This window comes from Flavobacteriales bacterium (assembly GCA_020435415.1).
In the GTDB taxonomy this organism is placed as follows: domain Bacteria; phylum Bacteroidota; class Bacteroidia; order JACJYZ01; family JACJYZ01; genus JACJYZ01.
This window is the reverse complement of record JAGQZQ010000012.1, coordinates 1-54,312: the sequence shown is the minus strand read 5'-3', so window position 1 is coordinate 54,312 and position 54,312 is coordinate 1. Positions and strand designations below refer to the sequence as shown.

The window sequence follows — 54,312 nt, the reverse complement described above, 5'->3', positions numbered from 1 at the left end:
AGATACGTGCCCAAGTGTCATCATCAGGGCGCCGGCGGTGACTGCATTGCGAAAGCCCATGACACGATCCGCGAGCCATCCGCCGATCATGGGAGTGAAGTAAACCAGACTGGTATAAGTTCCGTAAAGCATGATGGCATCCGGTTCCGCCCATGCAAAGCCACCCTTCGAAACTTCTGCTACCAGGTAGTAAACGAGAATTGCCCGCATTCCATAGTAGCTGAAGCGCTCCCACATTTCTGTAAAGAAGAGAATGAAAAGGCCTACGGGATGGCCCAATATTGTCTTCTGGTTATCCTCTGATCCGCCGAACTGTTGTAAAGTCAAAACCTAGATAGATTAGTGATAAAATGAAGTGAACGATGCAGTTCTCCTTATGTGTTTTCTTTATCTGCGATCTCAAAGCCTTCCTGCTCCTCGTGATGCGAATCCGTGATGTCTTCCGCACCATGGGTGAGCCTTTTGAGTTTTTTGAGGAAGAGAAGGAGTAGCCCTCCAAAACCAATGGTAAGCAAGGCTATGAAGGTAAAGATGTTGAACTCCGCTTTTGTCTGCACCTCTTCCACAATAATTTGTCCGCTGTAATCCTTGCCGTCTCCTTTATTTTCCTCAACCTTTTTCTTGTCAGGATCTTTGGATAACCTTACGGTTGCATGATAGGGCTTTTCCTGCGTAGCACCTTCGGTATTCAGGATTTCTGCCAGGTGTTCCCTGTTCTTGTCATCCATCTTTAAAAGCCCCCTCACATCCTGTTGGCTTTCCATGCCAATCATATGAATCTCATTGTTCTCGGTCAGGTAAACAGTTGAACGTATGCTGAAATCATCGTCTTTGTTAATGACGCTGTCTGCAACAAAAGGCTGCAAGGCAGGTTTTTCAGCAATCAATTCTACCTTCACCGGTTCGGATTGAGCGGCTTCTCCCAGGCTTCCGGCTAACTTGTTACCGAGACCTGTAGCAGCAAAATAAACCCCCATCATGATAGAGGCATATTTTACCGGGGCCAGTTTTGTGATAAAGGATAGTGCTACCGGTGAGGCGCATAGTTCTCCGATCGTATGCAGGAAATAGGCGCCGATCAGCCAGTATAAGCCGGCTTTGCTATAGGGTTCTGCCGCATCCATGGAGGCAGCGGTCATCAGGAAAAAGCCCGATCCCATGATCATGGTTCCGAGTGCCATTTTAAAAATGGCCGACTCTTCTTTATTCTTCAAGCGCCTGCCAGCCCAAAATGCTGCTACGGCTGTTCCGCAGGTAATGATGAAAAATGCATTGACTGACTGGAACACGCTTGCAGGAATCTCCCATCCCAAAATGACCCGGTTGATCTTTTCCTTTGCATAAAGGTTCATCAGTCCACCAGCCTGTTCAAAGGCTCCCCAGAATACAATGATGATCAGGAAGGACAGGAGCATGACAATCATCCGGTCCTTTTCTATTTTGGTCAATGGGACGGATTTATTGGTGCCTTCAACCTTGGCTGTTGGTATATAATTTCCTACGGTTGTCAGGTACTTTTGACCCCACATGTAAACGACCTGACCAAGCAACATACCAATACCGGCGAGACCGAATCCATAGTGCCAACCAATTTTTTCACCTACATAACCTACGATGAGTGAGGACAGGAAGGCACCTATATTGATACCGATGTAAAATATGGTAAACCCTTTGTCTCTTCTGATGTCTCCGGCAGGATAAAGACCGCCAACCATCGTTGAAATGTTTGGCTTCAGTGCACCTACACCCAGAATGATCAATGCCAATCCGGTATAAAATGCCCAAAGCGAAGTAATGGCAAGAATACCATGTCCTGCGCATAACAGCAGGCCACCAACCATTACCGCTTTCTTTTGGCCAAGTAAACGGTCTGCTAAAATTCCACCCGGGATCGACATGACGTATACCAACATGGTATACCAACCGTATAACGAAAGTGATTCGGCGTTGGTCCAGCCTAAGCCCGGGTTTGCACCGGTGGGTGAAGAAACAATATACAATACCAATATCGCCCGCATACCGTAGTAGCTGAAGCGTTCCCACATCTCGGTAAAGAAGAGAATGAACAATCCCTTGGGGTGGCCCAGAATCGTTTCCTGTTTTTGCATTTGTGTCATAACTTGGAAGCTAACCGATGCGATGGGTATTTATTTGGTTTTGAGCGGTGAAAATAGAGAAAAAATCCTAACCGCCCGGCCAACCCATATTATCAGAGGTTTGACAGCAGGTAGGACGTCATTTTAGAATACAGGTGCAGCCTTGTGTTCCCGCCGAAAATGCTATGGTTTTTGTCAGGGTAAACATGCATGTCGAACGGTATGTTTTCACGCACCAGGGCATGCACCATCTCCATGGAATTCTGGAAATGCACATTGTCATCCGCCGTGCCATGGATCAGAAGGTAATGTCCTTTGATCAGTTTTACATGATTGATAGGGGAGTTGTCGTCATAGCCGCTCGCATTTTCCTGCGGGGTTTGCATGTAGCGCTCCGTGTAAATGCTGTCGTAAAAACGCCAGTTGGTTACCGGGGCTACAGCAATGGCGGTCTTGAAGTACTGAGCACCTTTGGTGATACACAGGGAAGACATATAGCCGCCGTAGCTCCAGCCGTGAATACCTATTCGGGAGGCATCCACAAAAGACTGACTGCCGAGGTATCGGGCCGCATCAATCTGATCATCCAGTTCGAGTTTGCCCAGTTGTCTGTAGGTGCATTTTTTGAAGGTGGCTCCACGCGCGCCGGTGCCCCTGTTATCTACCGCGACCACCACATAACCTTGTTGCGCCATGTATTGGTGCCACAGAAAGAGAGCCCCCGTCCAGCTATTGGTGACCTTTTGTGATCCGGGGCCGCCGTATACAAACATCAGCACCGGGTATTTTTTGTTCGGGTCGAAGTCCGGCGGCTTGATCATCCATCCGTTAAGCAGGGTCTCTCCGGAATTGGTGAAAACAAAAAATTCCTTCTTTGAAAGTTGGTATTCTTTCAGCGTATTGTTGAGGGAAGCATTATCTTTCAGAACCCTGATGGATTTGCCATTCTGGTCTCTCAGGGTGACTGTGCCGGGTGTGTTGGCGTCAGACCAGAAATGAATGAAGTACTTCATGCCCTTGCTGAAGTTGGCGGTATTCCACCCTTTACCCTCCGTCAATAATTTTTTTCCCGTTCCATCCAGTTTGATGGAATAGACATGGCGGTCTTTTGGGGAAACCTCGGCGGATCCGTAGTATAGTGTTTGGTTCTCTTCATCTACCCCATAAAAGTCCGTGACATCCCAGGTGCCTTTGGTGATCTGGCGCACCTTTTCTCCTTTCATATTGTATAGGTAAAGGTGTTTGTATCCATCGGCTTCGCTGGACCAGATAAAGTGTTGTTTGTCATTGAGGAAATATTGGTCGTCGTCGATGTCAATATAGGCGGGATCGGTCTCATGAAGCAATGTATAACGTTCCTGGGTGGCCGTATTGAAGGCGATCAGTTCCAGGTCGTTCTGGTGCCGGTTCATAAAATAGATGCACATCAGGTTGGGGTCCCGGGTCCATTTTAACCGGGGTATGTACTGATCTGCCGTTGCCCTCACACCGGTCCGTGTGGTTTTCTTGGTTTCAAGATCGTATACATGAATGGAAACCTTGGCGTTTTGTTCGCCTGCTTTCGGATACTTGAATTTATAAGCGGATGGGTAAAGGTTGCCTTCGTAACGGGCGAATACAATTTCCTTCACCTCACTTTCATCAAATCGGTAAAAGGCGATCTTCTTTCCATCGGGAGACCAGAAGAAGGCTTTGTCAAAACCGTACTCTTCTTCATACACCCAGTCTGTTCGTCCGTTGATGATCTGGTTATGAATGCCGTCTGTCGTGATCTGCTCTTCCAGGTGGAGCTTCAGGTCTACAACCACCAGGTTGTTGTCGCGTACCATAGCCACGTATTCACCGGAAGGGGAGAAGGTGGCAAACATCTGCTTGTTGCCTTCGATCAATTTGATAAGGCTCCTGGCATCACGGTCGTAAAGAAAATAATGGTATTTGGAAGAATGTCTGTAGATCCGTTCTTCACCTGTGCCAAGTAATATTTTGCGTTCGTTGGGTCCTACCTGATAATTGTCGAATTGCAGGTCTACATTCAGCCAGGCGGTATTCAGCAGGGTGTCCGTGGCCTTACCGGTTTTGTATGCGTATTTAACAATGGCTTGTTTGCCGTTGTCCAGGGTCACACTGGACGTATAGTGCAGACCGTCCTTCATATTGTTGACGCCACTGACCGTTTCACTGTGGAAAGTGCCGTCTCCCCAGATATTCTCAAGTTTCAATTTCTTTTGAGCGATTCCTGATGTGACGGTGCACAAGAGGATGCAGGCAATAAACAGATGTCTCATAAGGAAGGGGGTTACGGTTAAGTGTGGTCGTGTCTTTCTAAATGTATCTTCTGCGGATAAGCCAATTTCAATACACTTTGCTGATGACGATAATCTTTTTACTTTCAGCTTTTTAATGCAACAGAGGGAGATGCGAAAATACACCATATTTTATGGATGATCAAATGAAGTCGGATGCAAAGGGATTTTTGAAGGTGGATTCAGCCATGGTAGCACAATTGCGTGAGATTGTGGGCAAGGACTATGTGCTGGTTGACGATGATTCGCTGCGCAGGTTTGCCTCAGATGAAACGGAGGATCTCTGTTATTACCCGGAGGTTGCCGTGCGTCCCCGGACACCGGATGAGGTTTCCCAAATTCTTTCCTGGTGTACGCGCCACCGGATACCTGTAACGCCAAGGGGAGCCGGTACCGGCTTGTCAGGCGGCGCCCTTCCGGTTTTTGGTGGGGTGGTGCTGGTTATGGATCGTTTCAATGAAATTCTGGAGATCGATGAAAGAAATTTCCAGGCCACGGTAGAGCCAGGGGTGATTAACCAGGTGTTTCAGGAAGCGGTGGCGGCTAAGGGTCTGTACTATCCACCGGATCCCGCCAGCAAGGGTTCTTGTTTTTTTTTTTGGTATATGGCCGAGTCGTCGGGAGGTCCGCATGCTGTGAAGTATGGGATCACCAGGGATTATGTGCTTAATCTGGAAGTTGTGCTTCCCACCGGAGAGGTGATATGGACGGGTGCCAATGTGTTGAAGAACAGCACCGGATATAACCTCACGCAATTGATAGTAGGGAGTGAGGGGACCTTAGGCGTGATCACGAAGATCCGGCTCAAACTGATTCCCATGCCATCCCGGACAATGTTGATGTTCGTACCGTTCGCGTCTGCTGAAAAAGCTTGTGAGGCGGTGGCGGCGGTATTTCGTAAGGGAATTACCCCGTCGGCATTGGAGTTTATGGAGCGCGATGCGGTGTTGTGCGGAATGGCCTATGATGAAAAGATCAGGGTAGAGGTGGGTGAGGCAGAGGCGTTCTTGCTGATTGAGGTAGATGGCCATGATGATCAGGTCATGTTCGGTGAATGTGAGCAGATATCATCCGTAATGCAAGCCTTTGAGGCAGGAGAAATACTGTTTGCCGATACCGAGGCGCAAAAGGAAAGTCTGTGGTATATGAGAAGAAAGGTTGCGGAGGCTGTGAAACATGTATCTGTTTATAAAGAGGAGGATACCGTTGTGCCCCGGGCGGAATTGCCTGCTCTATTAATGGGCGTGAAGGAGATCGGGCGGAAATATGGCTTTCGCTCCGTCTGTTACGGGCACGCCGGTGATGGCAATCTTCATGTGAACATCCTTAAAGAGGAGATGTCAGATGATGCATGGAACAACGATCTTCCAAAAGGCATCCGCGAGATATTCCAATTAACGGTTCATTTGGGAGGAACACTGTCAGGCGAACACGGCATAGGGCTCGTTCAGAAGAATTACATGGATATCCCATTCAGCAAGGTTCATCTGGGTCTGATGAGGGGTATCAAGCAATTATTTGATCCGGCGGGTATTCTGAATCCGGGAAAGATCTTTCCGGACAACTAGTCACGCCGGCCTGCAAACTGCATCACAAAATACAGCAACATCGCAATGCTGGACAAGGCAGCCACAACATACGTCATGCCGGCCCATTTCAATGCATTGGCTGCCTTGTCATGTTCTTCGCCCCGGGTTATCTGGGAGGAGTTAAGCCAGGCTAAGGCACGTTGACTCGCATCGATTTCTACGGGTAATGTGATAAGACTGAACAGTGCAAGTAGGCTTTGGGCAATGATGACTGCCAGCAATACCTTGTCGAGGTACATCATATAAGAGAACCCGATGAACATCCCTCCAAGCAGAATGTAGTGCATGAATTTCGAACTGATGGATACCACGGGCACCAGGGATGACCGTAATTTCAGAAACGCGTAGTCTGTGGCATGCTGAACCGCATGACCAGTCTCGTGGGCAGCTACCGCAGCAGCGGCAATACTCCTGCCGTGATATACTTCCTCGCTCAGGTTGATGGTTTTGTCGGTTGGGTTGTAATGATCGGTAAGTTGTCCTTTTACCGAAATCACGTTCACATCATTGATCCGGTTGTCCCGTAACATCTTTTCTGCAATCTCCCTTCCCGATAAGCCTGAACTCAGCATTCCCCTGGAATATTCCCGGAACCTTCTTTTAAGTTGGCCGCTAACGACCATCCCCAACAGCATAAATAGGATAATAATAAGCCACATCATAGTTGTATCGTGTAATGTTTGTTTTTATAGCCGGATCAAATGTAGAACCAGTTTTTATATGTCGCTAAAATACACATAAGACATGTAAAAATGTCACCAAAATTCTTAAAATATATTAAAATGTGGACATTATGGCATAGTGTTGGGGTGGTTTGCAGACTGGTATATGAATTGTCCAGGGTAGGATGAACATATGCTTGGTAAGCACATAAAATAATATGAACCAAAAAAAGGAGGATTTATCATGACACTTATTAAATGGAAAAAAAACGATTTGTTCCCGGCAAGTGGATTGTCTGATTTCTTTGACGACATTCTGAATCACAAACTGCAATCTGCCGGCGGGCGCAGTACCGTACCTGCAGTAAATATCTCGGAACAAAAAGATGCATACGAACTGGAAGTCTCGGCGCCCGGATTTGAAAAAGCCGATTTTCAGGTGGATGTTGAAAATGATTTGTTGACCATTTCCGGGAAACATCAATCGGAAAAAACCGAAGACGCTAAGAACTACTCCAGAAAAGAGTTTGCATTCGGGTCGTTTAACCGATCATTCACATTACCTGAGATTGTGAAGGCAGATGAGATCAGGGCCACTTATGAGAAAGGGATATTAACAGTGGTACTGCCCAAAAAGGATGAGGCCAAAGCCGCACCGGTTCGAAAGATAGAAGTAGCGTAGTTGATAAAAGAGGAAGTTTACAAAGGGAATGGCTCAAGCTGTTCCCTTTTTTATTTGGCAACCAGGAAGGAAGTATGCCTTCTTCATAAACCAATTTGATTAGATTTGTGGCATGTCAGAAAAGCCTGTGATATTAGTGACCAACGATGATGGGATCAAGGCACCCGGTCTGCGTTGCCTGATTCGGGTCATGCGCGAATTCGGTGATGTGTTGGTTGTGGCGCCGGATAAGCCGCAATCGGGAATGGGGCATGCGATTACCATTCACTTTCCCCTCCGGTTGGTAGAAGTGCAGATTGACGGGCACTCTGAATATGAATGTTCCGGAACGCCAGTTGATTGTGTTAAGTTAGCGGTGAATAAGATACTGCATCGTAAGCCGGACTTATGTGTGTCCGGGATCAACCACGGCCAGAATTCATCGGTGAATGTTATCTACTCCGGCACCATGTCTGCAGCAGTGGAAGGTGCCATCGAAGGTATTCCATCCATCGGCTTCTCGCTTCTGGATCATAGTGTGGATGCGGATTTTTCGGAGGCAGAAGATGTGGTTCGTACCGTGGTTCGTAAGGTGATGAAAGAGGGCCTTCCCAGCGGAACTTGTCTGAATGTGAACATACCTCGCAAGACCGCTGAACCTATCAAGGGAATCAAAGTATGCCGCCAGGCGCTTGCCCGTTATGAAGAGGAATTTGAGGAAAGGACGGATCCGATGGGACACCCTTATTACTGGTTGACGGGCGTTTTTAAAAATTATGACCACGGAGAAGATACCGATGAATGGGCGTTATCACACCATTATGTCTCGGTGGTTCCCGTTCAGTTTGACATGACCGCACACCATGGCCTGCCTTTCCTGAACCAATGGGATTTTGAATGAAAACCAGATTAGCGCTGAACAAGATCAAATGGGGAATGGTGGCCGGTATCATTGGTCCCTTTTTTGGTTTTTGGATATACTATTACATGCAGGTTGCCGCTGATCAGATTCACAAGACACCCGCTGCCTGGTGGCAATTTGTGCTTGACAGCAAAGGAATCCAGGCACCTGTAGTGAGCCTGAGTCTTATCTTTAACCTCATCCTCTTTTTTATATTGATCTGGCGCCGGTGGGATCTGGCTGCCCGTGGCGTATTGTTCGCCACCTTTCTCTGGGCACCGGTGGTGGTATACCTAAAGTATTTTTGATCTGTACCCGTGAAGTACTACATCATAGCAGGAGAGGCATCGGGAGATCTCCATGCGTCCAACCTGATGAAGGCCATTCGCCGAAAGGATCCGGATGCGGAGTTCCGTGGCTGGGGTGGCGATAAGATGAAAGCTGAGGGCGCTGTGATGGTTCGTCATTACAGGGAGACCGCATTTATGGGCTTCTGGGAAGTCCTTGTTCACCTTAGGAAAATACTCGGTTTTATCCGCCAGTGTAAGCTGGATATCCAGCAATACCAGCCTGATAAACTTATTCTGGTGGATTACCCCGGATTCAATTTGCGCATTGCGGAGTTCGCACGTAAGGAAGGGATACCGGTTTATTATTACATCTCACCCCAGGTATGGGCATGGAAGGCCTCCAGGGTTCATCGCATCAAGCGAGATGTGCATCAGATGATCGTGATCCTCCCGTTTGAAGAGGCATTTTATGCGAAGTACGATATGAAAGTTCACTTCGTAGGTCATCCGCTACTGGATGTCATTGATCCGTCTTTTACGGATGAGGAGAATGAAGATGACAAGCGAAAGATTATTGCACTCCTTCCAGGAAGCAGACAGCAGGAGATCAGTAACATGTTGCCGGTCATGCTTCAGGCTGCCGGGGCATTCCCGGAATATCGGTTTGTGATCGCTGCTGCGCCCTCGGTGGATGAATCCTTCTACAAACAGTGTTCAGGCAAAATACCCGTTGAGTTGATGCGGGATGTGCGTGGCCTGCTGTCAAAGGCTACTGCTGCCCTGGTTACCTCAGGCACTGCCACGCTTGAAACCGGGTTGTTCGGAGTCCCGCAGGTGGTGTGTTACAAAGGGAGCGCCCTTTCGTTTTTTATAGCCAGGCTTTTGGTGAAGATCAAATACATCTCATTGGTGAATCTTATTCTGGATAAGGAGGCTGTAAAGGAACTTATCCAGGGTGACCTTAATAAAGAAAATGTGACGAAAGAACTTGCATCGATCCTTCCGGGTGGAAATAAGCGGGAAGACATGATAACCCAATACAAGGATTTGCGTAAAAGCCTTGGAGGGCAGGGGGCTTCGGATAGGGCTGCTCAGATAATCCTGGAATTGTGATGGCCGGGAATGTAACGCGGCCGACTGGCAAGTGCGCGGTTTGTATCCGAAGGAAAGGCAATGATGTATGGGGCAATTGACTATTTGTTATATTTGTAGAATGCGGTTGACGCTGATCATGATCGTAATCCTCTTGGGAGGATTGGGCTTTCAAGCCCGGGCAGAATATATGAGCATTGGCGTTATGACGGACCAGGAGGTAACGTCTATCGTGGTCACACCGGACGAAGGGAGTTATTTCGTTTTCGCGGATGGGGTAAAAATTCTCGAGGTTTCCTCAACCAGTATCCTGCAACTTACACTTCACGATCAAAAGGTAAAACTCAGGTTGTTTGATAAGGACATGGGGTCTTTCCGGAATATTATGTTCCTGTCTGATCATGGTGATAACAGCCTCAGGGTAAAAGCCGTATTTCCGGATCTTGATGTACGGGTTTATGACGACCATCTTCAGGTAGCTGCCGGCGCAAAATCCCTGATGCTTATTAATAAGGTAGAGCTTGAGAATTATGTTGCTGGAGTTGTTGAAGCAGAGGTAGGGTATAAAGCACACCCTGAGTTTCTGAAGGTTCAGGCCATTCTTGCACGTACCTATGCACTCTCACATGCGGTCAGGCACAAGGCGGATGGTTACGAACTGTGTGACCGGGTCCATTGTCAGGCATACAAGCAAAAGTCAAGACACTATAGCATTTTAAAGGCGGTCATTGAAACGCATGGCATGGTATTGATCGATGACCATGTGCAACTGATCACCGCAGCATTTCATAGCAATTGTGGCGGGCAAACCAGCAATTCGGAAGATGTGTGGCTCACGTCAAAATCATATCTCCGGTCTGTGGTTGATACCTTCTGCACAACAGGTACCAGGCATTCGCAATGGCGTCGGGAGGTGAATAAATCCGACTGGGTCAGATACCTCAAGACGCACCAGGAATCACCGGTTACCAAAGAGTGTCTGGACTCGGTAGCGGTGTGCTTTCCACAGGATGAACGTCAGGTGGTTTATGCCGGTGTGGATATTCCATTGAAAGACATTCGCAATGATTGGAACCTGAAATCAACCTTCTTTTCCGTGAACGAAGAAGGGGAGACCATTGTGTTAACCGGCCGTGGTTATGGCCATGGTGTTGGTCTTTGTCAGGAAGGTGCCATGCGTATGGCACTGTACGGAAAGTCATTCAAAGACATTTTGCATTATTACTACGAGGGCATAAATATCGTCAGCATTGAAGCGCTGAAGTTTTTCCTCGAAGATTAATGCCCCTCATACATAGCGCCCCCTTTATTCGTATATGCATTCCTTTTGTATCGGGTCTCTCCGGTGCAATACTTACGCATGGAGAAGAGCAACCGGTTGTTACGGCTTTGATGTTCTTCTTTTTCGTCCTCTTGGTTGGTGTTTGTGATCGACCGTCACGCCGTTATTCATCTTTGTTCGGTCATGTGATGTTTATGTTTCTGGTTTGCTTTGGTTACCAGTGGGGCGTTACCCGTTCAAGTCATTTTAATGAAAATCTCCTGTCCACCGGACAACGAAATGGTCCCTGGCAATGTGAATTGTTGGAACCTCCCGTTGTAAAAAAGAAGGTGGTGCAGTGCATGGTGTTTGTATGGCCTGTTCAGCCCCTCGGGTGGAATGGAGGAAAAGTGAAGCTGGTGTTTTGGAAAGATAGCGTGTCATTGAGTCTCAAGGCAGGGGACCGGGTATTCGTTCGTGCCCCCTTAAAGGCCATAGTCAACAATGAAACAGGTACATTCGATTATCAGGGCTACATGTGGCGAAGGAATGTTTCTCTGGAATGCTTTGCACCTAAAGGGCAATGGGAATTCTGTGGTCATTCAGATTCGTGGTATGTGTCGTGTATTGAAGTGCAGGTTGCTTTAAAACATGCCATACTTAAGCGATGGCGGTCTGCCGGACTGGATTCCGCCACGGTTTCATTGGCTGCCGCCCTGGTGCTTGGTGATAAATCTATGCTTGGTCCGGCAACCCGCGAAGCTTTCTCGGGTTCTGGCGTAATCCATGTTCTTGCGGTCTCCGGGCTTCACGTTGGCATTATATTTCTCGCGATCAATACCCTCTTGTCGTGGATACCGAAACGCATCATCGGAAGGTGGGTGTCTTTCGCAGTGATTGTGATTTCTTTGTGGGCCTTTGCCTGGGTGTCCGGGTTCTCTCCTTCTGTATGCAGATCTGCGGCCATGTTCACCATGTTCAGTCTGGGTGTGAAAATCTCTAGAAAAAGCCCGCCATTTAATACGTTAGCTGCTTGCGCATTTCTTATGTTGCTTTGGAATCCCATGTGGATTGCAGAACCCGGGTTCCAGCTTTCTTTCCTTGCAGTGGGTGGAATACTGGCCTGGCATGGGATGCTGTATAGGTTGTGGAACTCGTTAAGTCATTGGATGGATAAACTGTGGTCATTGACGTGTGTGTCATTGTCAGCCCAGTTGGCCACGTTTCCTTTGGTGCTATATTATTTTGGTGTCTTTCCCAGGTATTTTCTGTTTGCCAACCTGTGGGTAATCCCCGTGGTGATGTGTCTGGTGTATCTGTTTCTGTTGTTGAGTGTTTTAGGTTCTGTACCTATGTTAGGATCGTTGCTGGTTGTTTGTGGAAATGGGTTGACACACTTGCTTGTCAACGGGACTACAGTAGTTTCCGGACTTCCCCTGGCTATCTGGACTTGTCAAACCGATATCTGGGAAACGAGTGCACTCTATATTTCTATCATTTTGTTGTCCGGTTATCTGATGCAGCCGGTAATTAACAAAGCATTTGCGGGTTTGGGTATTCTGCTATTGTTAATGATATACCACATCATCCGGTATATGATCTGATCAAAACCTTTACCGGGTGAATTTGGCGGTGAAATCTTTTGTATTGTTCCGGTTATCCGTAACGACCAGTTTAAATTCATGTTCCCCTTCAGCGAGTTCTTCTTCGAACATGTGCGCCAGCGTGTGTGTTTTCTGGTCGTATTCCATTAGTATCCACTGATCATCGATTGTGCCACGGTATGACTGTATGCCGGATAGGTTATCTGATATCCGCATGCGTATCCACGGCGTTCCCTTCATGTTCTTTCCATTGTATATGTTGATGGCGCTGATGCCTGGAGGGGTTTCGTCTACCAGCACAGCAAAACTTCCGAAAGTTCGTACCTGACATGTTATCCAATCGTTGGCAAATGTTCCGCCCTGGTAGTTGCGGTAGCCCTGATCGTTGACCATGGCGATGAGCGCTTTTTCATGCAGTCGTTCCGGAAGATCGGATGCTAGCAGGCGAAGTTGATAGGGGGTGTGCACAGGTACATCCGTCCTGTGAATTTCATGGGTGACAGACCAGGCACCAGGAACGGGTGGACCGGCATTGTACACAAATCTTAGGGTGTCATAAATGCAATTGACCGGCATTTCCAGGGTGATGCCCTCACTTGTAAAAGTATTCACCTTCTGATAAGGAAACACCGCGGTAACAGGTGCTTCGAGGGAAGCCTCATTTTGAGCGGGTGGCGGTCCGGGGTCCAATATGTCAAACGATAATCGGGAAGTATTGCCTGCCACGTCCTTCACGATGATCTCGGCTTTGTGAACGGTATCATCAGTAATCCGGAAAACGCCCCTGTTGACTACATCCTTATAAGTACTCAGGCGGTTGTTCGGATCGATAAAACATTTTTGAAGTACCCTGCCGGTGTGCATCTTTTCGTGATAGTCTACCAGGCTATTAATGTATCGCGTTTCATGAAATCCGAAACGGTCCAGGTCGTGATAAAATATCTTTTCCTCATCAATTCTCAGTTCAATGGAGAAGATGCCCTGCGTGTTGCTGGTATTGTTCATTACATCCCTGGTTTCAATGGCGATTCCGATATCACCGTGGGCACGCACTGTACCCGCGCTGTAATTTCCGCGGGACCCGTAAAGGCCAAAACGTTTTGAATCATTTCTTCCATCCACGAAAGATGATGGTCCGATGGGGTAAACTTTAAATGAAGAGATCACCGGAGAAATATCATCGCGAATGTCATAGCCGAACAGGAGGGGGTTTACAGGAAATTCTGTGTAAGTCTCACGGATCTCAAAATGCAGGTGAGGGCCAGCAGAACTTCCTGTGTTTCCGGAGTACGCTACCACCTGACCACCACTAACCGGAACCTCGTCTTCCGATAAGGTGATATCCATCTCGAAACTTTCCAACTCATATTGTTTGTTCTTCACATAAGTAGCAACATCTCCATTAAACTCCCGAAGATGCGCATACACGGAAGTATAGCCGTTAGGATGGGTGATGTACAGGCATTTGCCATAACCCCTGGATGAGATGTTGATGCGTGAAACATAACCGTCTGCGATTGAACTTACAGGTTGTCCCTCCTGACTCATGGTCTTAATGTCAATCCCGGCATGGAAGTGATTGTTTCTGATCTCCCCGAAATTTCCGGCAAGCAACAACGGAATCTTAAGTGGTGAAGTGAAAACACCTTTGGGGAAATCGATCAGCGCCTGCGTGGACCTGATCATTAATGTTACCATAACCAACGTAAGGATCAGTAACCATTTCCTGTTCCCTGTCTTATCACGTCCATGATTTCTCTTCACCTGGTCACGCCCTTTCATGTTTTGATCCGCTGGCATTCGACGAAAATAGTGTAACCGCCATGATCAGACGCAATGCTTGATAAAAATATATCAACAGTTCGGGTTTAACATTCCAGGCAAGAAAACACATGTTCAATATTAAAAATTAATGTTAATTTTGAGGGTTGGGTTCATTCCTGATCCGTAATAGATTCTGGTTATTATGAAGTCCAAAGTTGACACAGCAGGGGAAATTCACAAGCAAATTGAAGCCCTGATCGATTCTCATCGGAGGATCGCTGAAGACAACCACAGGTTGATCAATGATATCAACCGGATGGAAAAGGACTTGGAAGAAAAGAATATCAGAATCGTGGAGTTGGAAGAGCAAATGAAAATGGCGAGCATAGCCGGTAGCATATCAGAGGGAGGATTGGAGCAGAAGGAAGTAAAGGAAAAGATCAATGCACTGGTAAGAGAAGTTGATAAATGTATTTCGTTACTGAATAACTAACGGGCGTGGTCCCATGTCACAGGAGCAGTTATCTATTAAGTTGAATATCGGAGGCAGGGTTTACCCGCTGACCATCAGCATGGATGAGGAAGAAGCCATGAGGAAGGCGGCTCATGATATCAATGAAAAGATCAGGGCATATGAAAGTCAGTATGCCGTTCGTGACAAACAAGACTTGCTGGCCATGTGTGCACTGGAATTTGCACTGGACAGGGCAGCATCTTTGAAGGAAATGGAATCACGTGACCTGGAATTGGATCAGCAGCTTGACAGATCAAAAAAAGTGCTGAACGATTATTTGGAAACGATCTGACGTTCTTTGAGTACGGCAATATAAAAATGCCTGAACGCTTACCCGCGTCTTTCATTTGCATGCGTTTTTAAACTCAACAGTTTTACAATTGGAACCAAGCTCAAGGTTCGTAGAACAGGCCTCAACCCGCTTGCGGGTTCCTTCGGGACAGTGGACGTTCGAATGACCTGGCAGTTCCATACATGACTTAACGGGGTTTAATTTACCTCGAATGAAGGGTGCGGGTTTTTTTATCCCTGCACCACGGGAAAGCAGATTAATTAACCAAAAGAAAGATTGAAATGGAGCTAAATTTGATTCCCGTGTTGATCGCAGCGGTCGGCGGTTTGGCGTTAGGTGGTTTGATCGCGGCGGTTTTTGTCAGGAAGGCGATTGAAAAGAAAAGCGAACATATACTCAAGGAAGCGGAAGCCGAAGGTGAGGTGATAAAAAAGGAAAAGCTTTTACAGGCCAAAGAAAAATTCCTTCAACTGAAAGCCGAACATGAAAAGGCCATCCACGACCGCAACCGAAAAATTGAAGGTGTAGAACAGAAAACCAGGCAAGCTGAAAAGCAGGCATCCAAGAAACAGGAGGAAGTACAGCGAACCCAAAAGGAGGTAACCTCCCTGAAAGAAAATCTTACTGTGCAACTGGAACTTGTAAACAAGAGGCAGGGCGAGTTGGATAAGATGCATAAACGTCAGGTGGAACAGCTCGAGGCGATATCCGGACTTTCCGTTGATGACGCCAAGGTACAACTGGTAGAAGCGCTCACAGCAGAAGCCAAGACGGAAGCCCTCAGTACCATCAAGGATATTGTAGAGGAAGCAAAACTCACCGCTAACAAAGAAGCGAAGAGAATCGTTATCCAAACCATACAACGTATTGCTGCCGAGCAGGCCATAGAAAATGCGGTAACTGTATTTAATATCGAAAGCGATGAGATCAAAGGACGGATCATCGGACGTGAAGGCCGGAATATCCGTGCATTGGAAGCAGCAACCGGCGTAGAGATTATTGTAGATGATACACCGGAAGCCATTCTCTTATCCTGCTTTGATCCCGTCAGAAGAGAAGTAGCCAGGTTGTCATTACACCAATTGGTTACGGATGGCCGGATTCATCCGGCCCGTATTGAGGAAATTGTCGCAAAAACCAAGAAAAACCTCGAGGAGGAAATTGCCGAAACGGGTAAGCGAACGACCATTGATCTCGGCATCCATGGCCTTCACCCCGAACTGGTAAGATTGATCGGAAAAATGAAGTTCCGGTCGTCTTATGGCCAGAACCTCCTGCAACACTCGCGTGAAGTGGCTAATCTCTGCGCTGTGATGGCTGCCGAGTTGGGCCTGAACGTGAAACTTGCCAAGAGAGCCGGCCTGCTCCATGATATCGGTAAGGTACCCGATGATGAACCGGAATTGCCACACGCCATTCTGGGTATGAAACTGGCAGAGAAACACAAGGAGAATCCCGAAGTGTGTAACGCCATCGGAGCGCACCATGATGAAATTGAAATGACCAGCCTGATCTCCCCGTTGGTTCAGGTGTGTGACGCCATTTCAGGAGCTCGTCCCGGAGCGCGCCGGGAAATGATGGAATCATATATCAAACGTCTGAAAGACCTTGAGTCACTTGCGGTATCATACAAAGGTGTGCAGAACGCATATGCCATCCAGGCAGGCAGGGAGTTAAGGGTGATCGTGGATAGCGACTCCGTGGCGGATAAGGATGCAGATACGTTGTCGTTTGATATTTCTCAAAAGATTCAAAATGAGATGACCTATCCCGGTCAGGTGAAAGTCACCGTGATCAGGGAAAAACGATCCGTGAGCATCGCCAAATAAAACCCGATACCGCCGGGCAGGGAGGTTATGATCAAAGTCTCCGATTTTACACGCCACGTGGCTACGCTGGCCGGTGGAACGGCCATCGCTCAGGCCATCAATCTCCTGATGGCTCCTGTGTTAACGCGATTATACGGCCCGGATGCCTTTGGGGATTTTGCCCTTTTTATGTCTGTCGTCTCTGCCGTTGCCATTGTTGTTACGCTTAGGTATGAGATGGCCGTGATGCTGCCGGATGAGGATCGCAGCGCAGCAAAACTGGTCTGGATATGTATCTGGTTGTCGGTATTTACCGGATTGGTTCTTACCCTTGTTCTGTTAATACTGCACCAGATAAACCAGGATTGGTTGTGGGGAGGGGTGACCTGGTTATTACCGCTCATAGTGTTGATGCTTGGGATAACACAAACCCTCAATAATTGGTATAGCCGGAGAAAGGAGTATCGGCGCCCCGGTATGTCGCGTATCGGCCAATCTTCATTTAATGCGGCGACCTCGTGGACTGCAGCTGTTAAGGGGTTCATGGGGAAAGGGTTGTTTCTGGGTGCCTTCGCGGGACAAACATTTTCAGCGTTTTGGTTGTTGGTGAAATTCCTGCGCCAGAAATGGGCGAAACCAAATAGGACCGAGGTGAGGGAACTTCTGAAAAAATATGTGGCATTCCCAACCTCAAATGTTCCCTTTGCCATTGTTGGCATGCTGCAGGTAAATGCAATCGTATTTATCCTCGCATATCTTTTTGATAAGACGGTGGTCGGATATTTTTCACGCACCTTGCTGGTGTTACAGGCCCCTATGTGGTTGATGGGATCTGCAGTTGCGCAGGTCTTCTATCAGCAAGCTTCTGTTTTGTCGGGCGACCGCAAAGCCCTGGCAAGGCTTACCGTTAGCATCGCCAAGAAAAGTGCACTGGTGGCATTACCTGTGTATGCCCTCATTGCCATTGCAGGTCCTGAATTATTTGCATTTGTCTTTGGTGCCGCATGGGAAGAAAGTGGTTGGTATGCAGCTATCCTGGCTCCATATATGTATTTTGATTTCATCCGTCTCGGTCTTTCCAATTTGCCTCTGGTGATGGATAAGCAAAAAGCCCTGTTTGCAAGAACCGCCCTGGGAGTGGTTATACTGGCTGCAGCTCTTTTTCTTGGGGAACATTTTTCCGGTATTGTCAGGACTTCCTTCGCATTGATGAGTGTTTTGCTTTCTTTGTACAACCTGTATATGACCTTTTGGTTGATTCGGCTGCCACGAAAAGATGAAACAACCTGACGTAAGCATAATCATTGTCTCCTTTCAGGTGAAGGCGTTTTTGCTTGCATGCCTGGAGTCGGTGAGGGGTGATGAATCGGCATCTTCTGAAGTCATCGTGGTAGATAATGCATCCGTTGATGGTTCACAAGAGGCAATTCGGGAAAGTTTCCCGGAGGTTCGCCTGATCGAAAATGGAGTGAATACAGGTTTTTCAGCGGCCAACAACCAGGGTATGGAAATAGCAGGAGGGCGTTATGTATTGTTGCTGAACCCGGACACGATTGTGAAGAATGGAGCCTTAGGTAAATTGGTTGATTTTATGGACAGCCATCCCCAGGTGGCTGCTTGCGGCCCCCGGTTGCTGAATGAAGATGCATCCGTGCAGCCTTCCGCCTGGCGGTTTCCCGGATGGATGAGTATGTGGAAGGAGGCGTTCTTTCTGAACTATTTGTTGCCCGATCAAAGTATCCTTGGGGTGAATGCTGTTTCTCCTGAACAGGTTGATGCCCTCTCAGGTGCAGCGTTAATGATGCGATCGGAAAACAGGATTGACCTTGACGAGTCATTGTTCTGGATGGAAGATGTGGACCTTTGTTATCGCCTGAATGGTCCGGTATTCATTGTTTCTGCTGCTGAAATCATTCATTTCGGTGGAAAGAGTTCGGCGCAACGTATGGGATTGGCCGTAGCCAACCAACTGACAAGCAAGGTGAAGTTTTTCTATAAACACCGCGGTCCTCAGATTGGCTTTCTGGCATCCCTGGCTGTTGGTATTCAATTGACCAACCGGTTATGTCTTTTCTTTTTACTCTCCTGGTTGCCCCGGTTCAGGGTGCATCTACGAGCCTATATGTTTGCAACAAGATTCTTCGTCAGGTATAAAACCAGTAAAGACCAGCGTGTCATATGAATGGTTCATCCCACCTGCGTGATGCAAAGGATGCTTTCAGGGTTAACCCATGGTTGATGTGCCTGATACTTGCCGCATTTGCAGGCGCTGCTGTGAGTTATTCCTATCTATATGCCTACCACGTTATCGCTGTGATATACCTGTGGTATGCACGCAAACACTGGGTGTGGGTCTTTAGAAACGGTCGTGGTCTGCTAACACAACCACTTGTACTTTTTCCGATCATATCCATTGTATGGTACGCCGCCTGGACTTTATTCGCCAATGATCCTGCTTTGACATTGCAGTATATGGTTTATATATCCTGTGGGTTTTTTGTCGTCACGGTGTTGATAGTCGAATCCTTACGCCCAAAAGAGGATGCCCGCCGAATAACAACAGAAGGAATTTTCAGGACATTGGCATGCGTGGCCATTCTGGAAATCGCTGTTGGACTGCTTGAGATCTTTACACCGTTCCGCTGGCCTGTGTCCAGGTTGTCTCCAATATTGCATTGGTTTGGGCGTACCACTGATATCACCAATGAAGTTTTACTGGCTACGGATACGAATTACCTGTATTCCATGCCCACCGGCTTGCATTACAATCCCAATGACTTTGCAGCGGTCATGTGTCTCGTTTTCCCCTTTCTTTGGTTGATGAGAAACCGGACAGGCGCATTGTTGTGGGCATTGACCATCGTATTGCTAATCGTTGAGTCCGGCTCAAGACTGGCTTTCTTTTCGTTGTGTTTTATGGCTGTTTCGGAGACGCTGATCTCATTGACGAGGTTCTCCTGGCATAAGTTGGTATTGTTAGGGCTATTGCTTTTTGTGGCCAGTGATGGTTTTTTTGTAACACCTACACATCATCCTAAAGTAGAAGAACTGGCTTTTCTGAATCCGAAGGATAAGATGCTCTCCGGTGGACGGGAAGAATCCGCCGGCATGCGAAGGGATTTGTTCTATGCAGGTATCGAGATGGTGAAACAGGATCCGTTGCTGGGAAAAGGACCCGGTGGAGCAAGACGTGCCCTGTTGGCCATGAGAGGAGTGGGGAAGGAACATCTCGTGGATCTGCATTTTTATTGGTTGGAGTTGGCTGTGGATATGGGCCTTCTATACGCGTTGTTATTTGCTTTGTGGTATGGCTTTATTGCGTGGTCATTGTGGAAGTTGATCAAACGATCATCGCTGGAGCGAAAATATGTACCCCAGGCCCTCTTCCTGGCATTGGTAGGTTTTGGAATGGCCGGTGTCGCACCCAGCTCCCTGGTTTATTTTTTACCTATGTACCTTGCTTTTGGTTTATCCTTATGGACGATTAAAACAGAAAGGGTATGAAAATTCTGTTACTGGGTGATCTTGGCTCACCGCACCTCCGAAAGTGGATCGACGCATGTTTGAATGCATCCCTGGAGGTGGCTGTGTATACCATGGCGGAAAAGCCTGGTCAGGTACCGGAAAAATTAGCGGTGTATTACTCACCCGATCATATCAAGACACGCTCTGGTGGATCGTCCTTGAAAAAATGGGTTTATCTGAAGGCGCTTCCCTCCGTTAAGAGGGTCATTCGCGATTTTCAACCGGACATTGTTCATGCACATTATTTAACGAGTTACGGACTGCTTGCCAGACTTAGCGGTTTCAGGCCCTATGTGGTATCCGCCTGGGGTAGTGATCTGATGGACTTTCCCACGCATGGCAGCCTACAGCAGCTTGTGGTGAAAAGCATTATTCGTGGGGCATCCGGGATGCATATACCCGGGCAGACCATGGCGGGGTTGGCCGGTATACCGGGAGGACCGCCGTTGTTTATCCTGCCTTTTGGAATAGATACCACGCGTTTTGTTCCGATCCAAACCCAGATACAGGATCAGTCACTCACCATCGGAACCGTTAAATCCCTTGAGGATATTTACGGAATTGACTTGCTGATAAAGGCTTTTGCGAATTTATATTCACAATATACCGCATCACCACTGAATCTCCTGATTGTAGGTGATGGTAGCAGAAGGAAAGAATATGAAGCGCTCGTCTCATCTTTAGGAATAAAAGAAAAGACCGTATTTACCGGAAAAGTATCCGCAGAGGAAGTGGTGAGATATCACCAGGAAATAGATGTTTTTGTGAATATGTCATACCGTGAAAGTTTCGGGGTTGCAGTGTTGGAGGCTTCTTCATGCGGGGTGCCGGTGCTGGCTTCGGATATCGGCGGATTGAAGGAAGTGGTGAAGAACGGTGAAACGGGAATGCTTCTTCCTTCCGGAGATGTCGGCGTGCTGACACAGGCCTTGGAACGATTGTGTTCAGATCAACAACTCAGACGCACCATGGGTCTGAATGGGCGAAAGTTTGTTGAGGAAAATTATGACTGGAAGAAGGCAGCCATTCGCATTCCCCAATGGTATCGGGAAATAAAGGAAGGTATCACAAGGTCTTGACACACATGATGGCGAAGGCCAGATGTGGTCGATGCCTTGTGTAAGGTTGCGTTAGAAGGGATACCCTGCCCCAAAGTACCTTAGGCTTGTATCTCATTTCCGCAAATTCTCCCCGGAGTGGTTTCCAGCCATTGATCCCCGTAACTTCATAGCCAAGGGCCTTCATCTCATCTACTTCCCATCCGGATAAATGGACCTGAAGATCGTTGTTGTCATAAGCCCGCTGAGGAAGGAAGCCATTGGGTGTATATATCACCACTTTTTTTCGGGCTACCTTTTCCATCTTTTTGAGGAGAACCAGGCCGTCTTCCTTGGTCAAATGTTCGATCAGGTCGGATGCGATCACGGCATCAAAACTGTTTTCACCGAATACGCTATCCATTTCCATCACATTCATTAAACGGTAATCGTCATGAATGTTTTCTGCACGGCTTCTTTCAATGGACGGTTCATGAGCGTCAATTCCCATGGTATGCGGAAGACGTTGCTTAAAAAAACGAATCGGAGAATATGCACCACAGCCTACGTCCAGAAGAGACTCACAACCTTGCAGACTGTGTTCCAGTTCCTGTGCATAGTGATTCTGATAGCGGCCGAAGATGGCATTGTCCCATTTCTTGAGCATTCCTGTCATTCTCCTTCGTCAATTGATTTGCCCAAAAGTATAAATATTCGTGGGGATCTTCCCGCATGCTCTAATATTCAGGCGATTCTACGAATTTGGTTAGATTTACAGCTTGCATAACGAAAGGTGATACTAAGCGAAGATCAACATCGGAGAGTGAGCGGGATTATTCTGGCTGTCATGGTCTTTATGATGCCTGTTTTTGTGCGGATCGTTCCGCTGCTTGCCGGATTGTACCTTCTCAATACGCTTCTTTCTCCAGCTCCCAGATGGCATTTCCCTCCCAGGAATATCCGACCGGCCTGGTATCTGATCATGGCATTTTATCTGCTTCATGTTGTCGGGTTATTGTACACGGAGCATCTATCCCTGGGTACTTTTGATCTTCAGGTGAAACTGCCCTTGCTGGCTTTTCCATTGATCATTGGCCTGGTTGTGCCGCCGGAACCCAAAGTCATGTTCCGTATCCGCAGGGCATTCGTATTCGGTTGTGTTGCCGCCTCCCTGATGTGTCTGGGCAGAGCCGCGTGGATATATCTCGTTGACGGGGCATTTGCTTTCACATATACCGCGCTTTCATTTCATATGCATGTAGGGTACTTTGCGATGTACCTGCTTATGGCGCTTTGTTTTGTTTATGTGGAGATATTGGAAGGCAAAGGCTATTCAAGTACCCGCTGGTTGATCGTGGTTTTTTTCCTGATTCTGATGGAAGTATTGCTGCAATCTAAAATGGCTTTGTTGCTTACCGCGATGTTGTTGCTTACCGCCGTTATCGCTTCATGGCTGAAGAAGGATCGTCAGCGGTTGTCAACAGGTCTGGCTCTGGGGGCGGTGTTGCTCTACATGTTGATCACCCAATTTATTGTTACGCCGGATGTTTCCCGCGTATATATGGCGTCCAAAAACCTGGATCTGGCCAGGACAGAAACGGATACCAAGGAAAGTTCAATGATTCGGTTGATCATATGGAGAATTGCAGGGAATATCATGGCAGAGCATCCGGTCATAGGTGTCGGCACCGGGGATGTGATGCCGGAACTAAAATCCTATTATAAAGACATGAACCTGATGTCAGCATATGACCAGCAGTTGAATGCGCATAATCAGTTCTTTCAAACCACCATCGCATTGGGTGTCATGGGCCTGCTGGTATTAATTGCATTATTGGTATGTAGTTTGGTGCTTGCCTGGCGAAGTCATGCCTGGCGATCTTTGCTTTTTCTGATCGTGACCGGCGGGCACTTCCTGACTGAATCAGTGTTGGAAACACAAGCTGGAACGCTGTTTTTCGGGTTGTTCTTTTCTCTCCTGGTTTTAACCGAGCCCCGAATACGAGAAGCCATTACCGTCAAAAATCAGCAGGTGAACGACAGATGAAGATTCTTCTGCTGACACAATACTATCCTCCGGAGACCGGGGCGCCGCAGAACAGACTATCAGCACTTGCGCGGCATCTGAAGATGTTGGGGGAGGACGTTGAGGTACTCACAGCCATGCCTAATTACCCGGCCATGCGAATCTTTCCGGGATATGAGAAACGATGGTATACGCGCGAGGTGGTGGATGGAATCAAGGTACACCGTGCATGGATATATGTGACCGGTTCAAAATCCATTGTTCCTCGCTTGATGAATTATTTTTCCTTTGTGTTTTCGTCTGCCTGGATTGGTCTTTCCAAACTTCCACGGTACGATGTGGTGATCTGTGAATCACCGCCTCTGTTTCTTGGGATGTCTGCCTGGCTTATGTCCCGGTTTAGAAAGGCAAAAATGGTGTTTAATGTATCCGACCTTTGGCCCGAAAGTGCTGAGAAGCTGGGCCTGGTAACCAATCCTGTGATACTTAAGTTGGCTACCTGGTTGGAGGAGGGTTTGTATAAATCGTCCTGGAAGGTTAGCGGCCAGACCCAGGGCATTGTTTCAGATATCGTAAGGCGCTTCCCCAAAAAGGATATTTATCTTTTTCGAAATGGTGTGGATACGTCCGCCTATCAGGATATCCATAGTGATGCTTCCTGGAGAAGCGATATCGGGTTGGATAAAGACTGCTTTGTGGCGGTTTATGCAGGTATTATTGGTCATGCTCAGGGATTGGATGTGATCCTGGATGCAGGCAAGTCCCTGTCATCTGAAAAAAAAATCGCATTTGTTCTGGTGGGCAGTGGCCCGGAGAAAGATCGCCTTCAGGAGAGGATTCGTAAGGAACAGATCGGCAATGTACATATCCTGGATGCCAGATCAAGGGCACAGGTGATCGGCCTGATCTCGGGTTGTGATGCGGCCGTTATTCCGCTTAAGAAGCAAGACTTATTTTTAGGTGCCATCCCTTCCAAGATATTTGAAGCCCTTGCATTGAAAAAGCCAATTCTCCTGGGTGTTGATGGTGAAGCCAGAACGCTTTTTATTGAGGAAGGCAAGTCCGGACTGTACTTTGAACCCGAAAATTCCGATGCATTGGCCAAACAGGTGTTGGCACTCAAAACCGACCCGGCTTTGCTTGGGCAATTGGGACGGCAGGGAAACGAATTCGTGATGTCCCGGTTTGGTTGGGATGAAATATCAAAGGGCTTTCATAAGTGGTTGTATGAGTAGGTCGGCATGTATACCTGATTTGCGTATATTTACGCGTCAATAGATTGTAAGATGAAAGTTCCATTTTCACCACCCAGGATAGATGAGCACACCGTTGAAGCGGTAGCGGAGGTATTGCGTTCAGGGTGGATCACGACCGGTCCGAAAACAAAACAGTTTGAACATGATCTGGCTACATACTGTGGCGTTGAACGTGTGCTGTGCCTGAATTCGGCCACAGCAGGCCTTGAATTGATGCTGAGATGGTTCGGTGTTGGACCCGGCGATGAGGTGATTGTGCCGGCTTATACGTATTGTGCTACCGCCAATGTTGTGGTGCACTGCGGTGCGAAGCCTGTGATGGTTGATGTTGGCGCGGATTTTAACATGAGCCCTGAGGCCTTGCGGGCTGCCATCACCGAAAGAACCAAAGCGGTTATGCCTGTTGACATCGGTGGATGGCCGTGCGATTACGATGCCATACGCAAGGTATTGAATGATGACAAGGTGAAGTCGATGTTTAAGCCGGCAGGTGAACATCAGGAGAAGTTAGGGCGTATCCTTCTTCTGTCAGATGCAGCGCATTCTTTTGGCGCTGAATACAAGGGCAGGAAAGCGGGTACGTTGGCTGATGTAAGTGTGTTTTCATTTCATGCGGTTAAGAATCTTACGGCAGCTGAAGGTGGCGCCATTGCTTTTTCGCTACCTGAAGTTTTTAAATCGGAAGAAATTTATCGATATCTGGCCATCATGTCCCTGCATGGACAAACCAAGGATGCGCTCGCAAAGACTTCCGGCTCGGAATGGAGATATGACGTTATTGATGCTGGCTATAAGTGCAATATGACCGATATTCAGGCAGCCATTGGTGCACTGGAGCTCAAGAGGTATGATGAAACGCTAGCACGCCGCAAACAGATATTCGAACAGTATCGGGATGTTTTTGGTAAAAAGAATTGGGCCATCATTCCACCTTTTGAGGAAGATGGAGTCCGGTCCTCATTTCACGTATTTCTCCTGAGAATCAAAGATGTCAACGAGGAGATACGTGACGCCATTATTAAGAGGATCATTGAACAACAGGTATTTGTAAACGTGCATTTCACACCGCTGCCTTTATTGACCGTATACCGCGAACGTGGCTATAAAATGGCTGATTATCCGGTAGCTTATGAGCAGTTCAAGTCGGAAATCTCTCTGCCTGTATACTTTGATCTGACCGACGAAGCAATCCAAAGGGTTACTGATGTAGTGGTTGAGGCTGTGGAGCACTGTATTGTGAAGGTCGGCTAAATGAGCCTCAAACGGTTATTTGATCTTGCTTTTGCCCTCGTCTGCTTCTTTCTGATCTTCCCCTTTCTGTTCCTGATCTCGATCTGGATCATCCTGGACTCCCGGGGTGGTGTGTTTTATTCCCAGCAACGTATCGGAAAGAACGGAATACCGTTTCAATTAATGAAGTTCAGAACCATGCGACCCGACTCTCACAAAAAGGGTTTGTTGACGATCGGTTTTCATGACCAGAGAATTACCAGGGCAGGGAGGTGGCTCAGGAAGTATAAGATGGATGAGTGGCCGCAACTGCTGAATATCATTGCGGGAGATATGAGTTTTGTAGGACCCCGACCGGAAGTGAAAAAGTATGTAGACTTGTATACCGAAGAACAAAGGAAGGTACTAACCGTGCAACCCGGGCTGACTGACTACGCTTCGATTGAATATTTTGATGAGAATGAAGTTCTGGCCCGTTCCGATAATCCTGAACAAACATACATCTCAGAGGTCATGCCCAGGAAACTTGCCCTGAATATGAAATATATTTCGGAGAAGGGGATGGCGACGGATATTAAGATTATCTGGAAGACCTTTCTCAGGATACTGCAGGGCTAAGCAGATTAACCCGGGTCAACCGGATGGCATCCGCTTCGAATTGATGCCCGGAAGTTTCGAACGAAAACTCAATCGACTTAAGTAGCTGGTGTACCGCCATGATGTTTGATCCCGGGAAAAAATGAGATGGCTCGGGCCGAACATTCATCTTTCTCAGGTATTTGCTGATCTCATGGCTCGAGAATACACTGCCTTTATTGAATACATTGATGTAAAACAATACATTGCCCTGTTGCTCAGACACAGGCATGTTGGCAGGATCATCCAGGTAGGCAAGAACAAACTGACCAGGTAGTCTCATGATATAAACCGGCATTTCCAACAAGTTGGCCAACGCGGTGTACAGCAATGAAATAATCACCGGGCTGCCCTGACGAGTAGCCATACACTGGTGGATGCAGTGTTCTTCTATGCTATGAAACGGGGGTTGGGTGAACTTAAAACCATGTACCTCAAACAGGATGTAATTAAGTATCCGGATCTTTTCAAGTGCCGTCAGATTATGGTTCAATTCAAGCCATGCATCTTTTCTTACCTGCTCAACAGCCTGCTCCAGTTCTGCATATTCTCCGCGCTGTCCGGCCGCTAATGAAACCAAATGGGCACCCCTTAAAAGATTGCGATGCTCATTGCTTACCCATTTACGTAATTGGTCGGCAGCGTCATTGGATTGTAATTTTCTGAATAAACGGGAGATGCGTTCCTTGTGAAGCGCATTGGCTGCATGTTCGTTGGCCGCATCCAGGTGAGGGAGTATTCCGGGCCCCAAACCGGTCAGAACTTCCTCGATATGGGAAAATACCGTCTCGTCAGGGTCATCCAATAAATCTATAAGGGCATTTATGTCTTGCATGCTTCTACCTTCAGCGTATGTTGCAAAGTTAGGGCAGACGGATGGCTGAAATCACCCGGAAGATTCATTTTATTAACAGTGCCGTTTTGATTTCAAAGTCATATTTATCGGGTATATGTTGTTAAAGTGCTTAAATACAGGTTCTTGAATGTTATTGGTTTTCTTGGTTCGGAATGCCGATTTGTGTGCGATGATACATTGTGTTACTTTTGTGCCTCAATTCAAATACACCAGCATGAATTCATCTACAAACAATATTTTGGTGCCGGTAGACTTTACCGAGCAATCCCTGATTGCATTATCGCAATCCTACAACCTGGCACGTTTGATGAATGCGGAGATAACACTTCTGAAGGTGATAGAGGAACATGGCTTCCTTTCGAATATTTTTCAGAAGCATGAAGAGGAGGTGACCGCTGAAATTACTGCTAAGCTGGACGCTTTGGCTGCCGAAACATCTGAAAAGGCAGGTGTAAAGGTGAATACAATGATTGCAAAAGGTAAGCCTTATGCCAAGATCCTTGAGGTTTCACAAATGATCCAGGCAAAGCTGATCCTGATGGGAACCAGTGGTGGTCATGGCGGTATCAGAGGTCGTTTTATCGGCTCCAATGCACTGCATATTGTAAAGGAAACCACCTGCCCGGTGATAACCATTCGTGGAAAGCAACACAGGGAAGGTTGTCAGAAGGTGGTTCTGCCCCTTGATCTTACAAAGGAAACCAAGCAGAAGGTAGACTACGTTATCCAATTTGCAAAGAGTTTCAATTCCGAAGTTATTGTTGTCAGCGCCTTGTTCACCAAGGATGAGTTTATTGTGAATAAACTACACAGACAACTTCAGCAGGTGAAGAATTTTATTGAGGAGAACGGTCTGAAATGCAATGCTGAAATCGTAAAAGGAATAAAAGGTGATGAAACCGAGGCAGATGTGATCATAGACTACGCCAAACGCGTGGAAAGTGATCTGATCGTGATCATGACACAGCAGGAGAATGAATTTACCGATTTCTTCCTGGGATCTACTGCCCAGCAAATCATCTCCGAATCGGAAATACCTGTGCTTTCACTGGTGCCTGAAAAGTCAAAGGATGGTAGTCATATAACTACACCTTACTAAACAGAGCAGTGATAGCGTCTCTTTGACGATTGAGACTACAAACATAAAAGCGGATTTGCCCCATGAGCATATCCGCTTTTTTTATGCGTAAAAATTCTTAATGCCGCTGATTAAAATTCAGGAAGAAAATACCTTAGAGAGAAACCGAGGAATGAATACATGTCGCCTCCTCCTGAACCGGAGGGATTGGAATAGTTGTCAATGTAGTCGGACAATGTTAAATGCAGGGTGCCCTTTACATCGGCTTCAATGTTTTCAGTGATCTTTAATCTTACACCCGCAGTGATGGGAAACATTACCGTCATATTTCCATGTGCGCTTGTGCTGTCCAGAACGGTTTCGTAAACATAATCCCGACTGATGTCCTTAGCTGATGATGCATCCGGTGCATCTTCCGCCTTATTCTTTATCTCACCGGTAGACCAATAATGATATGCTGTGCCATTGGCCAATGTAAGATCGCCCTTGGGGTTAAAGTACATGAAGCCGATTCCCGCCGATACAAAAGGCGACGCGCCTACGTCGCTGGGTAAAATCATATCGTTGTCGAAATGGAAAACAAACTGACCATCAAGCGCCACAACGATGGATTTAAAATTCATGTTTCTTCCCGGCAACTTGGATCTTTCGCCCTTGCTAAGATTTCCCATGGTCAGATTGCCTTGCACGCCAAAATTCTCATTCAGTCGTTTATGACCGGTCAGGGCGAACGCCCTCCGTTCTGTCGCGAAGCTTACCAGGTCCTTGTTTGTTCCATATCCGATCTCACCGAAGTAGGATAGCGTTCCAATGGAGATTCCAACGGAAATCCTTGTGTCCGGGCCGTAGTCGGTCATTTCATCATCATCCTGGGCTATGACAACAGAACCTGGAACGGTCATGGCCAGCATCAGCAATCCGAAAGTGTAACGTTTCATGGTGAATAGGGTTGAAGGTGCTTTCATATCAAACCTTTAGGTCTGCTAAAGGTATTAATTTCCATATGGATTCCAAACGCAAGATCCATTGATTACAAAGGGAAGCAGTCACTTATTGATAACACCTGAATGATTCAAATGCATCTTTCAGATCTTCCCAGACCACATCACGCGGGTCACTTTGCGGACTGTAGGCAATCTCTACCAGATACACATGGTCGTCTGATTGCAAAAGCTGAACCCAACGGTGTATGTCAAAGTGGTCTACAATACCTCCATATGATACATTGTCAAGTCTGAGTTTGCTGGCGACAAGGATGTTCCGCTCATCAGCCACGATCTTTTCCACATCATAAATCATATTTGCCGCACTGCTGATGAAATAGTTTGCCAATGAAAAGGCCGGGTCGTTTTTTGCACCGGTAGGTCTTTCAAACACGGTGACACTGAAATATGGGGTAAACTGAAGATGACTCAGGTTTGCTGTGGAGTCTTGTGTTTTCAGACTGTCCTCATGAAAAAGCAATCCGGTGATGTTGGAACTGCTGTGATTGTTAAAGGTCAGTTGTACACTGTTTCCGCAGATCCACCTTGTGGATACACTTTTCCGAAGCATCTTCCCATATTTTGAAATGCCGCTGCTTTCTCTAAAGCATTGCAGGGATTCCTCATAGGAAAGCGGTTGCGTATTAGAAGAGATGCAATTCAAAACCCGTTTTATCTGGCTGAAGGAAATAAAGGCATCGATATTCTCCCTGGTGGTTTCCAGGTTTACAGACTCCAGGTAAGCATCAAAACCTGTTAGCCGCTTGAGCTCCGGCCTAATGCCCTCCGGTAACTTAAATGTAAAACCATCTTCTTTACTGGCATAGTATCGGCTGGTGTCATTCCTGGAGAATTCGTCCCACGGCAATGTGGTGTGGTTTACCTGTATGGATAAGCTTCTGCCGTCCGCATTGGTGATGGTGACCCGCTCATTAACCGAGAACCGGTCTAAAATGATCACCTGACATATCACCATAAAAAATATGATGAAGACGTATATGGCATTGATCCTTCGGACATCCTTCCGGTTCCGTTTTTTGTCCTCCGCCAGCAACCGATAAGTTACAAAGGCCAGCACGGTACCTAGTCCGATGAGCAGGTAAATGGCTATTTCAAACGCACCCATGTGGATTTAAATGATTTGATGCACAATCACTTTCAAGAACAAGATAGTTATTTAAAGTGAACTGCTTAGTTCGTTCAGGAAATCCCTGGCGGCCCTGGTGATAGGGCCGGATTCAACCATGAACCCATCGTGACCGTACATTGAATCGATGATGCACAAACGTGCCGAGCCAAGGTGTTTGGTGAGGAATTCCTGTTCAGATACGGGGCAAAGAATATCGCTGCCGATGCCCAGAACCAGTGTAGGGGATTTGATGGATGCAAGGACTTCCTCCAGTGATCCCCTGCCTCTTCCGAGATGATGGCTGTCCATGGCGTAAGATAATGCCCAGTATGAGTATGCATTGTAGCGGTCAACCAACTTTTTGCCCTGGTAATGAAGGTAGGAGGCAACCCTGGTGTTCTCAAATACGGGTTCCTGATCCGACTGCGCCTGCTTGAATATCTCAAAACTCCGGTAACTCAACATGCCTATGGCACGGGCCAGGGATAATCCCTGCGCGGCATCATTCAATGCTCCTTTTTTCCAGGTAGGATCGAGGGCAATCGCCATTCGTTGGGTTTCATGAATGCCGATGGCCCATGCGGTTTCCCGTGCATTTGTAGCCAGCACCATATTGGCTTTGATCAGGCCCGGTTCCATCAGGTTCCATTCCAGTACCTGATAGCCACCCATGGAGCCACCCACCGCCAAAGCGACGGATTTGATTTGAAGATGGTCTTTCAGTATCCGGTGCATGGCTACGATATCCCGGATCGTAATGGGTGGAAATGAACCCAGATATGGTTGTCCTGTCTCAGGGGAAATGCTTGCCGGACCCGTGCTGCCATAGCATGATCCGAGGTTGTTTGCGCAAACAATGAAATGGGTGGTCGGGTCAAAAAGTTTGCTTTCTCCCACCAGGTCTGGCCACCATTCTGCTGCATCCGAATTCGCTGTCAGATGGTGCATGATCCAGATGACGTTGTCTTTCGCTTCATTTAATTGCCCATAAGTGTGATAGGCAATTTCCGGATGAACGATCTCACCGCCTCTTTCCAGTGGCAATGTAAGACTGGTCTTAAGTATCTGCATTGACATAATAAAAAAACCGCTGGCAACTCTAGTTGGAGGGCAAAGATAATATAAGGATGCGGACGATCCTTCCATTGAGGGACATATTCCAGTTCTATATTAGAATTGTATCTTTGATGCACCGACGGACGCCGCGTTCCAACAATCATGTCCGGTAGCAAGTGATGGCTTATGGAGATCAGGGATGCTGGTATTACCCGCGGTAGATGACAAATGAAAATATCTTTGAAAAGGCTGGACGATGCTTTTCAGTTTGAAGCATCCGGTGAAGACGGACATTCCATTATCATGGATGGGTCACCGGCAATTGGCGGACAGGGAATGGGTGTGAGACCCATGCAAACATTATTGATGGGACTCGGCGGTTGCAGTGCCATAGATGTCGTGAGCATTCTGAAAAAGCAGAGGCAACAAATCACAGACTTCCGCATTGAGGTAGACGGGGAAAGAGAACCCAATAAGGAACCGTCATTATGGAAGGATGTTCATGTGCGGTTTATGCTGGAAGGGGATATCGATCCGGACAAGGCCATGAGGGCCGTGCAACTGTCAATGGATAAATATTGCTCCGTAGCAAAAACCCTTGAAAAAACAGCAAACATAACCTATTCCGTTTATGTGAATGATACAGAATCCGTACCGTCATGAGTGATTACCAGGAATTTGAAACCCAGGTCATCCGTATACAATCGGATCGGACCCAAAACGGCGAACATGCCGTCCCGCTATATCTGACATCCAGTTTTACGTTCGACGATGCCGAGGAAATGCGCGCTGCATTTGCCGGTGAGATGGACCGCAACATTTACAGTCGCTTCTCCAATCCCAACACAGGTGAACTGATTGAAAAAATGTGCCGGTTGGAAGAATGCGAGGCTGGATATGCCTTTGCTTCCGGTATGGCAGGGATATTCGCCTCTTTTGTCGGGGTTCTGAAACAAGGCGATCATATCCTTGCTTCCAGATCCATTTTCGGAGCCATTCATACCATTCTTACAAAGGTGTTGCCTAATTTCGGGATCACCCATACGCTGGCGGATGCCCATCAACCGGATACCTGGGAAGCCCTGATCAAACCCAACACAAAAATGATCTTTCTGGAAACCCCTTCTAATCCGGGACTGGATATCATTGATCTGGAATGGGCAGGCAACCTGGCGGACAAACACGGCTTGATCCTGAATGTGGATAACTGTTTTGCCACGCCTTATCTGCAGCGTCCTTCGGACTACGGTGCGCATATCATCTCCCATTCAGCCACCAAGTATATCGATGGCCAGGGACGTGTGCTCGGCGGTATCGTGGTCGGAAAGAAAAAATACATTGATGAGATATACAGCTTCGCAAGAGCTACAGGACCTGCTATGTCACCGTTCAATGCATGGGTGCTGAGTAAGAGTCTTGAAACACTTGCCGTGCGGATGGATCGTCATTGCTCCAATGCCATGAACCTGGCGAAATGCCTGGACAACCATCCTGAAGTGGACTGGGTTCGCTATCCTTATCTCACATCCCATCCCCAGTACGAGATTGCCCAAAGGCAAATGAAAGCCGGAGGTGGCATTGTGACGTTTCAACTGAAGGGTGGACTGGAGCGCGGTAAGAATTTCTTGAATGCTTTACAAATGGCATCGCTTACCGCAAACCTCGGCGATACCAGAACCATTGCAACACATCCTGCCTCTACCACACATGCGAAACTGACTGATGAGGAAAGGCAGGAGGTGGGGATCACACCCGGTCTGGTGCGTATCTCCGTAGGACTTGAGAGCGTCATAGATATTATCAAGGACATAGAGCAGGCGCTGACAAAATCAAAGTAATAACGAATCGCTGCCAAACGTGACGGTTTGATTACATACATCATTATTGCAGGTACGGCCCTTTTCTCCATTCAGGCTTTTCAGAAGCACGATCTGTTTCTGAAGCATACTTTCAATCCGTACATCGTTAACCGAAACCGGGAATGGCACCGCTTCTTTACGCATGCCCTGCTGCATGCAGACTGGACCCATCTGTTGGTAAACATGCTGGTGCTGTATTTTTTCGGTCCGACAGTTGAAAAGGCTTACCAGATGAATTTTGGTCTCGTGGGATCGTTGTATTTTGTACTCCTCTACGTCGGGTCCGTGGTGGTGTCCATTTATCCCACATTTGAAAAGCATAGGAACAACCCGGGCTACAATAGCGTCGGGGCTTCCGGAGCCGTCTCTGCCGTTGTCTTTGCGAGCATACTTTTTCACCCGGAACGGAACATTTGTCTTTGGGGTATCTTATGTTTGCCTGCGATTCTGTGGTCTGTTCTTTACCTGGTCTATTCCTGGCAAATGGGAAAGCGGGGCCGCGACAATATCAACCACAGTGCGCACTTCTTCGGAGCTGTTTTTGGAATTCTGTTTACCATTTTGCTGGATACCGATATCGCGGTGAGGTTTTATCAAACCATACGTTTTCTGTATTTCTGAAGATGAATAAAGCGGTTTTTCTGGACAGGGACGGGGTGATCAACATGGAACGAGATACCTACACATATCTTCGGGAAGATTTTGTGTTGGTGGACGGCATGCTTGATCAGTTGAAAAGGCTACAGGAGGCCGGTTATCTTCTGGTCGTGATCAGCAATCAGAGCGGTATTTCCAAAGGGTTGTATCGCCATGAAGAAGTGCTTGAACTGCATGAGGTGTTTTTGAAGCAATGTGCGGATGCCGGGGTGAACGTAGCAGGATTCTATTATTGTCCGCACCATCCGGATTATGGACGCTGTCTTTGCCGGAAACCGGATTCACTGATGCTGGAAAAAGCGCTGGCGCGATTTAATATAGACGCCGGACGTTCATTTATGATCGGCGACAAACCACGTGATATAGAAGCCGCTGAAAAAGCAGGGGTGAAGGGCTTGCTGGTAGATGCCAATGCACCAATACAACCTCTTGTCAATCAAATTCTGCAAATGTCATGACGAACCACCTGGTTATATTTGATGGGCAAATGGTAAACAATGGCGAGGTTCGGATCACCACGGCCAATCGTGCCTTCCGCTACGCTGATGCCTTGTTTGAGACCATGCTTTGGAACAACGGGCATATCAGGTTTCTTCAGGATCATCATGGACGGATGACCCGGGGGATGTCATTTCTTGGTATGGAAAAACCTTCAGGTTTTGAATTGGAAGACCGGGGACGGTATGCGGCTCTGCTTGCGGAAGGTGCCGGTTTCGGGAAAGGAAGAATCCGGCTACAGGTATTTCGGAAGGACGGAGGGCTGTATTGGCCAACCCACAAAGAGGTGTCGTGGGTCATGGAGATGGATTCCCTGGACATGAAAGCCGGCGGCAAAAGTGCAGGTGTGCATCTGGGTATCTACCCGGATCACCGCATACCGGTATCCAAATTGTCGAACCTCAAAAGTACCCAGCGCCTTCCTCAGGTGCTGGCATCCATCTATGCGGATGAACATAATTTTGATGATTGTCTTTTGCTGAATGAAAATGGCTGTGTGGCAGAAACCATTGCATCCAACATCTTTATTGTGAAGAAAGGAATGATCATTACACCTGCGCTTACAGAAGGATGTGTAGCGGGAGTTATGCGCAAGCAGGTGATTCGTTGGGCAAAATCCAACGGTGTTCAATTGAGAAAAACAATGTTATCGCCTGAGCATGTTGCGGCAGCGGACGAAGTATTTCTTACAAATGCCATTCGCGGCATCGTGTCGTGTAAATCATTCGGCTCTGCCAGTTACTCCCGCGAGATGACCAACAAGATTGCCCGCGACCTTTTATAGGGCAATAAAAGTTAACCCGGGTTTGCGATTAAAATAAAAAAAGCCCCTCTGCATTTGCAGAGGGGCTTTTTAATGGGGGTGATTGACCTGAATAAAAGCTTATCTGTTCAGGATAAGTTTACCATTCATGTTGATGCCATTCTCAGAGGTCATCTGGTAGAAGTACATTCCTTCGGGAAGTTGTTGTCCGTCGAAAGTAGCTTGGTACACAAAACCTCCTTGAACATCCTGGTTGAACAGGACTTCAATTTGCTGACCGTTCATGTTGTAAACAGCGATCTGAACGTGATCATTGCTATGAACATTGAAACGGATGGTGGTTGATTGAGAGAATGGGTTAGGGAAGGCAACCACATCAGCACCGGCTTCCAAACCTTGCCAGATGTTCATGTTGGTTTGCTTCTCGTTGATGTAATCACAGCTGGAAACATCGTCACAGTATCCCAAAGCGTCGCCGTGGGCTAAATGGTCGGCTACCGCATTTGGAGAGATGCATAGGGTGTTGTAGGTTCCATTGCCATTCACATGACAAACCATAACCTTACCACCTTCGTACATGATGATGGCTTTTCCACCTTTTTCACAACGTACATCGATCACGCAAACGGTAACGGAATCAACAGCAGTACAGCCATTGGCGTCAGTCACAGTGAGTGTGTAAATGGTAGTGGCGGTTGGGCAAACGTTGATGTCTGCGGTAGTCTCACCGGTGCTCCAGAGATAAGAGTATCCTGGTACGCTTCCGGAAGCAGAACCGTTGAGGGTAGCGCAGCTGGATGGAGTATAGCCACGGTATACCGTTGCAGGATTACCTGCGTCAGCTACCAATTGAGAAGGCTCGGTGAGGGTGATGGATTGTACCACAACCTGTCCGCTGTTATCAGAAACAGTTACGCTGTGAGCGCCAGCACTTAAACCGGCAGCAGTAGCAGCAGCCTGACCATCGCTCCAGAGGTAGCTGTAAGGCAGGCAACCACCGTTTACAGTAGCAGTTGCTTCACCGTCATTGCCTCCGTTACAGGAAACATTGTAACCGTTGTGCTCCGGACTGGAAACTGAAGCTTCCAGCGTTTGAGCTGTTACAGTCACATTGAAGGAACATGAAGCAGTGTTTCCGCTTGCATCGGTAACCGTGTATGCAACAGTTGTTGTACCCAGTCCGAACTCATCACCGCTATTGTGTGAGCCTGAAACTGTGAATGAGCAATTGTCGCTTGCTTGTGGGGCATCCCAGGTAACGGCCGGATCGCAATCCGTAGGTGTGGAAACCACGTAGATGTCCGCTGGGCAGCTGATTGCCGGTGCAGTGCTGTCAACAACAGTTACGGTAGAAGTGTTTGAACTTTGGTTTCCGTTGTTGTCAGTTCCAGTCAACACAACAGTGTTTGCGCCAACATTGCCGCAATTGAAAGTGCTGTTGTTGATAGACAAGGAAAGACCGCAAGCATCGCTGGAACCACCATCTACATCAGCAGCGGTGATCGCTGCATTGCCGGCAGCATCCAGGTATACGGTGATATTCTGAGGAATAACAACCGGTGCAGTGCTGTCAATAACGGTAACGGTAGAAGTATTTGAACTTTGGTTTCCGTTGTTGTCAGTTGCAGTCAGTACAATCGTGTTAGCACCAACATTAGCGCAATTGAATGTGCTGTTGCTGATAGATAGAGAAGCGATGCCACAAGCGTCGCTGGAGCCATTATCTAAATCAGCGGCAACGATGGCAGCATTTCCTGCAGCATCAAGGTAAACCGTGATGTCCTGGGTTGCAGCTACAGGCGAAACCGAATCATTTACGGTAACGTTAGCAGTGCAGGTTGCGCTTACATTGTTGATGTCAGTTACTGTCAGGATAACGGGAACGGTTGTTCCGGCCTGGCTGCAGTCAAATGCAGAAGGAGTAACAGTCATAGACTGCAATCCGCAATCGGCAGTGCTGCCGCCATCTACATCGCCTGCAGTAATGGAAGCCTGACCGCTGGCATCCAAATAAACGGTAATGTTTTGGCAAACCGCTGCAGGACCTGCACAGCATGGGTTGTTGTCGTCTCTTACAGTAACAACAGCTACACAAGTGCTTTGATTGCCATTCACATCGGTAACAGTCAGGGTCACGTTGTTGTCACCCAGATTGTTACAATTGAAAGAAACAATATCGATGCTCAAATTTGCGATGCCGCAATTGTCGGTGCTTCCACCGTCAACCTGAGCAGCTGAAATAGAAGCTTCGTGGTTGCCATCAAGTTGCACAACAATGTTCTGACAAACAGCCTGTGGCAGTTGTGTGTCAGCCAAAGTAGTGTTTTGGGCGTTTGAAGTACAGCCGGCAGCATCCTTAACAATCAGGTTGTAAGAACCAAGACCGATTCCGGTGAATGAAGCTGAAGTGCTGTAGTTGCTTCCACCATCGATAGAATAACTGTAAGGTGCAACGCCTCCTTGTACACCTGTGAAGGTGATGGAGCTGGTGTTACTGCTATCGCAAACAGCGGAGGTGTAAGTGAAAGAGAAGTCAGCACATGTCCAGGATTTGTTTGCCTGGTTGCTGGTCAGTGCACCGGTTGTAGCAACAATCACATCCGATCCGGGATATGCACCGTTGTAGCAATAGGTGGCATCACCATTGGCATCTGTAAAGGCAAAACCGCTCAGGCTATGTGCACCGCTGATGGCGAAGTCAACACGTACGCCTGAAACCGGATTGCTGTATTGGTCAAGCACAGTACCGACAACACAATGCTGTGTGCCGATCTGAGAAGTGCCGCCGTTTACAGGAGCGAGCGTAAGTGTGCTGATAAATCCGATAGGAGCCAAAGATTGTCCGCCGGGATATCCGTAAGAATCATAGCTGCCGAATCCGTAAGTGTGAACACCCACAGGATAGTTACTGCTTACGGTGTGCGTTCCTGCGCTGATTGGCAAACGAGCCGCCCAGAAACCGGAAGCGCCGATAACAGAGAAAGAACCTGCAGAAACAACAGTGCCATCAAGCTTAACGTCACCGATGGCAGCTTGCGGAACCACGAGGTTGATGTAGTGACCGCTGAAACCTGTGGAAGGAGTACCTACGGTGTATTCGCCAAGAAACTGTTCGAAAGGAGGAATGATCATCATGAAGGGATCGGAAGTAACACCGTCGCAGCTTGATCCTCTGGAGTATTGTGTAACCAGGATCGGCTTGTTGGCTGCAATGACGGCATTGCCGTTGATCAGCATCTCGTGATAGTCACCTGCATTCAAGGTGGCTACGTTGGCACCATTCACGGTAACCGAAGTGCTGTTCTCGGAAGCCAGGAAACGGAAGATATCTCCGCCTGTTCTGGTGGCCAAAGGAGCGGATACGAAACTCTTACCCCATGATGATATAGGAGGGATCTGTTCGATGAGGTGGTCACATGCAAAACAGTTGGTTGGTACGTTAGCGCAAACAACACTACCATAAACAGCCACTGGTGCAGTAGAAGTCACACGGCTACCTGTGAGGTCACCACCGCCAGTGGCACCCAATTGGTAAACCTGGCCCTGGTTGATTACCACGTTGTATGGCACACCTGCAGCGTGGCCGCCTGCAGTTACCTTGGGAGTAACAGTGATGGTGGTTCCATCTTGTGTTCCAACCACGGATAATTGAGAAGGGTATGCGCCATTGCTCAGTCCGATATAGGAGTTCACCAGGTAGTCGGTACCCAGGATGTCGGTTGGAAGGCCCATATAAGCATCGGTGGTAGCAGATGCCTGGTTGAGACCGTAAACGGTGACTTCATCGTTGGCTACCACATGGATGCCCTTGTTTTCAATTCCGTTTGCGGTTTGCACTTCAACGGAGGTTGGAATATTGATGGTTGTGGTAACGCCCGGGGTTACGTTAAAGTTCTGAGAGAAACCGATGCCGGCAACGGAAACGGTACCGCTGGTAGCAACTCCTGAACTGATGAACAGGGTGGTGTTTCCGGCGTAGATGTTACGCGGAAATGCCAGCCAGAAATCTTTTCCCTTACTGTCCGGTAGTTGAGCGTGCACGACAGGGCCCAGCGTACACATAAACGCCAGGGTAAATAATGCTTTTTTTAACCAGTATCCGTACTTCATGTCTATTCGCATTAAATGGTTAGGAGATTTAATTATTCTGAGACCGAAAGAGTTGCGGTTAGTTTTTCGATTGTATTGGCAGTAGGGAATGTCATGACTGTAAGGGTATTGCCTGCGTTGCCACATTCACCTTCCACGGATGCGCCTCCGTCAACTATTCTGCTGTCGCTGATAGGTGGGATGACCGGTGCATCAGCAAGTGTAAGGGTGTATCCGACATTTAGGGGTGTTTCACCGCTATTCTCTATGCGGACCACATAAAAAGAAGCACCTCCGCACTCCTGGAGTTGGGCGCTGATGGTAATGTTGTTTTCTGAAGCGAGTTCAGTCCAACCGTCCTGCGCATGCGCAGCGGTTCCAATAGTTATTGCCGCCGCCGCAAAACATGTTGTTAAAAACTTGGGAAGATTACCGGTCCTGTTCATAGCGATACGTTTGTGTTAAAATATCAATTATGTGATTTTGGATTTTACGCGAATGCAAAGGACGGAAAAAGAAGAATATCATGTATATAGTTGGGATTAATTTTACTTTAATATAAAATGTATTTTAGTTATAAATACTTGTAAATCAGATATTAGTTGTAAAAAAAATAATATTCGGAATTATTGGTGCAATTTCAGATGATTGTGAAAAAATATGAATTATTACTTACTATTTATTGTATGTGACCTTCTCGTTATGTTCACAATTGATGGGTTTTAAGGTGGACTATGTGATCATCAATCTGGTATATTTGAGCGAACTTAAATCTTCATAACATGAATATCGTATCGTGGAATGTGAATGGCATTCGGGCCGTAATGAAGAAGGATTTTGCGCAACAGTTGGATGAATTAAATGCAGATATGTTGCTGATTCAGGAAACCAAAGCGCAGGACGACCAGGTAAGGGAGGCGCTTTTTGGTGTGGGGGATTATGAATTGTATTGTACATCCGCAGAAAAGAAAGGTTACTCAGGAACCGCCATATTAAGTCGGCATAAGGCGGTTGATGTCAGGTATGGTATTGGCGTGCCGGAACATGATACAGAAGGCAGGGTGGTGACCCTGGAAATGCCGGATTTTTACGTTGTAAATGTGTATGTGCCTAATTCATCATCGGAAATGAAACGGTTGCCATACAGGAAAACCTGGGACGCTGCCTTTCTGAAATTCTTAAAGGACCTGGAGTCTCATAAGCCCATTGTTGTAGGAGGGGACTTTAATGTGGCGCATCAACCAATAGACCTTGCCAGGCCCAAGGAAAACTACAATAAGACATCAGGGTATACCCAGGATGAAATTGATGGCTTTGAGTCTTTTCTTGCTCAGGGTTGGGTAGATACTTACCGGTTTAAGCATCCTGAAGAGGTGAAGTATAGCTTTTGGAATGCTCGTTTTGGAGCCAGGGAAAGAAATGTTGGTTGGAGGATTGATTATTTCCTGGTAAGTGATTCGCTCAAGTCTTCAGTAAGTGAAGCCGATATTCTTAATAATATCACCGGGTCAGATCATTGCCCGGTCACACTTGGATTGGCACTCTGATCTATTTCAGTTCAAAGGCGATCAACGGAATGTTGATCTTATAATACCCATGAAAATCACCTTCTGCTCCTGCATAAAGTATGAGGTGGTCTTCAGTTACCGTGAAATTTACATGGTAACCGCTCCGGTCATCTTCGTAAGGGCGCATATTCAGGAATATCTTGTTCTTCTCACAAAAGGCGGTAACATGACTACTGATTACAGACATGTAGTCTCCTTTGAAGAAATCTGACAATTCATATTGCTTTAAGGTAAGAGGCGACAAGGTCAGGCTGTGGAAGATTTTTCGTTGGTGACCTTTCATTTGTGTGGTGTACTCAAGGCAGAGTAATGAATCCGTTTGTTGGAGAATCTTGTATTGAACGTGGACCGTTAGGTTAGAATCCCCTTCGCTAAAACGTTGAATGAATCTTTCGAAGTCGGATATTTCTTTGATGCCTGTCAGCGCAAGGGTGACAGAATCGCCACTGGACTGGACCAGCACAGGGTAGTTGTATTCTACCGTACATCTTCCATTGATGGATGTATAATTTTCTGTTCTATCCACCAGTTTGTAATTGGTTGCCTTCTGGCATCCGGTGGATAACATAACTAAAAGCAAACAAATGCCTCCGTACCTGATCATGTCCATTGTCTCAATATTCTATGGCGCCTTCTACGGCGGATATTGTATTCGGGTTCCCTAGTTAGAAATTTATTTGGTCTTTCGCAAGTTGAAGTTTTTCAATTTGCATCCCTGTTCAATAACGGGCGCAATTTCATTAAAAACCATTTATAAATGCTACCATAAGGCGAAAATAATTTTCAAACTCGGTGAAAGGCAAGGTTTGCGATCTGTCCCAAACATCGTGATAGGCCTTGATTCCCCCCAAAGTATAGATGAAAAAACAGGGTACGTCTTTTTCGTAAAATGGACAGTGATCACTGTTGCATGCCGTGCCCCGGATTTTTACCTGTTGAAGGGTTTGCATTTCCAGGTTCATGGACGTGAGCCGATCAAAGGATGGTTTGAATACGGAGCCGTTAACAACCTGGATGCCTTCGTCGCCTGTTCCGGAAATGTCAAAGTTTAGAAGAAATCGAATTTTTTGAAGTGGTATGACCGGGTGTTCGGTGTAATGTTTTGATCCCACTAATCCGGCTTCCTCGCCGCTGAATGCAATGAATAGCATGGAGAACCGGGGTGGATTTTCAGAGTAGTGTTTTGCAAGGTTCAACAACATGGCAATCCCGCTGGCATTGTCATTGGCTCCCGGAAAGTAGGTTTCCTCGCCCATGCGCCCCAAATGATCATAATGCGCGGTAAATACAAGGAAGGAATCAGCTTTTTCCGATCCTGTGATCATCCCGATCACATTGCGACTCGTGTATTTTTTCAGGTACTTGTTTTCTACTTCCGTCGTAATGGTTTTAATTTCTCCGAAAGAAGAATCCGCGGAAACGATGAATGAAGGTTTGGTCAGAAGTTTTGTCGACGCATCCCATGTAAGCTTTTCATACGTGATAAAGATTGTTCCTGCTGCCGGGTTTTCATCTGCATATATAAGGAATGCCTTCCACTCGTTGATGGTATTCGTTTCATCCGGAATCATGACGCGTTTGGATGGTGAAACGACAATGAACTTTCCTTTGGCATTCTTCACCAGCTTGATGAACTTATCCTTTTCCAACATGTCATCTTCAGAGCAATTCACGACATCATATGTGCCTTTGATACCTGGTGATCCGGCGCTGATGATGAACTCTTCTCCCGGTTTCATAGGGCGGTCGTCAAGGGCTAAATGCATCTTTCCTGGAAACGTATTGACGGGGAATGAGAAGGGTTGGAAGTAACGTCGGTCAACCGGCTTCAGGCCTATTCGCTTAAATTCAGATACAATGAAATCCGAAGCAATCTGATCGCCATTTTTTACATATCCTCTGCCATGCATGGATGGACTGCATAGGGTGTCCAGTACAGTGCGGGCATAACCGATGTCTTGTGCATTTGAAGAATTTAACAAAAGAAAGCCCCAGCACGCCAGTTGGTAAATCAAACTTTTCATATTCACATATTGAACCCAACTTATGCAGTAGGAAGCTCAGAAGGAGCTGAACTATCTGCGTTAGTTGGGGTTACCCCGTATAGAAAATCACTTTTTTCATCCATGCATACAATTCGCAGAAGACCTGATTTTCTTATTCGCAATGCAATAGAACTTTCTTCTATTGCATTGTTTGGGTTGAATGTTTGCCTAAGATAATTTATTAATAAAAGCGGGTTATTCTTTTTATACATTTGAGTATGCGACGTGACCGGAGAAAGAATGATAAGTGCCTCAACTGTGATGCGGCATTGCAGTCTGATTGGGAATTCTGCCCGGCATGTGGCCAGGAAAACCATTCGGTTAAGGTTCCGCTAAGGACAATCATCAAAGACTTCCTGGGGGATTACTTCACATTTGATTCGAAGCTTTTCAGAAGCCTCCGGCCTCTGTTCTTTAAGCCGGGTTTTCTTACGATAGCATACAATAGCGGGAAGCGGGTGAGATATATTCCACCCTTACGCATGTATATTCTGATTTCTGTTGTCTTCTTTTTTGTGATCAATCGTTCGCATCACCCACTTTTCGGGAAGGACAAGCAGGAAATTAGAAAGCAATCCCATATCTCTCTTGAAGTTGGCGGTCATGAATTGATTTATCAAGATATGATGGCCTTTCAATATGATGTCGATAAGCAGGGAATGGAGGCGTATATGGATTCCGTTGGTGCGGTTACCTCGTTTGATAAATGGATTGTAAAAAGAATGTACCGGTTGTCCGACCAGGGTAAAGAGGCCATCGGGGACCAAATTTTTCACGGTATTTCAATATCCATGTTTGTGGTTCTGCCAATGTTTGCACTACTGTTGTTTTGGGTATACCGAAAGAAGCGGTGGTTATATGTAGAACATCTGATATACTCTTTGCATTTGCATGCATTCATCTTTTTCTACGGGGCAGTACTTGCGGTGGTCAACCGGTTTGTTTTTGAGATCAATGGCTGGGTTTGGAATCTGATTCTGGCACTTCCATATGTGGTGTATGCAGTTTGGTCACTGAAGGTAGTCTATGGCGGTACACTTCGTTATACGTTGGGTAAATTTTTTATTCTTCTCCTTTTATATATCGTCTTGATATTCATTTGTCTTGCATCTGGTGTAATCGTTTCAATTATTACGATCTGATGATTTAAGTCAACCGCCGTTGCTCGGCAACCTCCCTTCTGTTAACTTCGGGTTAAATTTGAATCATACGGAAAATCATGTGCAAAAAATTTGTCGGTTGGCTATTTGCAGCCGTTACGCCTTTGTGGGTGTCAGCACAACAGGAAGCGATTACCCTCAAAGGGGATACCATACTTATTTATAGTGACCGGTCATGGGCATTTCCCCAGGAAGACCCATTATATCTTCTCAAGCCAGACAAGGCAGATAGCCTTTTATATCAAAGATCACATGCGAATCGTCAGGTGATTAAGCACCTTGCTTTTATCGCATCATTTGACCCGGCACAAAGACAAAGCGCCTGGGTCTCCTACCTGTTAACCGCTGAACATACCAAAGCAACCGTGGAAAGAGTGGCTAACTTCAGGGCAGATACTGATGTTCCCGGTGGAACTGCAACCAATGATGATTACCTCGGAAGCGGCCTTGATCGTGGTCACCTGGCACCAGCGGCAAATATGGCATGGTCAGAGCAGGCGATGAGTGAATCGTTTCTGTATTCCAATATCAGTCCGCAGGATCCCGCGTTTAATCGCGGTATATGGAAACGGCTGGAAGCTCAGGTAACGGAATGGGCCAGGTCCAACGATTCCCTTTATGTGGTTTCGGGTCCGGTTTTTTCTGATGAGATGGATGTAATCGGGCCTGGGCAACTACCGGTGCCTCAACGATTCTTTAAAGTGGTATTGGATTATCGCACGCCGGGACTAAAAGCCATAGGTTTTCTACTGGACAATGAAAAATCTGATGTCCCGCTAATATCAACGGCTATTCCTGTAGACAGCGTAGAAGCGGTTACCGGAATAGATTTCTTTTTTGGCCTCAGGGATGATCAGGAAGCATTGATAGAACGTACCTGTGATGTAAGGACATGGGAGTGGAAAGGCATCCTTGAGATAGATACAGAAGATATTGCGAAGGGTGACAGTCTCATGGTATGCAAAGGAATCACCCGAACGGGAACCGCTTGTAAGATAAAGACACGGAATGTAAATGGTTACTGCCATTTTCACCAGGATCAGTTTTTATTGGCCCCCTTGTCAGGAAATGAAGAACGCCGCGACGTATCAGTACAATGCCTGGCCATTACAGCGGCAGGTACCCGTTGCAAGAACATGACATTCAGCCCCAATGGAAAATGTCATGTGCATGGGGGAGATTAATGCCGCGCAATCATGGTGGTTTTGGCAATGAAAGTTGAATCAAAACAAAAACGATGAAGACCATGAAAATAGTAGCATTGATCAGTATTCCCGCAATCTTTCTTGTGTATGGCCTGGGGCAGGACGGTGGCAATGATGGCAAAAATCCGCACAAATTCAAAGTAACCAAAACGGAGGCCGAGTGGAAGGCCCAGCTTTCAGATGAAGCATTTTTTGTGCTGCGTGAGAAAGGCACGGAGGTGGCATTCTCCGGGAAGCATGAGCATGAAAACAGAAGGGGTGTTTTCCTGTGTGCAGGATGTGGACAGGAGGTTTTTTCTTCTACCCAGAAATTTGATTCTGGAAGCGGATGGCCAAGCTATTATGCGCCATATAAGAAGGAAAATATTCTTGAGATTCCTGATACAAGTTTTGGATGGGATAGGGTAGAGGTGGTTTGCAGTCGCTGCGGAGGACACCTGGGGCATGTGTTTGATGATGGTCCTAAGCCCACAGGTTTGCGTTATTGCATTAACTCAGTAGCCATGGACTTTAAACCGGAAGTGGTGCAAAAAAGCGATGAACAAATGGCAACCTTTGGTGCTGGTTGCTTCTGGTGCGTGGAGGCGATCTTTGAAGAACTCAAAGGTGTGACAAAGGTTGAGTCCGGATACGCCGGAGGTGAGATGCAAAATCCAACGTATCAGCAGGTGAGTTCGGGTTCTACAGGATATGCGGAAGTAGTGAGTATAACCTATCAACCTGACGTGATCTCGTATGATGAATTGCTTGAGGTTTTCTGGAGTACACATGACCCGACAACGTTAAATAAGCAGGGGGCAGACAGAGGAACACAGTATAGATCAGTCGTGTTTTACCACAACGAGATGCAACGGAAACTGGCCATGTCTTACAAACAAAAATTAAACGCGGAAGGTGTTTGGGATAAACCGGTGGTCACAGAGATAAGCCCGGTCAGGAATTATTTTCCCGCGGAGAAGTATCATCAGGATTACTACAGTGAGAATTCGGATAAACCATATTGCTCTGCGGTGATCACACCAAAGCTTGAGAAGTTCAGAAAGGTGTTTATGGAAAAATTGAAACACTGAAGCATCGACCTATTTTTTCAATTGCATGGGATGCGGTTGAGAACGACCATATGAAGAAGGTAGCTTCAATCGGGCAGGTACTTCATCTATGTGTTGGTATTCGAGTCTATGAAGCGCCTTTGTCTCTATGGCGATGAAGCCGAAATCATCAGTCACTTTTCCTGTGATCTTATAGCAACCTGGTCCTTTGAAAGGATACCGCCGTTCTATGTCCGGAAATTGTACCGTGTCGATCCAGTTTCCCTCCCTGTCCAGAAATGTTCCAAAGCTCATGGCATCGTTCTGGCTGGTGGCTGTGCGTTTGACATGTATGAGGTATCCTGTGATCTCAACTGTTTTATCGACATGGAAAGGGAGGTCTTTTGCGGTTAATTTATCTTCCGGTAATGCCTGTGCCAGCTCAAACGGTGAGGTCTGTAGAGGGAATCCCAGAAGCTCAATTTCATCATATACTTCTTCGAGGGGATGATGGAACAACGCAGGGAGCGAATAATCTTTCGCCCTTTCTTCAAAGAGTGTAAGGGAGGGCTGTTTCTTTTTGCGGTAGCCCAGTAAAAGATGAGCATTCCATAGTAATTCTTTCTTTTCCTTTCCCGTAAACCTCAATGCATTTGCACGGATCAGGATGCGGAGCTGCTCGAGGGAAAGGGGTGTTTTGTTGACAAGATCCTGTAAATCTCCGAATGGTCCGTAAGTATTTCTGTTGCGGAGTATCTGATGGATGGTGGCATCATCCAGTCCCTTGATCATGCCAAGACCGAGGTAAAGTGTTTGTTGGTGCAGAATTGCCTCGTGATTGCTGAGGTTGATGCAGGGTGGCACCACCTTTCCCCCCAGCATGCGCATTTCATGGATGTATAGTTCTGGGCGGTAGAAGCCACCCCCATTGTTGATAGTAGCTGTCAGATACTCCAGTGGGTAATGGGCTTTGAGGTAAAGGGCCTGAAAACTCTCCACGGCGTATGAGGCGGAATGCCCTTTGGCAAAGGCATAGTTTGCAAAGCTCTCAATCTGACGCCATATGTCATGAATAACTGCTTCGGCATAACCTTTGGCTCTGCAATTGGAAAAGAACTTTCCCTGAACCTTGTGAAATTCATTCCGCTGTTTGAACTTCCACGACATCCCTCTTCTGAGTATATCAGCCTCTCCAAGGGTTAGTCCGGCAAAATAGTGTGCCACCTTGATCACATCTTCCTGGTAGACCATCACACCGTAAGTCTCTTTGAGCAGGTCATACAGTTCAGGTAATTTTTCCCTGGCGGCTTCCCGGTATTCAGGGTGCCGGTAGCGCAGGATGTATTCCCCCATCATGCCGCTTTTGGATACGCCGGGGCGTATGATGGAACTGGCTGCTACCAGTCTCAGGTAATCGTCTGCCTGCAATTTGGTGAGAAGCATGCGCATGGCAGGAGATTCGATGTAAAAACACCCGATGGCCATGCCCTTTCGCAGGAGTTTGCGTACCTGTTCATCTTCCTTGAACTTGTTTACCTCATGAATGTCTATATGTGTTCCGGTACGTTCGCTTATGAGTGAAACAGCATCCCTGATCTTGCTCAATCCACGTTGGCCCAGGATATCAAACTTCGCATAGCCGAGATCTTCTGCTTCCAGCATGCTGAAGTGTGTTGTGGGAAAGCCCTTTGGTGGGATGAGGGTAGCCGTATAACAGTTGAGGGGATCCTGTGAGATGATGATGCCGCTGGAGTGGACGCTAAGGTGGCGGGGCAGGTTGTGGATAAGCTGACTGTACTGTAGGACCAGGCGTCCCATGTCATCTGCCTGGCCGGGGTTATCTATGGCTTGCAATTTATCGATCTCGGCGGCAGGTAATCCGAATACTTTCCCTATCTCACGAATCACGGATCGATACTGGAAAGTATTGTAAGAACCGAGAAGGGCGGTATGTTTCCAGCCATGCCGGTCAAAGATATAGCGGGTGATGTGCTCCCTGTCTCCGGAACAAAAATCGATGTCAAAGTCGGGTGGGTTGGAGCGGTTGGGGTTGATGAAGCGTTCAAAGTAAAGGTCAAGCTCCAGGGGATCTACATCCGTAATGCCCAATAGGAATGCCACCATGCTGTTCGCACCACTGCCCCGGCCTACATGGTAATATTGCTTGTGGCGGGCAAAGCGGACCAGGTCCCAATTGATGAGAAAGTAGGAGCAGAAGTTGAGTTTGGAGATCACTTCCAATTCTTTCTCCATCCGGGTGATTGCTTCGGGAGATGGCTTTTTGTAACGGTATTTCAGGCCTTCTGCACATTCTTTCCGGAGCAGTGTCATATCTTCTTCCGGTGAAGCAGTAAAATATTGTTTGTTCTTGGGAGATTTGAAATCAAAGGCAACGGAACATTGTTCAAGTAAGCGACCGGTGTTCCGGTATATCTCCGGGAATCCGGAAAGGAGGGTGTCAAGATTTTCTTTCGGAGGCATGGTGTTATCTGAGGAGGCTTCTTCTTCTTTTGACAGGCGACTGAGTAAAATGTTGTTATCTATGGCCCTTAACAGTCGGTGTGTGTTAAATCCGCGCTTGTCAAGGAATGTTACGGAATGCAGTAGAACCAGTTTATGTGGATGGTGTTTCCAGATGGAGAATGGAAGGTGTGGGAGTTCGGAAAGATGCACACCGGCAAATTCATGTTCACCAAGCAAGTCGGGCCGGGTTTGTTTGAGGGGGTATATGGTGAAAGCGTTTTGGAAAACAGGTCCATGATCCGGAAATGGAAGGCTGTTGTGACTGTGATGATCCATGTGCTCGTTGAGTTCCCGGAATCCTTCGTTGTTCCTTGCAATACCGATGTATTGCTGCTTTACGCCATTCCGGAAATCAATTCCGATGACGGGGTGGATATCATGGGAAGGAGCGAGGCGTACGAAATCAATGCATGCCGATGTGCTGTTGATATCGGTGAGTGCGGCACTCCGATAACCTTTTCCTGCCAGGGTTTGCAGTAACTCTACCGTGGAAAGTGTCCCGTATGTGTAGCTGTGAAACGTATGGCAATTAAGCAACATGGGATAAACCTTGAACTTTAAACCTTAAACCTTAAACTTTAAACCTTAAACCTGTAACTATTCTATATCCTTCTATGTGCGGGAATCACCGGAGGTTGTCCGTTGAAGGGGTTGGTCATCATGCCTACGCCGCGTGTGTCCATGGTAGATGCGCGTTTGACGGCATGTTGTCCGAAACGATTCCTCACCTTGTCCATGGCCTGGTAAAGATTGATCATTTCTTCCGTGTCTTCGAACATATTGATCTGGTATCCACCCTCAACAAGGTGACTGAACCGTACGCCCACAAGTCGCGCCAGTACCCGTCGTTCATATAATTGATCGAAGAGGTCAAGGGTTTGTTTGATCAGGATATGGTCGCAGGATGTATAGGGAATACGTGCCTGTTTGCTGCGCGTGTCAAAGTCTGAATAACGTACGGTGACGGTGACACAGGAAGTAAGTTTGTTGCCGTTCCGCAGGTAGTAGGAAAGTTTTTCTGCCATGGTCATCAGGATCTCTTTAAGTTTTCTGATGTCGATGGTGTCGCGTTCGAAAGTGAGGGAGGAAGAGATTGATTTACGCTCCTGGTAAGGTATTACAGGAGAGTGATCAATGCCGTGTGCTTTTTTCCAGATGACGATGCCGTTTTTTCCGAGCAGGCGTTCCACCAGTTCGGGGGGCATCTCCTGCATGGTGCGGATGTGCTCGATGCCCATGCTGCGAAGCAGACGGTAGGTCTGGTCTCCTACCATCGGGATTTTCCGGATGGAAAGCGGTGCCAGGAAGGGTTTTTCATTTCCTTTGACGATCTGGATATGGTTGTTGGGTTTGATCTCATTGGTGCCGACTTTGGCGACGGTCTTGCTGGTGGATAAGCCGAATGAGATCGGAAGGCCTGTCTCCCGGGTGATCCGCTCCCTTAATTCACGTGCCCATTGGTAACACCCGAAGAAACGATCCATGCCGCTGACGTCAATGTAAAATTCATCAATGGATGATTTTTCGTAGAGCGGGGCGCTTTCCTTGATCACCTCGGTGACCATGTCTGAATATTTGCTGTATGTGGAAGCATCTCCCCGGATCACAATGGCATGCGGACAAAGCTGCTGGGCCAGACGCATGGGCATGGCAGAATGAACTCCGTAAGCCCTTGTTTCATAACTACAGGCTGCGACCACGCCCCGGCCACTTGTTCCGCCTACCAATACAGGCTTGCCCACCAACCGGGAATCCATCAGTCGTTCGCATGACACAAAGAAAGTGTCCAGGTCCATGTGTATGATGTGGCGGTCTGTCACGGTTGGTGTGGGTCTGGTGGATCGTACATGCAATATTACGACAAAACATATCATGATGTTTTGTGTTTTCTGGGATAAATTGTATCAAGATTAAGGAGAGGGTACCAGGATGCATGGTTATCGAATAACCATGTCGCCAACTGGTTTGAATGAAAAGGTTTGCCAGGTTTGGTGAGTCGACCGGTAAGGGTAATCTTGCGGCTATTCGGACTGGTGGGATGCACAGTTCTCGCAATAAGTTCGCTTGAGGTCCTCATCTCCCAAAAGTTGAAAAGTGATGCCTTTTTGATGGTTGGGGTCGAAAAGACGGCAAAATCGTTGACGGTCATTGTTAATGGCATTCAGCATGATCGACCGGTATATCTTGTGTTTGGTTCGTGCCGGATGGATAATGGTCAGGTTGAGGTAATAGAACAGGGGCTCATCATCAGCGTCGATGTCTTTGACATGTTCGTGTAATGTGCGCACAGCCCAGTCATATTTAGCATGATGTGCATAGAATTTGGCGAGATTGAAAAGGTCGCTCTGGCTGGGTTTCAGAAAGCGCTGATTGCTGTTTACAAAACCAACGGCCTGGTCTTTTCCTCCATAGTTATTTGCCTTCATCATATAACCACTTTCAATCATGTTGTAATTGATCAGTAACCGTGTTTGTAAAGTTTTGTCGATGCCCCTGGCAGCCAGCCGTGTGATTCTTGTTTTCAATGATCTGGCATCAATAGCATCTTCATTTAACATCCACTTCTTGATCTGGAGGACACAAAGATTGTAGGATACATGCTCGTCCTTTGGTAGCAAAATTTCAAGGGATTCGAATTCGGTAATAGCAGAGTCCAGGTTTTCAGGATGAAGTTCAAACCTGAAAGCGGCATCATTCCTCAGCAGGCCACCATAAGTGGATTCCATGGGGATTTCCACGGATGCAATGAAATTCTCCGGAACTTCTTCGTTTTGTATTTTCTGAAATAGGACAGATTGCAGTGCCAGCGCAGCGTTGATGTTCTTTTCCCTGATGGCTGTTCTTAGATCTTCCCTGAGTTTTTCAGGGGCACTTTCCGTGTATATTGTCTTTTTAAACATCTGAAGGGTTACGATTCCCTTGCGATGATTCTTTAGAATGCCCTCCATGCTGGCGTTAAATGCGGCATCGCTCAGTTTTTGTTTGATCCCGGATTTTGACTGGTCTTTCAGGGATGCAAAGGAGGTGCCTTCTATGTCATTGAAAAACTCCACCCAGTTTTCAGCAGCGTGAATGGTTGTGCTGATCTTGGGCGTTTGGAATGACTGCAGGGAAGCAGCTAAGGTTTCCGCACGCTTGTTCTGTAGTTGAATGTTATGATCCGTGGGGCCTTCTACGGATGAATAGGCTCTTATGTCAATAGATTTAATGATGAAGTCCGTAAGGCGAAGGGAGTCTCTTAGTGGTTGGATGTCCGCAGGTTTGTATTCGTATTTGTCTTTTTCAAAGGGTATAACAAATCGAAATTCTTTTTGATATGTGATGATTTGCTGGCCCTTTGCATCATCTGGTTTGGATGCCAGAAGTGTATCCCGGTACATTCCCATCTTCAGTAATTCCCATTGTAAAAGTGGCAGGTGGTAATACTGGATATATTGACAAAGGAATTTGCCCTGCAGCAATAACAGATTCAGTTCCACATCATCTCCCGCCATCGATTCCGGTAATGAGCCCAAATCCACCCAAACAATACCGTCCTTATCCATTGCCTTCTTCTTTCTGAGTTCAGGGCTATAAACCGGAGGAAGCAGTTCGCCACGGTAAATGGAAGATGGCGCCCAGCTATTCTTTTGACCGCAGGTAAACTGACTCTTCCTGATAATGTCCACTGCCAGACCGGTCTGATCATTGGCAAAAAGTTTGTCAAACCAACGATCTTCGGAGACCATGAGCCAAATGTGATTATCCTTCAGATGCAGACTGAAATTTTCTTCCACTGGCAGATCATTCAGTGTGCTACGTAAGAGGGCACAGTTGATCTCTTTCTCAGGTCCGTTGTCTTGGAGGTCAAAGTCCTTTACTTCCTGGGAAAAAACCTGTAAGGCATTTATCGTTAACAAGAATATTAATGGAATTCTGATCCGGTTCATGTGCCATGTGATTTCGTGAAAGCGAATCTAATCATTTTGCAGTATTGAATGCCGGCCTGTAATTGCATGGAAATCCGTAATATTGAAGCCATGTGGTCATCGTGCATCAATGCAGGTTTTCTTTTTATAGCCGCGGTTAATATACTGGGAGATTCTTTGTATTCAATTGATGTGAGGAATGATCAGTCTATTCAAATTTCTACCATGACAGGACAACAAAAAACAAAGACATATTTGGCATTAGGTGATAGCTATACCATTGGTGAACGTGTGGCTGAAAAGGATCGGTGGCCGGTCATCCTGAAGGAGGAGCTTTCTGCGCAGGGGGTGATGCTGGAAGATCCGCAAATTGTTGCTGTTACCGGCTGGACAACCGATGAACTTATGGCCGGTATAGAAAAGGAAGAGGTGGCGGATACGTTTGACCTGGTTTCATTGCTCATTGGAGTGAATAACCAATATCGTGGAAGGGATGTGGAGGAATATCGAAAGGAATACAATCAACTGCTGGATATGGCTGTACGCTTTGCCGGTGGCAAGTCTTCAAATGTATTTGTGTTGTCTATCCCGGATTGGGGGGCGACACCGTTTGCAAAAGACAGGGATCAACAAGCCATCGCAAGAGAGATAGATATTTATAACCAGGTGAAAAAGGATGAAACGGTGAAAAGGTATATACCATTCATTGATATTACAGGAATATCCAGACAGGCAAAGTCAGATCCTGAATTGATCGCTGATGACGGCCTGCATCCATCCGGTAAAATGTATAAACTTTGGGTGGATGAGATCATGAAACAGATTCCCGATAAACTGGGATTGATAAAATAACGACAAACCAGATCATGAAAGTAACAAAACACAATTGGGACAATGTGCCTGTAGAAGAGGTCACTCCCATGATGCATCGCCAAATCATTGCGGGTGAAAAAGTGATGATTGCGAAAATGAAGTTCAAGGACGGTTTCCGGGTGCCCCTGCATCAACACGAGAATGAGCAGGTCACACATTGCATCTCGGGTACGATGCGGTTCTGGTTCGGAGCGGATAAGTCGGAGGTGGTCGATCTTCACCCGGGAGATACCATTGTGATCCCAGCCAACCTGCCTCATGAAGCACTTATGATTGGTGAAGTGGAGGAAATGGATACCTGGGCTCCGCCAAGAGAGGACTGGTTGAACGGAACGGATGATTATTTGAGGAAATAGATTATGGATTTAGGATTGAATAACAAGGTGGCTTTTGTGGCCGCTTCCAGTCAGGGTTTGGGTAAAAGTGTGGCTTTGGAATTGGCACGTGAAGGAGCATCTGTGGTGCTATGTGGCCGTGACCTGGAGCG

At 47.0% G+C, this 54,312-nt stretch carries 48 protein-coding genes; 31 read left to right on the top strand and 17 right to left on the bottom strand.

Annotated features, from left to right (window positions below):
• From KDD36_03900 to KDD36_03890, 3 genes are all read right to left on the bottom strand, one after another.
• On the bottom strand, positions 1 to 327 hold a 327-nt coding region (locus KDD36_03900), incomplete at its 3' end, for an MFS transporter (GenBank protein ID MCB0395770.1).
• A gap of 47 nt (positions 328 to 374) precedes the next feature.
• On the bottom strand, positions 375 to 2,117 hold the full coding sequence (locus tag KDD36_03895; GenBank protein ID MCB0395769.1) for a peptide MFS transporter: 1,743 nt from the start codon (positions 2,115 to 2,117) through the stop codon (positions 375 to 377).
• A gap of 92 nt (positions 2,118 to 2,209) precedes the next feature.
• Complete coding sequence (locus KDD36_03890) at positions 2,210 to 4,381, bottom strand: S9 family peptidase (GenBank protein MCB0395768.1); 2,172 nt, start codon at positions 4,379 to 4,381, stop codon at positions 2,210 to 2,212.
• Positions 4,382 to 4,587: 206 nt separating this feature from the next.
• Between KDD36_03890 and KDD36_03885 the strand changes: the two genes are divergently transcribed.
• Positions 4,588 to 5,967, top strand: coding sequence for an FAD-binding protein (locus KDD36_03885; protein ID MCB0395767.1), 1,380 nt, complete (start codon positions 4,588 to 4,590; stop codon positions 5,965 to 5,967).
• Here KDD36_03885 and KDD36_03880 read toward each other — a convergent pair.
• The gene (locus tag KDD36_03880; GenBank protein ID MCB0395766.1) at positions 5,964 to 6,650 is read right to left on the bottom strand and encodes a zinc metallopeptidase; all 687 of its coding nucleotides are present in this window, start codon (positions 6,648 to 6,650) and stop codon (positions 5,964 to 5,966) included. The two genes, KDD36_03885 and KDD36_03880, sit on opposite strands and share 4 nt — an antisense overlap.
• Positions 6,651 to 6,894: 244 nt before the next feature.
• Here KDD36_03880 and KDD36_03875 point away from each other — a divergent pair, with 244 nt between their 5' ends.
• The 6 genes from KDD36_03875 (at position 6,895) to KDD36_03850 (ending at position 12,459) form a co-directional block, all read left to right on the top strand.
• Positions 6,895 to 7,332: an Hsp20/alpha crystallin family protein gene (locus KDD36_03875; protein MCB0395765.1), complete on the top strand. Its 438-nt coding sequence runs from the start codon at positions 6,895 to 6,897 to the stop codon at positions 7,330 to 7,332.
• Between the two features lie 112 nt (positions 7,333 to 7,444).
• Positions 7,445 to 8,212, top strand: coding sequence for a 5'/3'-nucleotidase SurE (gene surE, locus KDD36_03870; GenBank protein MCB0395764.1), 768 nt, complete (start codon positions 7,445 to 7,447; stop codon positions 8,210 to 8,212).
• Complete coding sequence (locus KDD36_03865; protein ID MCB0395763.1) at positions 8,209 to 8,520, top strand: hypothetical protein; 312 nt, start codon at positions 8,209 to 8,211, stop codon at positions 8,518 to 8,520. Before surE ends, KDD36_03865 begins: the two co-directional genes overlap by 4 nt.
• Before the next feature lie 9 nt (positions 8,521 to 8,529).
• Positions 8,530 to 9,615 (top strand): lipid-A-disaccharide synthase, encoded by a 1,086-nt coding sequence (gene lpxB, locus KDD36_03860; GenBank protein ID MCB0395762.1) that lies wholly within the window; start codon positions 8,530 to 8,532, stop codon positions 9,613 to 9,615.
• Between the two features lie 118 nt (positions 9,616 to 9,733).
• Positions 9,734 to 10,876 (top strand): SpoIID/LytB domain-containing protein, encoded by a 1,143-nt coding sequence (locus tag KDD36_03855; protein ID MCB0395761.1) that lies wholly within the window; start codon positions 9,734 to 9,736, stop codon positions 10,874 to 10,876.
• A gap of 188 nt (positions 10,877 to 11,064) precedes the next feature.
• A complete protein-coding gene (locus KDD36_03850) occupies positions 11,065 to 12,459 on the top strand; it encodes a ComEC/Rec2 family competence protein (protein MCB0395760.1) in 1,395 nt (464 codons plus the stop codon).
• A gap of 9 nt (positions 12,460 to 12,468) precedes the next feature.
• On the opposite strand, the gene KDD36_03845 is transcribed toward KDD36_03850, so the two are convergent.
• Positions 12,469 to 14,241: a M23 family metallopeptidase gene (locus KDD36_03845; GenBank protein ID MCB0395759.1), complete on the bottom strand. Its 1,773-nt coding sequence runs from the start codon at positions 14,239 to 14,241 to the stop codon at positions 12,469 to 12,471.
• Between the two features lie 184 nt (positions 14,242 to 14,425).
• On the opposite strand from KDD36_03845, the gene KDD36_03840 reads away from it, so the two are divergent.
• From KDD36_03840 to KDD36_03810, 7 genes are all read left to right on the top strand, one after another.
• Positions 14,426 to 14,716 (top strand): hypothetical protein, encoded by a 291-nt coding sequence (locus KDD36_03840; GenBank protein MCB0395758.1) that lies wholly within the window; start codon positions 14,426 to 14,428, stop codon positions 14,714 to 14,716.
• 13 nt (positions 14,717 to 14,729) lie between these two features.
• Positions 14,730 to 15,029, top strand: a complete 300-nt coding sequence (locus KDD36_03835; GenBank protein MCB0395757.1) for a cell division protein ZapA — start codon at positions 14,730 to 14,732, stop codon at positions 15,027 to 15,029.
• A gap of 281 nt (positions 15,030 to 15,310) precedes the next feature.
• The gene (gene rny / locus KDD36_03830) at positions 15,311 to 16,858 is read left to right on the top strand and encodes a ribonuclease Y (GenBank protein ID MCB0395756.1); all 1,548 of its coding nucleotides are present in this window, start codon (positions 15,311 to 15,313) and stop codon (positions 16,856 to 16,858) included.
• A gap of 27 nt (positions 16,859 to 16,885) precedes the next feature.
• Positions 16,886 to 18,127: an oligosaccharide flippase family protein gene (locus tag KDD36_03825; protein ID MCB0395755.1), complete on the top strand. Its 1,242-nt coding sequence runs from the start codon at positions 16,886 to 16,888 to the stop codon at positions 18,125 to 18,127.
• Positions 18,114 to 19,019, top strand: a complete 906-nt coding sequence (locus tag KDD36_03820; GenBank protein ID MCB0395754.1) for a glycosyltransferase family 2 protein — start codon at positions 18,114 to 18,116, stop codon at positions 19,017 to 19,019. The genes KDD36_03825 and KDD36_03820 overlap by 14 nt, the downstream gene beginning before the upstream one ends.
• Positions 19,016 to 20,341 carry an O-antigen ligase family protein gene (locus KDD36_03815; protein MCB0395753.1) on the top strand — a complete coding sequence of 442 codons (1,326 nt, stop codon included), beginning with the start codon at positions 19,016 to 19,018 and terminating at the stop codon, positions 20,339 to 20,341. The genes KDD36_03820 and KDD36_03815 overlap by 4 nt, the downstream gene beginning before the upstream one ends.
• Entirely contained in the window at positions 20,338 to 21,441 is a 1,104-nt protein-coding gene (locus KDD36_03810) for a glycosyltransferase (GenBank protein ID MCB0395752.1), read from the top strand. Before KDD36_03815 ends, KDD36_03810 begins: the two co-directional genes overlap by 4 nt.
• Here the strand turns inward: KDD36_03810 and KDD36_03805 are convergent.
• Positions 21,428 to 22,075: a class I SAM-dependent methyltransferase gene (locus tag KDD36_03805; protein ID MCB0395751.1), complete on the bottom strand. Its 648-nt coding sequence runs from the start codon at positions 22,073 to 22,075 to the stop codon at positions 21,428 to 21,430. The genes KDD36_03810 and KDD36_03805 overlap by 14 nt on opposite strands.
• A 147-nt stretch (positions 22,076 to 22,222) precedes the next feature.
• Here KDD36_03805 and KDD36_03800 point away from each other — a divergent pair, with 147 nt between their 5' ends.
• The 4 genes from KDD36_03800 to KDD36_03785 are packed head-to-tail and all read left to right on the top strand — an operon-like array spanning position 22,223 to position 26,529.
• Positions 22,223 to 23,446, top strand: coding sequence for an O-antigen ligase family protein (locus KDD36_03800; protein MCB0395750.1), 1,224 nt, complete (start codon positions 22,223 to 22,225; stop codon positions 23,444 to 23,446).
• A complete protein-coding gene (locus KDD36_03795; protein ID MCB0395749.1) occupies positions 23,443 to 24,660 on the top strand; it encodes a glycosyltransferase family 4 protein in 1,218 nt (405 codons plus the stop codon). The genes KDD36_03800 and KDD36_03795 overlap by 4 nt, the downstream gene beginning before the upstream one ends.
• Before the next feature lie 51 nt (positions 24,661 to 24,711).
• The gene (locus tag KDD36_03790) at positions 24,712 to 25,932 is read left to right on the top strand and encodes a DegT/DnrJ/EryC1/StrS family aminotransferase (GenBank protein MCB0395748.1); all 1,221 of its coding nucleotides are present in this window, start codon (positions 24,712 to 24,714) and stop codon (positions 25,930 to 25,932) included.
• Positions 25,933 to 26,529 (top strand): sugar transferase, encoded by a 597-nt coding sequence (locus KDD36_03785; GenBank protein MCB0395747.1) that lies wholly within the window; start codon positions 25,933 to 25,935, stop codon positions 26,527 to 26,529.
• Here KDD36_03785 and KDD36_03780 read toward each other — a convergent pair.
• Positions 26,510 to 27,382, bottom strand: coding sequence for a hypothetical protein (locus KDD36_03780; protein ID MCB0395746.1), 873 nt, complete (start codon positions 27,380 to 27,382; stop codon positions 26,510 to 26,512). The genes KDD36_03785 and KDD36_03780 overlap by 20 nt on opposite strands.
• A 235-nt stretch (positions 27,383 to 27,617) precedes the next feature.
• On the opposite strand from KDD36_03780, the gene KDD36_03775 reads away from it, so the two are divergent.
• The gene (locus KDD36_03775) at positions 27,618 to 28,502 is read left to right on the top strand and encodes a universal stress protein (protein MCB0395745.1); all 885 of its coding nucleotides are present in this window, start codon (positions 27,618 to 27,620) and stop codon (positions 28,500 to 28,502) included.
• A 110-nt stretch (positions 28,503 to 28,612) separates the two neighbouring features.
• Here KDD36_03775 and KDD36_03770 read toward each other — a convergent pair whose 3' ends face one another.
• The 3 genes from KDD36_03770 to metX form a co-directional block, all read right to left on the bottom strand.
• Positions 28,613 to 29,419: a hypothetical protein gene (locus tag KDD36_03770; protein MCB0395744.1), complete on the bottom strand. Its 807-nt coding sequence runs from the start codon at positions 29,417 to 29,419 to the stop codon at positions 28,613 to 28,615.
• 112 nt (positions 29,420 to 29,531) lie between these two features.
• A complete protein-coding gene (locus tag KDD36_03765; GenBank protein MCB0395743.1) occupies positions 29,532 to 30,590 on the bottom strand; it encodes a hypothetical protein in 1,059 nt (352 codons plus the stop codon).
• 51 nt (positions 30,591 to 30,641) lie between these two features.
• Positions 30,642 to 31,664, bottom strand: coding sequence for a homoserine O-acetyltransferase (gene metX, locus KDD36_03760; protein MCB0395742.1), 1,023 nt, complete (start codon positions 31,662 to 31,664; stop codon positions 30,642 to 30,644).
• 213 nt (positions 31,665 to 31,877) lie between these two features.
• On the opposite strand from metX, the gene KDD36_03755 reads away from it, so the two are divergent.
• From KDD36_03755 to KDD36_03735, 5 genes are read left to right on the top strand one after another with little or no spacing between them, the layout of a single operon-like run.
• Entirely contained in the window at positions 31,878 to 32,312 is a 435-nt protein-coding gene (locus KDD36_03755; GenBank protein ID MCB0395741.1) for an OsmC family protein, read from the top strand.
• The gene (locus KDD36_03750) at positions 32,309 to 33,487 is read left to right on the top strand and encodes a PLP-dependent transferase (GenBank protein ID MCB0395740.1); all 1,179 of its coding nucleotides are present in this window, start codon (positions 32,309 to 32,311) and stop codon (positions 33,485 to 33,487) included. Before KDD36_03755 ends, KDD36_03750 begins: the two co-directional genes overlap by 4 nt.
• Before the next feature lie 27 nt (positions 33,488 to 33,514).
• Positions 33,515 to 34,129: a rhomboid family intramembrane serine protease gene (locus KDD36_03745; GenBank protein MCB0395739.1), complete on the top strand. Its 615-nt coding sequence runs from the start codon at positions 33,515 to 33,517 to the stop codon at positions 34,127 to 34,129.
• Between the two features lie 2 nt (positions 34,130 to 34,131).
• Complete coding sequence (locus tag KDD36_03740) at positions 34,132 to 34,623, top strand: HAD family hydrolase (GenBank protein MCB0395738.1); 492 nt, start codon at positions 34,132 to 34,134, stop codon at positions 34,621 to 34,623.
• Positions 34,620 to 35,447: an aminotransferase class IV gene (locus KDD36_03735; GenBank protein MCB0395737.1), complete on the top strand. Its 828-nt coding sequence runs from the start codon at positions 34,620 to 34,622 to the stop codon at positions 35,445 to 35,447. The genes KDD36_03740 and KDD36_03735 overlap by 4 nt, the downstream gene beginning before the upstream one ends.
• Before the next feature lie 99 nt (positions 35,448 to 35,546).
• On the opposite strand, the gene KDD36_03730 is transcribed toward KDD36_03735, so the two are convergent.
• The gene (locus KDD36_03730; GenBank protein ID MCB0395736.1) at positions 35,547 to 39,536 is read right to left on the bottom strand and encodes an HYR domain-containing protein; all 3,990 of its coding nucleotides are present in this window, start codon (positions 39,534 to 39,536) and stop codon (positions 35,547 to 35,549) included.
• A 32-nt stretch (positions 39,537 to 39,568) separates the two neighbouring features.
• Entirely contained in the window at positions 39,569 to 39,961 is a 393-nt protein-coding gene (locus KDD36_03725) for a hypothetical protein (GenBank protein ID MCB0395735.1), read from the bottom strand.
• 336 nt (positions 39,962 to 40,297) lie between these two features.
• On the opposite strand from KDD36_03725, the gene xth reads away from it, so the two are divergent.
• Positions 40,298 to 41,062 (top strand): exodeoxyribonuclease III, encoded by a 765-nt coding sequence (gene xth, locus KDD36_03720; GenBank protein MCB0395734.1) that lies wholly within the window; start codon positions 40,298 to 40,300, stop codon positions 41,060 to 41,062.
• A 1-nt stretch (position 41,063) separates the two neighbouring features.
• Here xth and KDD36_03715 read toward each other — a convergent pair whose 3' ends face one another.
• Positions 41,064 to 41,693 carry a hypothetical protein gene (locus KDD36_03715; protein ID MCB0395733.1) on the bottom strand — a complete coding sequence of 210 codons (630 nt, stop codon included), beginning with the start codon at positions 41,691 to 41,693 and terminating at the stop codon, positions 41,064 to 41,066.
• A gap of 130 nt (positions 41,694 to 41,823) precedes the next feature.
• A complete protein-coding gene (locus tag KDD36_03710) occupies positions 41,824 to 43,107 on the bottom strand; it encodes a M28 family peptidase (GenBank protein ID MCB0395732.1) in 1,284 nt (427 codons plus the stop codon).
• A 239-nt stretch (positions 43,108 to 43,346) separates the two neighbouring features.
• On the opposite strand from KDD36_03710, the gene KDD36_03705 reads away from it, so the two are divergent.
• From KDD36_03705 to KDD36_03695, 3 genes are all read left to right on the top strand, one after another.
• Positions 43,347 to 44,270: a DUF3667 domain-containing protein gene (locus KDD36_03705; protein ID MCB0395731.1), complete on the top strand. Its 924-nt coding sequence runs from the start codon at positions 43,347 to 43,349 to the stop codon at positions 44,268 to 44,270.
• Positions 44,271 to 44,347: 77 nt separating this feature from the next.
• The gene (locus tag KDD36_03700; GenBank protein MCB0395730.1) at positions 44,348 to 45,472 is read left to right on the top strand and encodes a DNA/RNA non-specific endonuclease; all 1,125 of its coding nucleotides are present in this window, start codon (positions 44,348 to 44,350) and stop codon (positions 45,470 to 45,472) included.
• 62 nt (positions 45,473 to 45,534) lie between these two features.
• Positions 45,535 to 46,563 carry a bifunctional methionine sulfoxide reductase B/A protein gene (locus tag KDD36_03695; GenBank protein ID MCB0395729.1) on the top strand — a complete coding sequence of 343 codons (1,029 nt, stop codon included), beginning with the start codon at positions 45,535 to 45,537 and terminating at the stop codon, positions 46,561 to 46,563.
• 9 nt (positions 46,564 to 46,572) lie between these two features.
• Here KDD36_03695 and KDD36_03690 read toward each other — a convergent pair whose 3' ends face one another.
• From KDD36_03690 to KDD36_03680, 3 genes are all read right to left on the bottom strand, one after another.
• Entirely contained in the window at positions 46,573 to 49,584 is a 3,012-nt protein-coding gene (locus KDD36_03690) for a DNA polymerase III subunit alpha (protein MCB0395728.1), read from the bottom strand.
• A gap of 62 nt (positions 49,585 to 49,646) precedes the next feature.
• Positions 49,647 to 50,918: a DNA polymerase IV gene (locus KDD36_03685; protein ID MCB0395727.1), complete on the bottom strand. Its 1,272-nt coding sequence runs from the start codon at positions 50,916 to 50,918 to the stop codon at positions 49,647 to 49,649.
• Between the two features lie 147 nt (positions 50,919 to 51,065).
• A complete protein-coding gene (locus KDD36_03680; protein ID MCB0395726.1) occupies positions 51,066 to 52,973 on the bottom strand; it encodes a hypothetical protein in 1,908 nt (635 codons plus the stop codon).
• A 66-nt stretch (positions 52,974 to 53,039) separates the two neighbouring features.
• On the opposite strand from KDD36_03680, the gene KDD36_03675 reads away from it, so the two are divergent.
• The 3 genes from KDD36_03675 to KDD36_03665 form a co-directional block, all read left to right on the top strand.
• The gene (locus KDD36_03675) at positions 53,040 to 53,804 is read left to right on the top strand and encodes an SGNH/GDSL hydrolase family protein (GenBank protein MCB0395725.1); all 765 of its coding nucleotides are present in this window, start codon (positions 53,040 to 53,042) and stop codon (positions 53,802 to 53,804) included.
• A gap of 14 nt (positions 53,805 to 53,818) precedes the next feature.
• Complete coding sequence (locus KDD36_03670; protein ID MCB0395724.1) at positions 53,819 to 54,181, top strand: cupin domain-containing protein; 363 nt, start codon at positions 53,819 to 53,821, stop codon at positions 54,179 to 54,181.
• A gap of 3 nt (positions 54,182 to 54,184) precedes the next feature.
• A partial coding sequence (locus tag KDD36_03665; protein ID MCB0395723.1) for an SDR family NAD(P)-dependent oxidoreductase occupies positions 54,185 to 54,312 on the top strand: 128 nt, incomplete at its 3' end.

Coding starts and splice junctions, on each gene's coding strand:
- KDD36_03695 (MCB0395729.1), top strand. CDS start 45,535: ATGAAAATAGTAGCATTGATCAGTATTCCCGCAATCTTTCTTGTGTAT.
- surE (MCB0395764.1), top strand. CDS start 7,445: ATGTCAGAAAAGCCTGTGATATTAGTGACCAACGATGATGGGATCAAG.
- KDD36_03820 (MCB0395754.1), top strand. CDS start 18,114: ATGAAACAACCTGACGTAAGCATAATCATTGTCTCCTTTCAGGTGAAG.
- KDD36_03725 (MCB0395735.1), bottom strand. CDS start 39,961: ATGAACAGGACCGGTAATCTTCCCAAGTTTTTAACAACATGTTTTGCG.
- KDD36_03785 (MCB0395747.1), top strand. CDS start 25,933: ATGAGCCTCAAACGGTTATTTGATCTTGCTTTTGCCCTCGTCTGCTTC.
- rny (MCB0395756.1), top strand. CDS start 15,311: ATGGAGCTAAATTTGATTCCCGTGTTGATCGCAGCGGTCGGCGGTTTG.
- KDD36_03700 (MCB0395730.1), top strand. CDS start 44,348: ATGTGCAAAAAATTTGTCGGTTGGCTATTTGCAGCCGTTACGCCTTTG.
- KDD36_03845 (MCB0395759.1), bottom strand. CDS start 14,241: ATGAAAGGGCGTGACCAGGTGAAGAGAAATCATGGACGTGATAAGACA.
- KDD36_03885 (MCB0395767.1), top strand. CDS start 4,588: ATGGTAGCACAATTGCGTGAGATTGTGGGCAAGGACTATGTGCTGGTT.
- KDD36_03680 (MCB0395726.1), bottom strand. CDS start 52,973: ATGAACCGGATCAGAATTCCATTAATATTCTTGTTAACGATAAATGCC.
- KDD36_03685 (MCB0395727.1), bottom strand. CDS start 50,918: ATGATATGTTTTGTCGTAATATTGCATGTACGATCCACCAGACCCACA.
- KDD36_03735 (MCB0395737.1), top strand. CDS start 34,620: ATGACGAACCACCTGGTTATATTTGATGGGCAAATGGTAAACAATGGC.
- KDD36_03670 (MCB0395724.1), top strand. CDS start 53,819: ATGAAAGTAACAAAACACAATTGGGACAATGTGCCTGTAGAAGAGGTC.
- KDD36_03865 (MCB0395763.1), top strand. CDS start 8,209: ATGAAAACCAGATTAGCGCTGAACAAGATCAAATGGGGAATGGTGGCC.
- KDD36_03795 (MCB0395749.1), top strand. CDS start 23,443: ATGAAGATTCTTCTGCTGACACAATACTATCCTCCGGAGACCGGGGCG.
- KDD36_03750 (MCB0395740.1), top strand. CDS start 32,309: ATGAGTGATTACCAGGAATTTGAAACCCAGGTCATCCGTATACAATCG.
- KDD36_03770 (MCB0395744.1), bottom strand. CDS start 29,419: ATGAAACGTTACACTTTCGGATTGCTGATGCTGGCCATGACCGTTCCA.
- KDD36_03690 (MCB0395728.1), bottom strand. CDS start 49,584: ATGTTGCTTAATTGCCATACGTTTCACAGCTACACATACGGGACACTT.
- KDD36_03755 (MCB0395741.1), top strand. CDS start 31,878: ATGAAAATATCTTTGAAAAGGCTGGACGATGCTTTTCAGTTTGAAGCA.
- xth (MCB0395734.1), top strand. CDS start 40,298: ATGAATATCGTATCGTGGAATGTGAATGGCATTCGGGCCGTAATGAAG.
- KDD36_03705 (MCB0395731.1), top strand. CDS start 43,347: ATGCGACGTGACCGGAGAAAGAATGATAAGTGCCTCAACTGTGATGCG.
- KDD36_03675 (MCB0395725.1), top strand. CDS start 53,040: ATGGAAATCCGTAATATTGAAGCCATGTGGTCATCGTGCATCAATGCA.
- KDD36_03840 (MCB0395758.1), top strand. CDS start 14,426: ATGAAGTCCAAAGTTGACACAGCAGGGGAAATTCACAAGCAAATTGAA.
- KDD36_03740 (MCB0395738.1), top strand. CDS start 34,132: ATGAATAAAGCGGTTTTTCTGGACAGGGACGGGGTGATCAACATGGAA.
- KDD36_03895 (MCB0395769.1), bottom strand. CDS start 2,117: ATGACACAAATGCAAAAACAGGAAACGATTCTGGGCCACCCCAAGGGA.
- KDD36_03790 (MCB0395748.1), top strand. CDS start 24,712: ATGAAAGTTCCATTTTCACCACCCAGGATAGATGAGCACACCGTTGAA.
- KDD36_03775 (MCB0395745.1), top strand. CDS start 27,618: ATGAATTCATCTACAAACAATATTTTGGTGCCGGTAGACTTTACCGAG.
- KDD36_03875 (MCB0395765.1), top strand. CDS start 6,895: ATGACACTTATTAAATGGAAAAAAAACGATTTGTTCCCGGCAAGTGGA.
- KDD36_03825 (MCB0395755.1), top strand. CDS start 16,886: ATGATCAAAGTCTCCGATTTTACACGCCACGTGGCTACGCTGGCCGGT.
- KDD36_03780 (MCB0395746.1), bottom strand. CDS start 27,382: ATGCAAGACATAAATGCCCTTATAGATTTATTGGATGACCCTGACGAG.
- KDD36_03710 (MCB0395732.1), bottom strand. CDS start 43,107: ATGAAAAGTTTGATTTACCAACTGGCGTGCTGGGGCTTTCTTTTGTTA.
- KDD36_03880 (MCB0395766.1), bottom strand. CDS start 6,650: ATGATGTGGCTTATTATTATCCTATTTATGCTGTTGGGGATGGTCGTT.
- KDD36_03855 (MCB0395761.1), top strand. CDS start 9,734: ATGATCGTAATCCTCTTGGGAGGATTGGGCTTTCAAGCCCGGGCAGAA.
- metX (MCB0395742.1), bottom strand. CDS start 31,664: ATGCAGATACTTAAGACCAGTCTTACATTGCCACTGGAAAGAGGCGGT.
- KDD36_03765 (MCB0395743.1), bottom strand. CDS start 30,590: ATGGGTGCGTTTGAAATAGCCATTTACCTGCTCATCGGACTAGGTACC.
- KDD36_03835 (MCB0395757.1), top strand. CDS start 14,730: ATGTCACAGGAGCAGTTATCTATTAAGTTGAATATCGGAGGCAGGGTT.
- KDD36_03815 (MCB0395753.1), top strand. CDS start 19,016: ATGAATGGTTCATCCCACCTGCGTGATGCAAAGGATGCTTTCAGGGTT.
- KDD36_03810 (MCB0395752.1), top strand. CDS start 20,338: ATGAAAATTCTGTTACTGGGTGATCTTGGCTCACCGCACCTCCGAAAG.
- KDD36_03805 (MCB0395751.1), bottom strand. CDS start 22,075: ATGACAGGAATGCTCAAGAAATGGGACAATGCCATCTTCGGCCGCTAT.
- KDD36_03730 (MCB0395736.1), bottom strand. CDS start 39,536: ATGAAGTACGGATACTGGTTAAAAAAAGCATTATTTACCCTGGCGTTT.
- KDD36_03850 (MCB0395760.1), top strand. CDS start 11,065: ATGTTTATGTTTCTGGTTTGCTTTGGTTACCAGTGGGGCGTTACCCGT.
- KDD36_03890 (MCB0395768.1), bottom strand. CDS start 4,381: ATGAGACATCTGTTTATTGCCTGCATCCTCTTGTGCACCGTCACATCA.
- KDD36_03715 (MCB0395733.1), bottom strand. CDS start 41,693: ATGGACATGATCAGGTACGGAGGCATTTGTTTGCTTTTAGTTATGTTA.